Raw genomic sequence first — 56,844 nt, 5'->3', positions numbered from 1 at the left:
ATAAAACTGGCGCGCCTGACTGTAGTGGTCGGCAAAGGTTTCCGAGCGCACCCGCTCCTTGGGCCCGGCCTCATCCGCTGGATATGAGCGGAAGCCGCGCTCTGGGTCCTCGCGCGGGCCCTCGCCGTGGCTGTTCGGTTCGTAATTCGCCCGGCCCCGTGGGTTGTGCATCGCCATGTGCCCGTCCTGCTGGAGATGGGCGAAGGGACATTTTGGCGCGTTCACCGGAATATGGTTGAAGTTGGGGCTGCCCAGCCGCTTGAGTTGGGTGTCGAGGTAGCTGAAATTGCGCCCCTGGAGCAGGGGGTCGTTGGAGTGGTCGATCCCGGGCACGATGTTGCCGGTCTGAAAGGCCACCTGCTCGGTATCCATGAAAAAGTTCCCGGGCATCCGGTTCAGCGTCATCGTGCCGACCTTGCGGACGGGAACCTGTTCTTCGGGGATGATCTTGGTGGCATCCAGCACGTCGAAATCGAACTTCTCGGCGAAGTCGTCGTCGAAGATCTGCAGGCCGAGATCCCATTGCGGGTAATCGCCCGCGTTGATCGCATCCCACAGGTCGCGGCGGTGAAAATCCGGATCGGCGCCGTTGACCTTGACAGCCTCATCCCAGAGCACGGATTGCAAGCCCTGTCGGGGCTTCCAGTGGAACTTGACGAAGGTGGACTGACCTTCGGCATTCACCAGCCGGAAGGTGTGCACCCCGAAGCCTTCCATGAAGCGGAAGGAACGCGGGATCGTCCGGTCGGACATTATCCATAGGGCCATGTTGATGGATTCCGGCATCAGCGAGATGAAATCCCAAAAATTGTCATGCGCCGTCTGCGCCTGCGGGAAGGCCCGGTCGGGTTCCTGCTTTGCGGCGTGAATCAGGTCGGGGAACTTCATCGCGTCCTGAATGAAGAACACCGGGATGTTGTTGCCCACGAGGTCCCAGTTGCCCTCCTTGGTATAGAACTTGGTGGCAAAGCCGCGCACGTCGCGCGCGAGGTCCGGCGAGCCCTTGTTGCCGGCCACGGTGGAAAACCGCACGAAAACCTCGGTTTTCTCGCCCACCTCGGTCAACACTCTTGCGCTGGTGATGTCAGAGAGGTCTTCCTTCAACTGGAAGATGCCGTGCGCGCCGTAACCACGAGCGTGTACCACCCGCTCGGGAATACGCTCGTGATCGAAGTGAAACAACTTCTCGCGGAACACTTGATCCTCGATAAGATGCGGGCCGCGCGGTGCGATCTTGAGAGAGTTCTGATCGTCCGACACGGGGGTGCCGACCTGCGTCGTCATCGTCTCGTGACCGTCCCCGGTTTGCTGGTGGGTCTCGCCACCTTTGCCGGCTGTGGTGGGGGTCTTGTTGTCGGTCGTCATTCGTGTGCCTTTCTCTGGTTCAGCCTGACAGCGCCTCGAGGACGGCGCTATCAGCAGCTTTCAAGCAATCTGCCAACGTCCACGAGGCGAAAACTCCGGCGTACCCGGACGAGGGGCCGAGACTCCAACCGGAGCCTCCGGATGTCTCTCGGGCTATCGCGTCGCCGGACAACGCCGACGCAAAACTAGAACCGACGACCGTCGATTGTGTTCCAGCAAAATTAGCCGACACCGACAAACGACGCTGCCCCGGCGGGCGACATTCCGGAAGCCGCCAATTCTCTTTGGCGGCGGGGAACATTACGCACCCCTCTCGAGGTCCGGATTGCAGGCAACTCAAGGCACATGATTGCAGAGTGAATGTCGGGACGCGACCGGTCTATTCTGTGCCCGTGCCGGCTTCATCGCCGTCTGCTCCAGGCGATTCATCCGTAGCCGGGTCTTCAGGCAGCACCGACATGGCTGGATCTTCACCGGCATCCATTCTTCCGCCATCCGACCCAACTGGCGTATCCGTCTGCGACCCATCGGCGGCCGCCACCCGCCAGACCGTGTTGCCCGCATCGTCGGCCACCAGCAATGCGCCTGTGCCATCGATGGTCACGCCAACCGGCCGGCCGCGGGCCTGATCGCCGTCCAGAAACCCAGTCACTACGTCCTCTGCCATGCCTGCAGGTTCTCCATTCTCGAACGGGATGAACATCACTTTGTACCCATTAAGAGAACTGCGATTCCAACTACCGTGCAGTCCGACGAAGGCCCCGTTTGCATAGGGTTCCGGCATGGCGGCGGCATTGGTGAACGTAAGCCCGAGCGCGGCGACGTGGCTCGAAAGAGCGTAATCTGGCACAATCGCGGTTTCTACCTTGTCCGGGCGCTGAGGGCGAACGCGCGTATCGACGTGATCCCCGAAATAGCTCCATGGCCAGCCATAGAACCCGCCATCTTCAACCGAGGTCAGGTAATCCGGCACGAGGTTCGGGCCCAACTCGTCGCGTTCGTTGACCACGGTCCAGAGCACACCTGTCTCGGGATGAAATGTCAGTCCGTTAGGATTTCTCAGTCCGGTTGCGAAAAGCCGTCGCGCACCGGTTTCGCGGTCGATCTGCCAGATCGCAGCGCGGCCCTTTTCGGCCTCCATTCCGCGCTCCGCCGCGTTGGAATTCGAGCCGACGGAAGCATAAAGGTACTCTCCGTCCGGGCTCAAAGCCAAGTCCTTTGTCCAATGATGATTGATCGGTCCGCCGGGCAGGTCGGTCAGCACGTCCGGCTCGCCGGTAAGTTCCGTCTGCCCAAGCTCGTAGCTATAGGCCAAGACCGCGTCGGCGGCAGCGACATAAAGCGTATCGTCCGCCCAGGCGACGCCGAAGGGCGAGTTCAGGTCGGTCAGAATGTCGTGGCGCTCGTCAACCGTTCCGTCCCTGTCGGTATCGCGCAGGAGCGTGATCAGATTGCTGTCTCGCTCCGGTCCGCCAGAGCCCTCCGCCAGAGACATGACCCAGCCACGGATCAGGTCCTTGGGGCGCTCCACCGGCTTGCCGCCCGGCGCGCGCGACTGGACTACAAGCACGTCACCATTGGGCAGAGTATGAACGGTCCTGGGATTCACCAGATCGGTGGCGTAGGCTGTCACCGTCAGGCTGTCGGGCACGACGGGTGTCTGATCACCCTGCCATCCGATGACCTCGGCGATCTTCATATCGGCAAACAATGGCTGGTGCGGTTCGGGCAATACGGGATCGGGGCCGATCTGACTGGTGATATCGAAATCATCCTGCGCCCCGGCAGGAAGCGCTAACAGAACTCCTGCACAGGCGAAGCAGAAGGTGGAGCGTAGATCAGCCATTAACGTAGCCTCCGATGCGGTGACGATAAAGTTGGCCCAACCAGAGGGTGGCGATCATGACGCAGACGATGACGCCGGACAGGATGAGGCCGGATGGGACCACGGCCGTCCAGCCGTCACGCGCATGGACAAGCGCGTTGAAGATAGCCAACACGATCACCGCAAGGCTGCCCAGTACGTGAACCAAGGTGCTCTGTCGCTTCAGCGTCGCTCTCCCGGTCAGCAGATCCACTGCGCCGGCGATGACCGCCAGCGCGGCGCTTAGCAGACCGGCAAGCAGCAGCCACGAAGAGAAATGGCTCCACATCAGGTTGACGGTTTGCCAGTAAAGGATATCCGTCACCAGAACGAGACCGAAACATACCATGGGAATCGGCACCAGCGCGTGGGCAAGTGCGTGCTTCTCAACCGTTGTCGATAAATTTGGCCTTGCGGTTTTTCCCGGCTGTCTCATCTGCGTCCTTTCCATGAAACTCAAAGCCTAACTGTTGAAAAGAAAGTTGGTTCCTGCACGTCCGACTTGCGAAACCTCCGCGCAGAGGCAGATGAAACACCTCCTCGGCATTTGGACTGCTTCATGTCGCTTGATGCGGCTCAATGTTCACAGTTCAGACAGGCCAAACTCAAACAATCGGCGCACCGCCGTCTGAGCCTGGTCGCTGTGCGTCGTCCCGCTGCCAAGGCCGCGTGAGGTTCGCTTGTCGACAGATGCTGCGCAGGGCGGTCTGCAAACCCTCCTCCAGGACCGGATGGTAGAACGGCAAGTTCAACATGTCAGAAGCAGTCATCTCGCACTGGATCGCCCAGGCGAGCATATGCGCCAGATGTTCTCCGCCTGGCGCACAAAGCGCCGCGCCGACCAGTCGGCCGTCCTCGGCGCGCGCGTGGAGTCGAACCAGCCCGCGGGCCCGTCCCTCCACTTTGGCGCGGCCCTGATCGGTGAAGTCGACCTCCCCACAGACATGGCCCTCGGCGTCAGGGATCGTGCCGACCACCGCTGCCTCCGGCCGCGTGAAAGCGATGCGGAGCGGCACCTTGCGGACCGTCCCGCGCAGGTCAGGCCAAGCCGCAGCATTGTATCCGGCGACCGCGCCCTCGTCGGAGGCTTCATGTAGCAAGGGCCGGTCGTGATTGGCGTCTCCAGCGATGAAAATCGGGGCATCACCGCATTGCATGGTGCCGGCGTCAAAATACGGTGTGCCGTGCCGATCCAGTTCGAGACCCGCCTTGCACAGATTGAGGCCGGAAAGCGCTGGCGGCCGCCCGGCAGCGACCAGCAACTTGCTGAACTCCTTCTCGCCATCATCCCACGTCAGTCTGACCCCATCGGAAGCCGGTGACGGCTCCGGCTTGCACTTCAAATGGATCGGAAAAGCCTCGGTGAGGATCCTGAGAAGCGTATCGCTGATCTCTTTCGGCAGCCCGGCCAGCCGGTCCCCAGCGTCGAACATCTCCACCCGCACCCCTAGTCGGCTCATGGCCTGCGCCAATTCCAGTCCGAGCGGTCCTGCCCCGATCACCCCCAGGCTCTCCGGCAACTCCCCGAGTTCAAACACCGTCTCGTTGGTCAGGACGCAATCCTTCACGACCTCGTAGGAATCAGGCACCGCCGGAAACGCCCCGGTGGCGATGACCACCGCCCGCGCTTCGATCCGGTGGCCGGTATCGACCTTCAGCAAACCCGGCGCCTCGAAGCGTGCGCGGCCTCTAAGGCAAGTTCCCTCCGGCAAGTCGGCCATGGATTCGCGGACGCTACGGGCGAAACCGTCGCGCAGCCTGCGCACCCTTCGCAGCGCCACCCGCCCGTCGATCTTGGGCTCCGTCGTGATCCCGAAGTCTTCGGCTTGTCGAGCACCGTGCGCGGCATCTGCGGCAGCGATCAACAGCTTCGAGGGCATGCAGCCGGTTGTGGCGCAGGTCGTTCCCGCAAAGTCCGGGTCGATCAGCAGCGTGGTCGCGCCTTCCTCGCGCGCGTGACGCTCCGCAGCCAGCCCGGCCGTGCCGGCTCCGATCACCACGACATCAGTGTTGTACGTTGCCATCTATGACTCCTCTTTGCAGGCCCTTGCGCGCGAGGCGGGATATTCCGCCCCCTGAGCGGGAACCCCAGCGTACCGGGTGTTCTGGCGCAGACCGCCGCGCGCTCCGCCGAGCATATCTCTCTGTGCTGGTAAGCACTCAATTTCGATCAGCGAACGTCTCACTTAAGGTCGTCAACTATACCCGATCTACGCACAGAAGACCTTCGTGTTCCCTCGGATGGTTCCCTTTTCAGGGAACTTCGGTCTCGCAGGAATGTTTCCCTGTCTCACTCTCGAAAAGGCGACGCAATGAAGAAGAACGTTTATGTCCTCGGCCTGCTGGATTGGCAGCGTGCGGAGCTTGAGACAATCCGAGACGCGGATCTCTGCCGCTTCCAGTCGTTGCTTACCCATCCGGAAGTGATGGACCACAAGGCCGGTTTCGACGAACTGCTGACCCGGGCCCGTCGGCAATTGCTCGAAAGCGACAGACCGGACGCCATCGTCTGTCATTGGGATTTTCCTTCAAGCTGCCTCGCCCCGGTGCTGGCCGCGGAATACGGTCTGCCGACGCCGTCGCTGGAAGCTGTCCTGCGCTGCGAGCACAAGTTCTGGGCGCGGATCGAACAGAGGAAGGCCGCACCGGAATGCGTCCCGGACTTTGAGGCGGTCGATCCTTTCGATCCCGAGGCCGCCGAAAAGCTGTCAATCGACTTCCCGATCTGGCTGAAGCCGATCAAGGGTTTCGCCTCTCAACTCGGCTTTCGGGTCGAATCCCGCCTAGAGCTTGACGAGGCGTTGGAGCAAATGCGTGACGGCATTGGCGAACTCGGCAAAATCTTCGATGAATGCCTTGATCGTGCCGTGTTGCCGCCCGAAGTTTGCGGTGTCGGAGGCAGCCATGCTATCGCCGAAAGCATCATGAGCGGTGACCAGTTTGCAATCGAAGGCTATGTCCGTAACGGCAAGGTTTCCATTCACGGCGTGCTCGACATGTTGTTGAGCGAGGATTCCAAGGAGGTGGCAGGGCTGCGTTACCCCGCTGATCTGCCATCGGAACTTGAGACCCGCGCAAATGATATAGGTCGGCGGATCCTGGAACAGGTCGGCTATGACAACGGCTGCTTCAATGTGGAATTTCTCTACGATCAGGAGAACGACAAGCTCTGGGTGATCGAGGTGAACACGCGCATCTCACAGAGCCACTGTGAACTGTTCCGGATAGTGGACGGGCGGTCGAACCACGAGATTGCGGTCAGCGTGGCGCTCGGAGATGAGCCGACGCTGCCTGACCACAAGGGCGAGGCGGAAACCGCAGCCAAGTTTTACATTACCAAGCACAAAGATGCCAAGATCACACGCGAGCCGAACGAACGCGAGCTCAAGAAGTTGTCGCAGGAATTTGGCGCATTGCTGGAGTTCGAGGCACGCGAGGGCGACCGGTTGGCCGACCTGCCCAACCAGCCGGTCTATTGCTACAACGTGGGCTATGCTTGGCTTGGGGCCGACAGCGCCGAGGCACTGCGCGAGCGATATCGCGACCTGATTTCAAAAATTCCGATGGAATTCAGCGACGGCGAGCGTCTCACCACTGACCAATAACGGAGGCACCATGAAGGAAGTGACGGAATTCGCCACCCCCGTCCGCAGCGAGGAACATATATGGATCGAACTTCCCGACGGGCGACGATTGTCGGGTCGCCTGTGGATGCCGGAAGATGCGGTCGAAAAGCCTGTGCCGGCCATTCTGGAATACCTGCCCTACCGCAAGCGTGACCTTACGCGAGCGCGCGACCAGATCAACCACCCATACCTTGCCGGCCACGGCTATGCCTGCGTGCGGGTGGACATGCTCGGCAGCGGCGAATCGGACGGCGTCCTGGTGGACGAGTACACCGAGGAAGAACTGGCCGACGGGATTGCGGTGATCGATTGGATCGCCGCGCAGCCTTGGTGCGATCGCAATGTCGGCATGTTCGGCATTTCCTGGGGTGGGTTCAACGGACTTCAGATCGCAGCGCGTCAGCCTGAGGCGTTGAAGGCGATCGTATCATGCTGTGCCTCCGACAACCTGTACGAAGACAACATGCACTACATGGGGGGCTGTCTGTTAGGCGATCAATTGTCCGAGGCAACCGTAATGTTCGCCCACACCAGCCAGCCGCCAGATCCCGAGCTCGTGGGCGAGCGCTGGCGCGACATGTGGCTGGAGCGGCTGGATGGCAGTGGATTGTGGATTAAGAAGTGGTTGGAGCATCAGCGGCGGGATGCCTATTGGTCCGCACATTCCGTCTGCGAGGATTACCAGGCCATCAAGTGTCCCGTACTGGCTGCCGGAGGCTGGACCGACGGCTATACCAACGCAATTTTTCGTCTGATCGAGAACCTGAAAGTGCCTTGCCGGGCGCTCATCGGTCCGTGGGGACACCGCTATGCCCACATGGGCGTGCCGGGTCCCGCGGTCGGGTTTCTTCAGGAAGTCCTGCGGTGGTTCGATCACTGGCTGAAGGGAAAGGACACCGGGGCGGAAGAGTTCTCCGAGTTGCGGGTCTGGATGCAGGACCCGGTGCCGCCCAGCACGTCCTACGAGGAACGCCCGGGTCGCTGGGTGCGCGAACCACGCTGGCCCTCAGACGGGGTCGCGCCGCGCGAGTTCCGTCTGGGCTATCGACGCCTCTACGAAGGCGACGGGGGAACGCCGGCGCCAACAGGAACGTTATCCTCCCCGCTCTCGGTCGGCCTTTATGCGGGAAAATGGTGTTCCTACGCAGCTTTGCCCGACCTGCCGCATGATCAGCGCGAAGAAGACGGCGGCTGCCTGGTTTACGATACCGACCCTCTCGAACACGATCTGGAGATGTTGGGTATGCCTGAGGTCGAACTTGAAGTTGCGGCCGACCGCCCAGTTGCCCAGGTGGCTGTTCGGTTGTCAGACGTCCTGCCGGACGGAAGGGCGACGCGGATTTCCTACGGCGTGCTGAACCTGACGCACCGTGACAGCAGTGAAGAGCCTGAGCCACTGGAGCCGGGACGTTTCTACCGCGTCCGGGTCAAGCTGAACGGGCTCGCCGCCCGGGTTCCGGCGGGGCACAGCCTGCGTCTCTCGATCTCTTCGACTTATTTCCCGCTGATCTGGGCCCCGCCCGAGCCGGTTCAACTCACGCTGCGGGGGGCTGGCTGCCGCCTGCTGCTGCCCGAACGTCGCAGGCGGGAGGACCCGCCTCTAAGGGATCTGGGCCCCCCGGAGGGCGCAGTAGGGCTGGAGGTTGGTCAAGTGACAAGGCCCGAACATTCGTGGCGAGTCGTGCGCGAGATGGTTCAGGACGAGGCCGCGCTGGAGGTGATAAACGACGAGGGCGTGATTCACATCCCCGAAATCGACATGCAAATTCGCCGACGGACAGAGGAACGCTACAGTTTTCGCCAGTCCGACCATACGTCACTTCAGGGCGTCACCAGGACAGAGCGCAGCTTCGCCCGAGGCGACTGGCAAACCACAACCACCACGAGGACCGTGTTGAGCTGCGATCCCCAGAACTTCTACATTCACGCGCAGCTTGACGCCTGGGAAGGCTCTCGACGGATCTTTTCCCGGAACTGGGATGAAACCATTCCACGCGACCTGGTCTGATGTCTCGACGGTGCCTTCAGGTTTTTCGGCTCGACCGGACTTCACAGGCCGCAGCGATTGTGCCGTCAAGAAGCCGTCGATCTCCTGAGCGCCGGGCTGACGGATGGCTTCGAGGCAGATAAAGCCGCCTGCGTAGAAGTCGGTTTTGTTTTCCAGTGTAAGGGAAAAAGCTAGGCGTAATCGAAAAGAATGCCTTTCCTCACCAGTGATGGCTTTTGCCTGCGCAGTCGGGTTCGTCGTCCGCCTTTTCCAGCCATCACCCGAACCAGGCCTGTGAATTGGCGAGCGGCGGTCGTGGCAGGCAATTTTTGGCTGTATGCAACTATCGCGAGAACCTGTCCTTGCGAGAAGGCAGAGAATCTTGAATACTTTGGGCATGCGGGGCCACGGGACAACAGCCACTTTATCATGACAGGAGTGCATCATGTCGACCGAATGGACCAATCTTCAGATTTTGGAATGCGAAACCGCGGACGGATCATTCGTCACCGTCATCAAGCAGTCAAACGGGAATGCATGCCAATACGTTCTGGGCAACGGCACGCCTGTCTCGCCCAATCCTGACGGGACGTTTCGAGCTCCAAATAGTTCAGATGTTTTGAACGTTGTTGGCTTCTGACGGTTGAGAGGGGAATCCACCCTTGCATTCCGATATCCATGACCAAAGTTCGACATTCAGCTTTAACCGGAGCCGCCGTGATTTCTCTCGTTCTCAGTATTCGGCAGTTCCTGAACCAGTCGTATAACAGCGCTAATCAACGGGCCTCCAAGCAGGATCCTACCGAATCGAAAGAATGCGCCAGAACTGTCGCTGTTTCCGCTCGTTTCCATACTGCAGGTTTTCTCTAACTTGCCCGGGAACATTTGCGCAGCCTTCCTGTTCCTTGACGCTCATGCGGACTGACATTCCGCCGCTGCAACCGAAGGAGGAACCCATGCAAGTCAATGACGTGATGACACCGCACACAGTTACGCTAACCCCAGATCAAACTCTCAAGGAAGCCGCCGAGGCCATGCGGCGTATCGACACCGGCTTCGTACCCGTCGGGCAGGATGACCGTCTCGTCGGCACCATCACCGACCGTGACATCGTGATCGGCGGTATCGCCCAGGGCAAATCGACAGACAGCGCGGTCAGCGAGGTCATGTCGCGCGACGTGCTCTACGTCTTCGAAGACCAAGAAGTCGCCGAGGTCGCGCGCAACATGGGCGAGCAGCAAGTCCGCCGAATGCCGGTGGTCGATCGCGACAAGCGGTTGGTGGGCATTGTGTCGCTCGGCGATCTCTCCACCGACGGAGACCCATCCGCCGCCGGCGTCGCCCTCGAGCAAATCTCCGAGTGACCGGGCGAGCCGCCGCAGCCGCCGCTTCCGCGTGCCATCCGGTGCGCGGGGGTAGCCCTACCGGTTTCCTCGTCTTAGGCCAAGCGCCCACCGTGCCGTCGGAGCGCTGTCCTCGAGAGGCAAGGCCAAGGAGAGCGAAGAAGACGGGCGGTGTGCACAGATGGCTTCGTCGCCGGCGCAAGACCGTGCTGGAGGTCGCCGGGCTGACATCCAACCCAGCGAATCTGCAACCCCGGGGAGAATTATCTATGGCAGATAAGGTAGCCGATTTTATCCTCAAGCGACTGGCCGAATGGGGGGTGAGCCGGATCTACGGATATCCCGGGGACGGCATCGGCGGGCTGACCGCCGCTATAGGCCGCACGGAAAAGCCCCGGTTCATCCAAGCCCGCCACGAGGAGGAAGCGGCCTTCATGGCCTGCGCCCACGCCAAGTGGACCGGCGAGGTGGGGGTTTGCCTCGCCACCTCCGGCCCCGGCGCTATCCACCTGCTGAACGGGCTCTACGATGCCAAGCTCGATCATCAGCCCGTGCTGGCGCTGGTCGGCCAGCAGGCCCGGCCCGCGCTCGGCGGCAACTACCAGCAGGAGGTCGATCTTAACGCGTTGTTCAAGGATGTCGCCTCCGAGTTTCTGGGCACCTGCTCCGTGCCCGAACAGGCCCGCCATCTGATCGACCGGGGCCTGCGCATCGCCCAGGCCCGGCGCAACGTGACGGCGGTGATCTTGCCCAATGACGTGCAGGAACTCGACGCTGCCGAGCCGCCGCACGCCCACGGTACGGTGCACACGAGCCAGGCCTACACCACCCCTCGCGTCCTGCCGGCCGAAGCCGACCTTGAGCAGGCCGCCACGGTGTTGAACGAAGGCCGCAAGGTCGCGATCCTCGTCGGCGCCGGCGCGCTCGGCGCGGAGCGACAGGTCTCGGCGGTCGCCGACAAGCTTCAGGGTGGCGTGGCGAAGGCGCTGCTGGGCAAGGGCGCCCTGCCGGATGACCTGCCCTTCGTGACTGGCTCCATCGGCCTGCTCGGCACCGAGCCCTCCGACTGGATGATGCGCCACTGCGACACGCTGCTGATGATTGGCTCCCGCTTCCCTTATTCTGAGTTCCTGCCCCGGGAAGGCGACGCGCGCGGCGTCCAGATCGATCTCGATCCCACAATGCTGTCGATCCGCTACCCGATGGAGGTGGCCCTGGCCGGCGATGCCGCGGCCACGCTGGACGCCCTCTTGCCCTTGTTGGACCAGAAGGAGGGTGGCAGCTGGCGCAGCAGGATCGAGCGCCGCGTCTCGGACTGGTGGGAGGGCGCCGAGAAGCGCGCCATGGTCGAGGCCGATCCCGTCAACCCCGAGCGGGTGTTCTGGGAGGCCTCCCTCTCGCCTGCCCGACAACGCCCTGATCGCCGCCGACAGCGGCACCTCGGCCAACTGGTACGCCCGGGCGCTGAAGTTTCGCGCCGGCATGAAGGGCACGTTGTCCGGAACCCTCGCTACCATGTGCCCCGCGGTTCCCTATGCCACTGCCGCCAAGTTCGCCTTCCCCGACCGTGTTGCCGTGGGCTTCATCGGGGACGGCGCGATGCAGATGCTGGGCAATTCCTCGCTCATGACCGTCGCCAAATACTGGCGGGACTGGTCTGATCCCCGGTTGGTGATCTGCGTGCTCAACAACGGCGACCTCAACCAGGTGACCTGGGAACTTCGCGCCATGGCCGACAGCCCCCGTGTGCCGGAAACCCAGAACGTCCCCCCATTTGACTATGCAGCCTACGCCCGCTCGCTGGGACTGGAGGGTATCCGCGTGGAGCGCCCCGAACAGATCGCACCCGCTTGGGAAAAGGCCTTCGCCGCCGACCGACCCGTGGTCATCGATGCGCTGACTGACCCTGATGTGCCGACCCTGCCGCCGCACATCACGATGAAGCAAGCGAAAAGCTATGCGACCGCGATCCTGAAGGGCGACCCGGATACCGGGGGGATCCTGTGGCACACGCTGAAGCGGAGCTGACCGCGATCGGATTGCCCCGGCGGAAACATTTCCACGATCTGGCTGTTCGCAATCATAGGACGAATGGAAAATCATCAAAGGAAAAAGACCATGCCTGCAGAATCAAAAGCTCTACAAAAGGCCGCCGGGGCTGCCCTCGCCGCAAAACGGGGTGAAATGGACAAGAACGACCTGACCGGCGCCGCCCGCGAGATGTATGACTCCATGTCGGAAGATCAGCTCGAAGACTTCGCAAAAAGCGACCGGGAGGGAAAGCCGGAGCACAAAGGCTGACCGGCATTTGTCTACGCGTTTGCTATGCCGCTCCCCTCATACAGCCAAGCAGATGGCCGCGAACACGGCGCTGCGCGATTACCTTTCGGAGGAGATGGCCCTCGCGCAAAAACACGGCGAGCAGCTCTGCGGACTGCTCGAGGTGCATGATGTCAAAGATGAAGACCACACTGATGGCTCCAGGATTGGGCCGAGGCCATCGCCAGCCCGGCCGTACGCGACGCAGCCCTCATCGCCTCACTTCAGCGGATGCTGCATTATGCTATGGCAGTCCGCGGCTCACTGGCGAGCTGGTCCGATCAACTTGACCTCGAGGACAAACACATCCTCAAAAGCGCTGTCGAGGAAGCGCATCGCGCCGACGCCCGCCTGACCGAGATCGCCCGAGGACTCGTCAACCGTGAGGCCGCTTGAGCGGGAACCGGAGATGGCCCTCTTCACGATCTTCGGCGGCACCGGATTTCTCGGCAGTCGCATTGTCAGACAGCTTTCGGCAAGTGGCCACCGGGTTCGCGTCGCCGCTCGAGATCCGGGACAAGTCGAAGAAACCGCGAAACTCACGCCGGTAGAGGCGGACATCCGGCGACCCGATACGATCGGCCCGGCCCTGGAGGGTGCCGACGGCGCGGTCAACGCGGTCAGTCTATACGTGGAGCAGGGTGCGACGACCTTCGAGGCCATCCACGTGAAAGGCGCCGCGCGTCTGGCGCAGGAGGCTAAGGCGGCCGGGCTTTCGCACTTCATACATGTTTCGGGCATCGGCGCCGACGCGACCTCGAACGATCCCTTCATCCGGTCGCGCGGACGGGGCGAGGCATCTGTCCGGGCCGCCTGCCCTTTTGCCACCCTAGTGCGACCCTCGGTCATGGTCGGGAAGGACGATGCTATCCGCGCCACGATCCTTGGCGTCACACGGCTGCAACCCTTCTTCCCCCTCTTCGGAAAGGGTGAGACCCGTCTCCAGCCTGTGCACCGTGACGATACTGCAAAAGCCATCGCGAAGCTGATCAATGATATGAATGTCGTGCCGTCTGTAAAAGCGCTGCCCTGCCCAGATCTCTGCCTCGGAAAAAGCGCCATCGGCAAAGCCCTTGATGCTGTTCCAGGCTTCCACGCTGTCGTAATCTATCATCGAAGCTATTGACTTCGGAGGCAATAAAGGAACCCCGGTAGTAAAACCGACGCGGGTTCCGGATTCAGGGCCGAAACTTAGTTCGAGACCTGGCTCGCCATAGATTTCGCGTTCATTGCCAAGACGGAATTAGGCCCGGGCACCGGGTAGCTGGAAACAACGTTGCGCATCGCCGTCGCCGCGCACGCCCGATCCGGAACGCAGATACCCGAAGGAGTTCGCCCAATGCAGCCGTCGGTAGCCCCAGGACAAGACAGGTTACGACGCACCGCTCTCGAGCCGCAGCTTCGCATCATTTCCTTATCATCACAAAACCGTGAGTGATCGAGTTGGTTCCCGGAGATGTCTCTGCCACATCAGTGCGACCCGAGACCAGTTGATGGTCAGGTCGCCGCGACGCGCGCATCCTCATTCCGCGGCGGTATTGGCCTCGGTGTCGATCACCACGGAATGGGTGTTCGCGCGCTCGATCGCAGAGATGGCGGCCGTGTCGAACACGAACCAGGCGGCAACCGCCAGACAGATTGCAAACAGGCATCCCGACAAGAAAGCGTACATGGCTTAACCATCCCTCGCGGGATCACCGCGTGCTTCAAGGTCCTTCAACCACAGTTCATGGTGCTCTTCGGCCCAGTTCCGGTCGACCTCGCCATCCCACATGGCCCAGATCGCGCCCTGCATGCCCACCGTTCCGATGTAGATATGGCCAATGAAGATGGCGATCAGCACTGTCGCCAGCGTGGCGTGACCCAGCATGATCCAACCTATGATCTCCAGGTCGACCCCGAAGAATGGAAACATCAACATGACGCCGGATGCGATCATTGCGATGCCACCCAGCACGGCCGCCCAGAAGACCAGCTTCTGCCCGGCATTGAACTTGCGAGCGGGTGGGTTGTCGGGATCGTCCGAGAAGAATCCCCCGCCACTTGCCAGCCAATGCAGGTCAAGCCGGGACGGCAGATTGCGCCACGTCCAGAGCAGTATCATTATCAGGAGTCCCACGGCGAACGGCGGGAAGAAGAGCGCGTGCCCCCAGGTCGATATGCGACCGAGAGAGCCGAGCACACCCTCGCCGAACGGCCGGATCAGCGTGTCGCCATAGGCGATCACAAGACCGGTCAATGCCAGCACAATGAAACTTGTCGACGTCATCCAATGGTTTGCACGCTCGAGAAAGTTGAACCGCTTGACCGTGCGTCGCGAGCGTCCATAGGCGATCGGCACCCGCCCCCGAACGGCCAGAACAAGCGCAAGCAGCAGTGAAAACCCCAAAATTATAACAGCCCCGAGGTGTGTGATCGTGTCGGCCATACCAAAGCGCCAGTCGCGCCCTTCTGGACGCTCAAAGAGCGCGGCATTGGGGTAAGGCAAAGAGGATATGCCGACCACTCTTTCACTTTGCCGGGCCGTCTCGAGTGACCGGGCGTCAGCAGTGAGCCACGTCTGCGTGAGACTTTGCGGGTCACCGACGAACGGTTCTTCAGTCAGAAAATGGTCGGTACGCGGGCCGGGAACCGGAGCCTCTTCTGACGGGGCGGGGCCCGTGCGGAAGCGCTCATCCATCAGACGGGTGCGGGCCGTGAGAGCATCATAGGCCAGCCTTTCCCTGGCATAGTTGCCATCGGGCTGTGAGAGGCGCCATTGGGTTTCGGGAACAGTGAGAGATTGGCCGTCAAAGATCGCAATGATCTGCCAGGTGAGCGCGACGAGCAAAAGCAGTGCGGCGATGGCGCCGCCGATGCGGTATTCTTTGAAGTCGCGGCCACGGACGATCGGTGTCTGATCGGTCATGTCTCCTGCTCCGGATAGTAGGCGGTCTTCCAGCCCCAGGCACCGGTTCCGAATCCACGGTGTATGACCCGTTCCCGATAGATCTCGTTGATGGTCTCTCCGTCGCCCGCAAGCAGTGCGCGGGTAGCGCAGACTTCGGCGCAGATCGGCAACTTGCCCTCGGCGATGCGGTTGCGGCCATATTTATGAAATTCGGCCTCGGAGTTGTTCTCTTCCGGTCCGCCTGCGCAATAGGTGCATTTGTCCATTTGGCCCCGCGAACCGAAAAGCGTCTCCTTTGGAAACTGCGGCGCACCAAAGGGGCATGCGTAGAAGCAATAGCCGCAGCCGATGCAGGTGTCCTTGTCGTGCAGCACGATTCCAAGATCGGTCTGATAGAGTGTCGAGGTCGGGCAGACGGCCACACAAGGCGCATCCGTGCAATGCATGCAGGAGACGGCAACGGATTTCTCACCCGGTTCGCCATCATTGATCGTGACCACGCGGCGCCGCACCATGCCCCAGGGCACCTCGTGCTCGTTCTTGCACACCGTCGCGCAGGCGTTGCATTCGATGCAGCGGTCCGCGTCGCAGAGAAACTTAAGTCGCGTCATTGTCGTCTCCTTCCATCGCGGCTACCCGGCAGAGCGTGGCTTTTGTCTCTTGCATCTGGGTCACCACGTCATAGCCATAGGTCTGGACAGTGTTCGACGCCTCGCCAATCACCCACGGGGCGGCACCATCGGGATACCGGTGGGAAATATCCTCGCCCTGCCAGATCCCGGCGAAATGGAACGGCAGGAAAACCGTGCCGGGACCGACGCGCCGTGTGACCATCGCCTGCACTCGTATCTGCCCCTCCGGCGTATGCACCCAGCAAAAGGCACCATCGTCAACGCCGACAGCGGCGGCATCATGCGGATTGATCTCGACGAACATCTGCGGCTGGAACTCTGCCAGCCACTTGTTCGAGCGGGTTTCGTCGCCGCCGCCCTCGAATTCGACAAGACGACCGCTGGTCAGGTTCAGGGGGTAGTCCTTGCTATAGTCGACCTCTTGAATCGAGCGATAGAGCGAGGGCAACCGCCAGATTCGCCGATCCTCGAAGGTTTGGTATTCGGGCAAGAGATCACGCCGCGTCGTATAGAGCGGTTCGCGGTGCAGGGGCACCTCGTCAGGGAAGTTCCAGACATAGGCGCGGGCCTTGCCGTTGCCGTAGGGGGCAAGCCCGTGCTCAATGGCGACCCGTTGCAGCCCTCCGGACAGGTCGGTCTTCCAGTTCACCTGCATGATCCTGTTGCGCAGCGGTGGCTTGTCGTCGCTATCAGCCTGCGGATTCGCCGCGAGGTATCCTTCGATCGCGGTCAGCGCCGCTTCGGGGTAGTTCGGGAAGCGGTCCGATATGTCTTCTTCGGACGAACCTTGGGAGGCGCCGTTCGCGGCGCCCCAGGATTCCTCGACATCCTCGCTGTCGCCAGAGCCGCTGCTCTCGGCGATCCTGCGACGCACGTCCGACTCGAGGGCGTCAAGGGCTGAACCGGCCTCTTCCTCGGATATAGACAGCAAGTCGTGACGGTAACGATCCGCACCGATTGCGGCGATCACCAGCTTCTCGCGGGCGGTCAGTTCGTCAGCAAAGCCGAGCGCATCAAGCATGCCCAATGTAACTTCGGGATATCCATCCTGGATTTCGGAACCTTGCGTGAAACTGTCCTCGGCCAAGAGGTTTTCGCCGTTATGCTCGACCCCCCACCGGGCACGAAAGGGCAGGCCGCCTGCAGCCACCGGCTTTGAGGTGTCGTAGAGCAGGGGCGTGCCGGGATGGCCCTGTCCGGGTTGGCCCCAGCTTGGCCAGGGAAGGCAATAGAATTCTCCCTCGACTGGGCCGGACTTGCCCATCAATGTGATCGAATCGAACTTGTCCTGATGCTCCATATGGGATTTCAGGCGTTCCGGGCTCTGACCGGTATAGCCGATGGTCCAGGTGCCGCGATTGATTTCTCGCAGCATGTCCTCAGCCAGCGGCACGCCATCCTCGCCGCGACCGATATGTTTGTAGAGTTCCGCGTCAAATCCGAATTCCCTCGCGAGGAGATAGAGGATCTCGTAGTCTGATTTCGCCTCGAAAACAGGGTCCACGACCTTTTCGCGCCATTGTAAGGAGCGGTTGGAATTGGTGACCGAGCCTGCCATCTCCATCGTCGATCCGGCGGGCAGCAAATAAAGGTTGTCGCTGCGCTCGTTCTCGATTGCGGTCTGGGTCGGATAGGGGTCGATCACGACGACAATATCGGCTGTTTCCAGCGCGCGTTTGCGATCAGAGCCACGGGTCTGGCTGTTGCTGGCATGGCCCCAGAAGACGATCCCCTTGATCAGGTGAGGTTGTTCAAACGCGTCTTCGCTCTCGAGCACACCATCCATCCAGCGGCTGACCGGAACGCCGGGGGCCTCCATCAACTCCTTGGAGGCGAAACGGTCGCGTATCCAGTCATAGTCCAGATCCCAGACCCTGGCCCAGTGTTTCCAGGCGCCCTCGGTCAGACCGTAATAGGCTGGGAGCGTGTCATTTGCGACGCCGAGATCCGTTGCGCCCTGGACATTGTCATGGCCACGAAAGATGTTCGCGCCGCCGCCCACTTTGCCAATATTGCCCAAGATTAGTTGCAGGATCGACGCGGCGCGCGTCTTGTTGTTGCCGGTGGTGGATTGCGTCAGCCCCATGCACCAGATCAGCGTGCCGGGCCGATTGTCGGCGAGCGTGCGCGCCACGTGTTCCAACTGTTCGGGGGCAATGCCGGTGACGCGCTCGACCTCCTCGGGCGTCCAGCGGTCGATTTCGTCGCGGACCCGGTCAAAACCAAAGACGCGCTGATCGAGAAATTCCCGATCCTCCCAGCCGTTCTGCAGGATCACCCGAGCAAGTCCCCACATGAAACCCACATCCGCGCCCGGGCGGATACGCACGTACTCATCGGCATGCGCGGCGGTGCGCGTAAAACGCGGATCGACGACAATCAACGGCGCTCCGTTTTCCTTGCCGTTCAGTACATGCAACATCGAGACCGGATGCGCCTCGGCGGGATTGCCACCAATGATGATGATCGAGCGCGAATTGCGGATGTCATTATAGGTGTTGGTCATCGCACCATAGCCGAAGGTGTTGGCCACACCGGCGACCGTGGTGGAATGGCAAATGCGCGCCTGATGATCGGTATTGTTGGTGCCCCAGAGCGCGGCGAACTTGCGGAACATGTAGGCCTGTTCGTTCGAGAACTTGGCCGAACCCAGCCAATAGACGCTGTCGGGGCCGAGTTCTTCACGAATACGACTGAATTCGGTTCCAATCTCCGAGATCGCCTGTTCCCAGGAAATGCGTACCCACTCTCCGTTTTCCTTCTTCATGGGATACTTCAGACGGCGCTCGCCCACCGCGACCTCGCGCGTTGCCGCACCCTTTGAGCAGTGCGTGCCCTGGTTGATGGGGCTCTCGAACGCCGGTTCTTGCCCGATCCAGACGCCATTCTGAACTTCGGCCCAGATCGAGCACCCCACCGAGCAGAACGGGCAGATTGTCTTGCGGGTCACGACATCTGCCTTTTCCACGGGACCCTCAGCGCGAGACCGCTCGACAAGTCCTGCCGTGGCACCCATCGAGCCAAGGGCGAGCCCCCCAGACCGCTGTTGCGCAGAAAGGCCCGCCTGCTGAGCCTGCCCGATGCGGGCGGTGTCAGCGTGCGGGTCCGTTTGGCGGCTGGCGCGGTGCTGGAAGTTCGCTTTCTCAGCATGCAGTATCCTCTCCTGGCTGGACTTCAGTTTCTGGCGAGGCGGTAGAACGTGCGAATATGGTCGTTATCCTGAAACCGCACCTCACGTGGGTCGGCACGCAGAGGCACGCTGCTTTTTTGCGCGGTGGCTGATGACGGCAGGACGGCGTGTGCTCCGGCAAACGGCGCGAGTGCAAGCATTTGGCGACGTGATAAGCCAGCCTTGTCACTTTTATCTGTCATGGCAGCCCCCCTTTGATTGTCGCAGGGCCTCCGGGTGCCAGGACGCCCCTTTTGCCAACCTCAACCAGCAACATCAGGGTAAGGTTCCAAAGAATTCCTGTGGCTAAAGGAGGTATCGTTTCCCGATGTCAGCACCGCACAGTCACAGGCAAGAGGACGTCACCGCGACGGGGAAAAGAGACCATGCAGTTGCGACAAGGCCGACCCAGCCGGTAATGCGACTGACCCGACGCACAAAGCGGGATGCCGAACGGGCCCTCGGGTGGTAGAGGGCCGCGAGCAGCGCCGCCTGCAGCACGAGTGCGACCAGATATACCCCCCACAGCAAGAGCTTTGAGAGCGGCACGCCCCATAGCGTGTCGCTGATGTCATGGCCGCACACAAGGCCATGCACCGCGTAAACGGCGCTGAAGGCTGCCAGCCACACAAGCGGCGCAATCAGGATGCGGAGCAGGTCGGTCATTGGCTCACTCCGGGCAGATGCGTCGCCACCAGCACGAACAGACCGATAAAGGACGCATAGTCGACCCAAAGAGCGACGATCGGAAATTCCGCCTGCCGCAGGGGCGAGACGAAGCTGCGCAGGACGCGGGTGATCAAAAGGGCCACCATCACCGCGACCAGACTGGCATGGAAGAGGCTGTAACCGCCAAGCACGAAAAGCGTGGCCCCATAGGCATGCCCGCCGGGTGACGGGGTGTAAACCAATACCGCCGCGCACGCGATCCCGAGCAAAAGCGCGCCGACCAGGGCGACCGCGAGAACGGGAACAACAGCGCGCCCCTGGCGGAGGGCGTGGATCGCGAGTCGGATCGCGATGGGGCCGGTTACGCTTCCAAGGGCACCCAAGCTGAATATGCCGACGGACGGTTCGAACCAGGACGGTGGCGGCCAGCCGGGCGCAACCGTCCAGAGGAAGGCATAGCCAAACAGCAGCGAGCCGAACAACGTGGCATTCGCGATCAGCAGAAAGAACGACCCCCACCAACCCGGCGACCGCTCGACAGCGGCTGCATTCGGCAGAGTCAGACCGCCTCCGATGCTTTGCGGGCCAAGGTCCCGCTTGCGACCCAGGGACCAGACCCACTTGCATGCCAGCGCCAGGACACCCGCAAGGGCAATGGAAACCATCCAGTAAAGCTTCAGAAGCAACGACAGAAAGAACAGGCCGGTGACGGCCGCCATCACGATGGGCAGCCGTGAGTTCTTCGGGTAGATGATGTGATAATCCGGTTTACCGCTCGCCACATCCACGGTCAGGGTTTCCCGCCAGCCGTGGCGCGGCGTCCCGAGAAAGCCTTCGCCGCGTGCCAGCCGCCCCGGCAGATCCGGCTCCGCCGCGAGCGGGTCACGGTCCGTGACCTCTGGCAGGCTGGCGAAATTATAGCTTGCCGGCGGCATGATCATCGCCCATTCCAGCGTTGTCGCGCCCCAGGGGTTGCGCGGTCCCCTGCGCGGCGTCACGATGTGCAGGATCACGTCGAGAATGACGATCGCGATCCCGATCGCAAGAACGAAGCTGCCGACCGAGGAGACGAGATTGATGGCCGTCCATCCATCCTCGGGAGCGTAGGTCGGGATGCGGCGACGCTGGCCAAGCAGGCCCACCCAATGCATGGCGAGAAACGTGATGTGAAAGCCTGCAAAGATTAGCCAGAAGGCAAGTTCGCCGAGGCGGAGGAAACGTCGGCGCCCGGTGAAATGCGGCAACCAGTAGTATAGCCCGGCGAGGATCGGAAACACGAAGCCGCCAAACAGCACATAATGCAGATGCGCGGTGATGAAGGCAGTGTCATGTGCCTGCCAGTCGAACGGGACCACCGCGACCATGACCCCGGTCAGGCCGCCGATCACGAAGGTGACGAAGAAGCCCAGAATATGGAGCATGGGCAGGTGCAACTCGGGTCGTCCCTTCCACATGGTACCGATCCAGGCAAAGACCTGCACGCTTGTCGGGACCGCCACCAGCGTTGAGGCCGCCGAGAAGAAGGCAAGGCCCATATGGGGAATGCCGGTCGTGAACATGTGGTGGACCCAGAGGCCAAATGACAAGAAGGCGAGCGCCACCGTGGCGGCGACGATCCAGCCATATCCGAGCAGGGTCGTGCGGCACATCACCGGCAGAACTGTGGACACAACACCCGCCGCAGGCAGGAATATGATGTAAACCTCCGGGTGCCCGAACAGCCAGAACAGATGCTGCCACAATAGGCTGTCGCCACCATGTTCCGCTTGAAAGAATGGAAATCCGAACGCGCGCTCGATCTCAAGCAGAATGGAACCGAGGATCATCGGCGGAAAACCGGTCAGGATCATCAGCGACGTAATGAGCGCATACCAGGCAAAGATCGGCATCCGCGCAAGCGACATGCCCGGCGCGCGGTATTTCAGGATCGACACGGTGATTTCGACGGCAGCGGCGATTGCAGAGATTTCGACGAACGTAATGCCGATCAGCCAGAAATCGGTGTTGATGCCCGGCGAATAGATCGCGCCGGTCAGCGGGGGATACATGAACCAGCCGCCGTCCGGGGCGATGCCGAACAGCATCGACACGAGCAGCATCGTGCCGCCGAAGACATAGCACCAATAGCCGTAGGCTGTCAGGCGCGGGAACGCGAGATCACGGCTGCCCAGAATCTTGGGCAGAAGGTAGACCGCCAACCCCTCGAAGGTGGGGATGGCGAACAGGAACATCATGATGGTCCCGTGCATCGTGAAAATCTGATTATAGATGTCAGGCCCTGCGAACGCGGAATGCGGCGTCGCCAGTTGCGCCCGGATGAGCATCGCTAGCAGGCCACCGATCAGGAAAAACAGAAAGGCCGTCACAAGGAACATACGTCCGACATCGGTGTGGCTCACCGTCGAGAACCACCCCCGGAATCCCGGCGCTGATGCCCAGATCTCGGTCAGTCTGCGGTGGCGCTCGAGGGCCTTCATTCTGCTCCGCTCCCCATGAACGCGTTCCAGTTCGCCCTATCATGGGCCGTCACTTCGAAGGTGAACCAGCCGTAGCCGCTGCCGCTGAATTCAGCGCTGAGTCCCTGATAGGTACCCGGTTCATCCGCCTCTATCCTGAGGACGTTGACGTGACCCGGGATCGCATCCAACTTGCCGGCAAGACGCGGCACCCAGAAACTGTGAATGACATCTGTGGTCGTGATTTCCACATCTACGGGACGCCCCGCCGGAATGTGGAGGACATCCTTCGTGGTCTGACCTGAAGCGTCGTCATAGGAAAAGGTCCACGACCAGCGCCGCCCTTCCGCGCCGACACGCACGACCTCTGCATCGTTGCGGGGCAGCAACCGTTCCCCAATCACGAGCCCGTAGGCAAGCAGAGCCGCGAGCACCAACATCGGGAAGCCAATGCCGAGCGTCAAAATCCAGATTCGCACCTGCCGGGGCTCGCCGCCAGCACCCGATTGCGAACGGAACGCCAGACCAAGAAGGACCATGACCAGGACAAAAACCAGAGCACCCCCGGCGAACATGACCCACCACAGGCTAGCGATGGCCCGCGCGGCGGGGCCAGCCGGATCGACAGTCGAAGAGTCTCCATTGCAACCACAAAGCGCCAAAAGAGTTATGGCCATGACGTAACCACGAGGGGACCAGGAACAATGGCTGCGAATGAAACCAGGACCGATGAGCAAGAATCGATCGACCCGATCGGTGAGCTTGTGCAGTCTGACGAGACGGAGTCGCGGGTTTCCGTGTTCGGGCACCCCATTCATGCGATGAGTGTTGCCTTTCCGGTCGCGCTCACCTTTTGCACGTTCGGCGCAGATCTCATCTATTGGTGGACAGAGGATGGCTTCTGGGCCCGCGCTGCGCTCTGGGCCTCGGGCACCGGCTTTCTCTTCGGGATGTTTTCCGGATTTTCCGGCACGGCGGAGCTGCTGCTCGTTCCAGGAATTCGCGCGCGCGCCATGGCTTGGACCCATTTCATCATCGCGGTGACGCTGTTGGCGATCCTTGGCGCGAACTGGGGCCATCGCCTCGGCGGTTACGAGGCGGCCGTCCTGCCTTACGGCATTCTCCTGTCGGGCCTGAGCGTATTGATGGTGATGTTCACAGGGTGGCACGGCGGTAAGCTCGTCTTCGATTATCGACTAGGAACATCAAAAGGCAGCTGACCGTCGCGTGGCGCAAGCAACCATTCGGGAAACTCGATCCAAGTCAGGTCCGGCTTGGAAAGTACAAGGACCAGGATTGAAAGAACTGGTACGAGACCCGCCGAGATTAACAGAACGGGGCTTGCCGGTCGGTGTTCATTGGGCTGTTCAGAGGAATCGGCGAGGGAATGACCCAACCAGGCATGGACAGCGACAAGCAGGCCGACAAAGGCGAGCTTGGCGTAGAACCAGGGGACAAAGACCTCACGCATGAAGATCAGCCAGGTGCCCGCGATCACGGCAATCACTGCGGCCGGAGTCACGCAAACGGTGTAGATGACATGCGTCATACGGCGAATCGTAACGTAGTCTTGCGCCGAGACAGCCGGAGTCTGCTGCGACAGCATCAGCGGAAGCACCAGAAGACCGCCGCACCAGATCAGCAGGGCGGCGATGTGCACGACCTTGAAGATCGGAATCGTTGAGAGAAACCATTCTAGCACGCTGACAAGTCCCTCAGACGCGACCAGCTTTGCCGGGCCATCAGGGCGGCGGCGACAGCGTACGGAATACCCGCGGGCACCCACATGATCAGGCCGCCTAGCTGCTGATCCGCAAGCGGTGTCAGGCCCCAATCAAATGGCACCAATGCGTGCGCGGCATAGAGCGCATGGGGGGCGAAGGTAAGCACGGCGCCCAACATCCCCATTTGCGCGAAGGCCGCGACGATTACGACAAGTTGCAGGAAGGGCGCTTCCCTGGCGGCAAAAACCGATTTCCAGAACCAAAGAGCGCTGCCCAGAAGCGTGATTTGCATCAACCAGTAGACAACCACATTCGCAAGAGCGTGATCATAGGCCACCGGATGATGCCACACCCAGAGCGTCAGGGTCGAAACCGCGAAAGATAACCAGACGCGGTCCGACTTTGCCGCAGGCCACGCCCATGCCAGGAGCGGTGCTGCGGTCGCGACAAGGAGCACATGATGAACCACCCGCGCCGAGAACAACGCGGAGGAGAGCGCGCATAACGGCGAGACGAAGGCCACAAACATCACGACCACCGCAAGAAGACCCGTTGGCTCGCGGCGCACCAGAAATGTCAGAAGCCCCAGCGTAACAAGAAGAACCGGGTCGAGATTCCATCTCACCCAAAGTTCTGCAGGCAGTGGAGCCGGACCACAGTAAATCGTGTCCAAGGCTGACAGCCTCCTTATCATCTTGCAGGATGCATTTTCTGCTTACTCCTCTACTAGACTATTTACGGTTCAATATGTTCCACGCCGACCTACAAAAAGTAGCGCCGCGTCTCTGCGTACCGAGATCGCAGCAAACGTCAGGTACTCGGACCTCCGGTTCCAGATGAACCGGATTGGCCACGCTTTCACTGGAAGCACCGATCAACACGACGTTCCGCCGCCCATGCTTACCCGCCTCGGTGACCTATCTCGATGAGGCGTCACGGCCTCGAAACCGATGAGCACTACCATGCGCCGGATCGACAGCGCACAGAGCGGCAACCGGATCGTGACGCGCGGCTGCGCGTTGCTGCGCCCCGGGGTGTTGTCACACCCGGATACCGGGGGGATCCTGTGGCACACGCTGAAGCGGAGCTGACCGCGATCGGATTGCCGCGGCGGAAACATTTCCACGATCTGGCTGTTCGCGATCATACGACGAATGGAAAACCATCAAAGGAAAAAGACCATGCCTGCAGAATCAAAAGCTCAACAAAAGGCCGCCGGGGCTGCCCTCGCCGCAAAACGGGGTGAAATGGACAAGAACGACCTGACCGGCGCCGCCCGCGAGATGTATGACTCCATGTCGGAAGATCAGCTCGAAGACTTCGCAAAAAGCGACCGGAAGGGAAAGCCGGAGCACAAAGGCTGACCGGCATTTGTCTACGCGTTTGCCATACCGCTCACGTCATACAATCAAGCAGGTGGCCGCGACGGCGCTCCGTAGAATCCCGGCGAAGATTCGCGGCTGTCCTGCATCGGCCCGATCAGCGCGGCCACGAGATCGAAAGATGACACGTGAAGCCCTCATTCGGCGACGCGTTGCTTACGGCAGGAACATACGAAGCGTTGCGTTGTTCTTGAAGGACAACAGGCAGTGCGGTGCAAGCCGCTGCCCGTCCCCCGGATACCGAGAGGAGGTGCCCCAGATGCAACCGGAAGACCTGAAAGCCCTCTACATCAAAGAATTGCAGGAAGCCTGCTCCTTTGAGGCGCAATTCTCCGAGGCGCTGCCCCGCTTCGCCGAAAAGGCCGAGAACACGGCGCTGCGCGATTACCTTTCGGAGGAGATGGCCCTCGCGCAAAAACACGGCGAGCAGCTCTGCGGACTGCTCGAGGTGCATGATGTCAAAGATGAAGACCACACTGATGGCTCCATGCAGGCGATCCTGCGCGAAGCCCAGGATTGGGCCGAGGCCATCGCCAGCCCGGCCGTACGCGACGCAGCCCTCATCGCCTCACTTCAGCGGATGCTGCATTATGCTATGGCAGTCCGCGGCTCACTGGCGAGCTGGTCCGATCAACTTGACCTCGAGGACAAACACATCCTCAAAAGCGCTGTCGAGGAAGCGCATCGCGCCGACGGCCGCCTGACCGAGATCGCCCGAGGACTCGTCAACCGTGAGGCCGCTTGAGCGGGAACCGGAGATGGCCCTCTTCACGATCTTCGGCGGAACCGGATTTCTCGGCAGTCGCATTGTCAGACAGCTTTCAGCAAGTGGCCACCGGGTCCGCGTTGTCGCTCGAGATCCGGGACAAGTCGAAGAAACCGCGAAACTCACGCCGGTAGAGGCGGACATCCGGCGACCCGAAACTATCGGCCCGGCCCTGGAGGGTGCCGACGGCGCGGTCAACGCGGTCAGTCTATACGTGGAGCAGGGCGCGACGACCTTCGAGGCCATCCACGTGAAAGGCGCCGCGCGTCTGGCGCAGGAGGCTAAGGCGGCCGGGCTTTCGCACTTCATACATGTTTCGGGCATCGGCGCCGACGCGACCTCGAACGATCCCTTCATCCGGTCGCGCGGACGGGGCGAGGCATCTGTCCGGGCCGCCTGCCCTTTTGCCACCCTAGTGCGACCCTCGGTCATGGTCGGGAAGGACGATGCGATCCGCGCCACAATCCTTGGCGTCACACGGCTGCAACCCTTCTTCCCCCTCTTCGGACAGGGTGAGACCCGTCTCCAGCCTGTGCACCGTGACGATATTGCAAAAGCCATCGCGAAGCTGCTGACGATGAAGCGGCCAGCTCCGCTCTACGAACTCGGGGGTCCACAGGTCTACACCTACGCCGACCTCGTGCGCCGCATCGCGGAGGCTGGCAGCCGGCGTGCCTGGCCTTTCCCATTGCCTTTCGCCGTATGGCAGCGTCTCGCCGCCCTCGCCGAGCGCCTGCCCGCCGCGCCGCTCACCCGGTCGCAGGTGGCCCTGATGCGCAAGGACAATGTTGCCGATCAAGCTCTGCCCGGCCTGACGGATATCGGAGTCGCTCCGACCGATATCATCGCCGCCTCCTGACATGGTACGGACCCGGTTCGGACTGTCTGAGGCATCAGCGGGAACATCCCGTTCCAGCACGTGTGTTCTCCAACGCAGCAAAGGCACATGGAATCCTTCTCGCTCTTGCGGGCTGTCATCAACCCGTGCTGCTGCGCCACAGCCAGATGCCGGCGATAATCAGTGCGATCAGGATATATCCCGCCGCCACCACCATCCCATCGCGCCCAAGGAGACCGACAGCGAAGACCGCCACCGGCAGACCAATGAGCGGCGTTGCCACCGGGATCGCTCCCAGTATCAGAAGAGAGGCTCCGGTCACGATCAGCAGCACAGCGATCAGGGACAGAGAGATATTTCCATTGGAGAGCATTTCCCATCTCGGGTGCAGGTGTCGCCTGATCCAGTCGGCCGCAGGCCGAATCTGCTGGGTGGCGGTCCGGATCCGTTCGGCGTTTATTTTGCGGCGTCCTAGAGGTGCCGGCATCCAAAGACCCTTACGTCCGAGAAGCATTTGAAGTCCGATGATTGCGACTATGACGCCGAGCGCGCCACCGATACCGGGGATCATGCCGATCGGCAGGATCATGAAGACGGCGGCAACCATCAGCAGCGGGGCGTGACCCTGCGCGCCGATTTCGCGTGTCAGGCAGGCAATGCTCACTACTTCTCTGTCCTGCGCCAAGTCGTGGAGCCGCTGCATGAGGCGCGGAACGGCCGGCGGGCCGTCAGTGTGTCCGACATCAGGGCTTGAGGTGCTCATGATCATCCCGTCGCTGACCGGTTCAAGGCCAAAACCGGCGGCAAGGGAAATTGTTCCGCCGCAAACTGCCGAGAGCCTGCTGAAGCTCGTCAATGCCGATGTCGTTCGTGCGATCCAGCTTGCATCGGCCGAACGTGACCGCGATCCGCCGGATTACTTGTTGGCCCTTCGGCGGGTGCGGGCCACTCCACGCGTCGGGCATTGCCGATCAGCGCCAGAACCGAGTAAAGCGTGTATTTTCGGATCATCGCCGTGTCTGATAAGCGTGGCCGTTCGGTTTTCGCCATCGGGTCTCGCCTCTATTGGCGTCAGACACTTTATACAGAAAGCAATCCGTTCGATCTGTTCAGATCAACCCGTTCGCCCGCCACCTCTGCGACCCGATCAGCTTGACCTGTCGCATCGATCCGCAGCCACTCGATCGTGCCGGCGTCTTTTTTCATCTGCTCGCGGACGACTGCAGCATCGGCATCGGAGGCATCACCTTGACGGTGCTCGACCCGCGCCATCAAGACCTCAGCAGGGGCGTCGAGCCATAAACCGGTGAAGGTCAGGTTCAATGCATCGGCAAGGGCCCGTGGCCGCAACCGGTCGGACGGCGAAAGAAATGTTGCGTCGAGTAAAACGGTATGACCGGCGGCCAAGAGTGTGGCGGCGCGCTCGATCAGGCGTTGATACACCTTGTTTCCAGAAGCCGGGGTGTAGGATCGCTCGGGCAATGCCTCACGCGTCGCCACTCCCGCCAAGGCCTTACGCTCCAAATCACTGCGTAAATGTACTGCACCAGGTATTCGCCCCAGCCGCGGGGCCAGAAGCCTGGCAATGGTGGATTTACCGGTACCAGACAGTCCGCCGATGGCCAGCAGCCTTGGTTCGGATGTTTTCACCGCCCTGATCGCCGTGCCGAGATATTCCTGCGCCTCGGCCTGAACCTTTTGCCTTTCATCTGACCCGGTCTGAACTGTAACCATTGCCCGGATACCGGCACGAAGCGCGACAAAGACCGGTAGTGCTGCAAGGCCGGCATCCTCACGTCCCGAGTTGGCAAATAGCCAGCGATTGAGCACGATGTTGGCTTGCCGTTCCAAGCCACTATGCAGGAGGTCCATCACGAGAAACGCCAAATCGTAGAGCACGTCACAAGTGCCGAGTTCTTCATCGAACTCCAGCGCATCGAAAGGCACTGGCTTTCCATCGATCAACACCAGATTACGTAGATGAAGGTCTCCATGACAGCGCCGCAAATGGCCGGCCTCTGAGCGAGACCGCAGCAATGGGGCCACGTTCTCAAACTCCGTCCAGATACTACGAGAGAACTCCTTTACCCTTTTTGCCCCCAGTTCGTCGTGCATGGATGCAAAGGCTCGCTCGAGTTCCTCCAGTATGGCTCGGATCCGGTCAGCTCCATCTCCTTGTCGCTGGGGCGCACTCGCATGATAGTCTGCGATTGCTGTTCCCAAATCCTCTGCCAGTGCATCATCCAATTCACCACGCCCCGCCACGGCCGACAGCTCGTTTTCCTGCGGAAAGCGTTTCATCCTAAGGACCCATTCCACAGGCTCGCCTGTTCCGCCGAGCGTCAGAGTATCGGCGTCCCGGGTGATCGGAACCACGTCGCGATAAATCTGAGGCGCTGTCGGCTGATTGAGCTCGAGTTCACGCCGAAGCATTTTCTCGCGCTTCGCCAGACTGGAATAGTCAAGATAGTCGTAGCGAACCGCCTTTTTGACTTTCAGCGCGGTGTCACCCGAAAGGAAGATGTGTGCGCCATGGGTTTCGACGTGATCCGTTTCGCGATCATCGTCGGAACTGGAGAGGAAAGAAATCACCTCATCCTGTGTGTTCTCTTTCATGCCGGTCCCCTCCCCTTTCGCTCCTTCAACTGCAACTTCCCCGCTGGACTTACGTCCCATGCTTGGGAACCGCCGATCACACAGCTTCCGATCTCGCGTTCATTATTCATTTTCTCAAAGCCACATCCTTTGAATTTGAGGATCATTCGGTCCTGGAGGGAGGCTCGACAAGTGTTTCCACTTTTAACGCATCTGACCGAAATGGGTTTCAAGTCGATGTTCCATCACCTCAATCCGCGCACTGCGGTACACGGATAGAAATCACCCCTCCGGCCTCAGAGATCTTTGCCGTCGACGAACTCGTTGTCCGGCACCTGAACCAGACCCGGGTTTGCCGGAGGCTCCAATTCTTGAACAGATGAAGCATTATGAGAGAGACGTCGAACAAGTATTCCCCCCCGAAACTGGCGCCGTTCCCTCTCGGTGCTCAGACAGCGAGAAATCCTAGCTGTGGCCATGCCGGTCCATACGTGCCGTCGACATTGGCAAAGGTTCACGCGAACCAATTTCGCGCCAGCGCGTTTATTGGCAACATGAATCCAGCACCGACGGGATGGAATGCAGCCCGTAAGCGAAGCAGAAAACGCGAAGAAAAGCACCGTCAAAACGAGATCAATTCTCGTGCCCGGGCGCAATTGTTGTGCCGTATCGAAAGCGCATCATGCTGCGGTGCTGATAGATGGTGCTGCCTATTTTGCCGCCCTCCATTCCAGCCTCGGGCGCGCGCGAAAGTCGATCATTATTGTCGGCTGGGATTTCGATGCCAGTACTTGCCTTCGTCCCCAAGATGGATCGCAGGCGCAGCCACTGGGCGATCTGCTCAGGGGACTGGTCGAGAAACATCCCGACCTCCACATTCGGATTCTGATCTGGAGCCTCGCGACGCTTCATGCCCCAAGCGCAGTACGGCCTCTGCTTTTCGGTGCCGATTGGGCGGCGCATGAGCGCATCCACCTGCATCTCGACACACATCACCCGGCATATGCATCGCATCATCAGAAGATGGTCATCATCGACGACGCCGTCGCCTTCATCGGCGGTATGGATCTGACCGTCGAACGGTGGGACAGGTCCGGGCATGCCCTTGACGATAGCCTGCGAAGACGCCCCAACGGGAGAAGCTATGAACCTGTGCACGATGTCCAAATGGTCCTGGACGGGCCCGTGGTCTGCGATCTGGCAATCATCGCCCTTGAACGTTGGCGCGACGCAACAGGGGAGACACTGTCGCCGCAGAGGTGCGGCGATTGTTGGCCCGCGGCGGTTGCCCCCGACTTCGCGGATGTCAGCGTTGCGATCTCGCGTACGCAGCCGCGTTTCAAGGGCCAGTCCGAAGTCGAGGAGGCCGCAAAGCTGACTGACGATCTCATGCGGGAAGGGCAAAAGGCCATCTACATCGAGACGCAGTATTTCACCGGACAACGCGTGGGAAGGCTTGTTGAGGATCTGCTCGCGCGGCCAGAGGGTCCGCAGATCGCGGTCATTTGCACGCGTGTGGCCAACGGCATGGTGGAACGATTCATCATGGGGGCGAACCGGGAGCGGCTGCTTCGCCGACTGAAGGCCGCTGACAGGTATGACCGGCTACGTGTCTATTACCCGGTTGCCGACAACGAGGAACTGCATCGCCTGCTGATCCACTCCAAGGTAATGATCGTCGACGACAGGTTCCTGCGGATCGGATCCGCAAACCTCAACAACCGTTCCGTCGGGCTGGATACCGAATGCGACGTGACGATCATTGCGCAAACCTCACATCAACGCCAGACCATCTTGCGGCTACGAGACACCTTGCTGGCCGAACATCTTGGCGTGACAACGGATACCATGCATCAGGCAGGGGCACGCGGCGAGTGCCTCTTAGAGGCAATAGAGTCGCGAATACACGAGGGGCACTCCCTGCGTCCCATGATCGTCACACGGGGCGCGACACGACCCGTTCCCGGCACCTTCATTCTAGATCCCGAACGGCCATTTCGATTCACTGGCGCGCTCTACGCGGTCTGGTCGCGACTGGCCGGACGATTGTCGGCGCGGGCCAAGATCAGTTCAGAAAAGCCTAGCGTCACCAAGCCGAGGCAGAGGGGGATGAGAAAATAGACGAAGCGAAAGATCAAAACGGCCCCGATCACCCCTGTGCCCGGAAGCAGGTAGGCCAGAACAGCCTCGATTACGCCAAGCCCGCCGGGAACATGCGTGACCAGCGTCGCGACATTGGCGCTCACATAGGCGGAAGCCACCGGCAGATAATCGATATCGGCGAAGGAAAGGACTGCCTGATGAAGTGCCGCCGCCACAAAGGCAAAGTTCAGCGGACCGATGACGATCTGTGCAAGCGCCAGTTTCAGTGGCGGCATCCTGACCTCGCGGCCGCGGATGTTGATGGTGCGCCCGAAGAAGGCCGACATGGCAAGGTAAACGACGGGAAACGCGATTGCCGCCGCAGCCACCAAATTGACGATGGCGCGGTCGAGACCCAGTGCCTCGATCACCAGAACGGGCGCGATCAGCAGGGCAATACCGCCGAGGATGGCAAGGCCCAGACCGACCGTCATGCCACAGAATACAATCAACTGTGCCACTTCACTGCCCCGCAGCCCCCAGCGCGAATAGTATCGATAGCGAATGGTACCGCTCGACAATGCGGCAAATCCCAGCGTGTGCCCGATCGAAAGACTGGTAAACGAAGCGATCGCAGCCTGCCGGTACGACAGTGGACGCCCGACGTAGCGCAGTGCCAGCCAATCGAATCCGGTCAAGGTCAGATAACTGAGCGCGGTAAAGGCCAGTGCCACAAGCAGCCGACCCGAAGACACCGACGTGACCGCGTCTACCAATTCGGGCCATTCATAGCGCGACAACGTGCGGTAAAGCAGGAAAACCGCAAACGCGGTCACAGCAGCAGCGAGGACATATCCAAGCCAGCGGCGTTTGCACGACGCGGTTTTGCGACCTTCGTTCCCGGGTTTGTTGTTGGTTGGCAAGACTGTTACTGCTTCCGCTGTTTCGCTGCTTCAACGCACGGTATCCGATCATTGATCCTCGGAAAGAGGATTTTGTCATGCGGGGATCGGCACGCAACCGGACGTCGCGTTGAGGCATGACCAATTCTGCGCTCTCGACAATCCGCCTCATGACTTGGAACATTCATGGCGGAGTGGGCTCCGACAGACGCTACGATCTGCGGCGCGTGGTCGACTTGGTCCAAAAACATCGACCACAGATCGTCGCCTTGCAGGAGGTCGACACTCGCCGGGGGGGCACCGATGAACCTGACGCCTACAAGTTCCTGAACGACGAACTAGGTCCGCACGCGCATGTCAGGCGTCTGATCCGCACCCCGCAAGGCGATTATGGTCATGCCCTGATAAGTCGTTGGCCGATGTCGTCTGCCCGCTACCACGACATCTCCTACAAACGGCGCGAGCCCCGCGCCGCGATCGATACTGTGGTGCACACTCCGCAAGGCTCGCTGCACGTCGTGGCGGCCCATCTTGGTCTGAGCAACCGGGAACGGCGCCACCAGGTCCTGAAACTCGCGCGGATCGTCCGCAGTGGCGGCGATTTCACGGTGCTGATGGGCGATTTCAACGACTGGATCGTCCGGGGCGCAGTGCGTCAGGCCCTCGACAGGCTGTTCCCCGGGCACAGCTACCTGAAAACCTTCCCGGCCTATTTTCCGATCTTCTCGCTGGACCGCATCTATTGTCAGCCAAGATCGATGCTGCGTCGGTGCTGGACCGACCGCTCGGCCAGATTTGCCTCCGATCACCTACCAGTCATCGCTGATCTAAACCTAGGATAGGGTCGCGCGTGCAGTGTCTCGTTAACCTGGCTGGACGTTCTGGTAGACGACGCCGCCCAATAGATGCGTTAGGATAAGCTGAAATACATCCTCGATGAGGAGCAAGAGATGACCTGCAAGCGGTGGCGCCGATCATGAACTATGGGCGATGCGATCATCAATAACGCATCGATCAAGTCCGACACCACCTTCGTGATGCTCGCCGATCTGCTGTGGAGCCACTCCACCGGCGCCCGGTAGAGCTCATCGGCGACATCCAATGATCTGACCGACCAGCCGCCAGCGGCGCGGGGATGAGCGGGGCAGACGGGCCTAACCCGCCGGACGGGAATGTCCTGCCCCTCGACCGCCTGCCGCAATCAAACGGAAGCGGCAGGAACAAACCCGGACGACGCCTGTTCCCGGTATACGCCGATTTGCGTGACTGCCAAATGCTAGAGGAATATATTATGCCGAGATCCTATGACGATATGACCGAAGAAGAGGCCCGCGAGGCCCTGTCGCGACGGCACCACCCCGAAGCGCGAGAAACGCCCGAACGCAGAGCTTGGATGGACCAGTACGGGTACGGCCCTGCCCCGACGTTCGATGCTTATGGCTGGCCCTTCCTCCCGCCCGCCTATGGCGAAGCTCCCTATGGTTATGGGCCTCGTCGCCCCGGTCCGATGCCGCGGCGCGGTGCCGGATACGACGACACGTCAGAGCGGGACTTCATGGACCGGGCCGGTGACGAGATCGCCTCTTGGTTCGGAGATGATGCGGCAGCGGTCCGCCGGGAGGCGGATCACCGCGGGCGCGGTCCGCAAGGCTATGTGCGCTCGGATGTGCGGATCGAGGAAGACATTCACGACCGCCTTACCGATGACCGCCACGTCGATGCCCGCGAGATCACCGTCAGCGTCAAGGACCGCGAGATCACGCTCGATGGCACCGTGGATTCGCGCCGCGCCAAGCGCCGCGCCGAGGACTGCGCGGACAGCATCTCGGGCGTGACGCACGTGCAAAACAACCTGCGCGTTCAGCCGCCGGAGGGCACATGAAGGCACGAAATGTGAACGGCGGGGGTCCCGAACGGCCGCCGTGGAAACATGATCGAAGAGCACCACATGATCCATTCAGTCGGACATAGTCATCGCGCCCCGCTCCTGGGGCTTGTCATTACTACGACACTGGGCATTGCGGGCACCGCGGCCGGAAGCGGACAAGCAGGCAAGCTTCATTAGCATTGATGGGACAGAGACTGGGACCGCCACACTGACCGGCACCAACCCGGCGATGCCGGCAGCCGCATCGCACGCGCCGTCACGGGATGACGTCTAAGACAACATTCTCCGGCAGTGGGCACTTTGCGCTCGGTGCCGCGGTGGATGGCCTCACCGGGCTGCCGAGCACGCGCACCGGGGTGAGACTCCTCGGTGAGCTACGAAGCTCGGGATATCGCCAGTTGCGGCTCCTCGTCGGCCAGGGGATCGTTCGGTGCGCGCGATTCCAGATCGGCCACCACCATCGCCCGGGCGCGGTTCAGGCGGCTCTTGACCGTTCCCATCTCCACACCGAAAAATTCCGCCGCACCCTTATAACTTTCGCCGAGCATCACCACGACAATTAGAATCTCCCGGTAATGTCGTGGCAGGCGTTCGACTGCCTGCATCAGTTCACCGCCCCTGACCCACCATTCCTGAGTGGCCGGCGTCGACATCGTGGCCGAGACACAATCTTCTTTACCGGTGGTCGAGCGTTTCGATCTCGCGATGTTGTTGAGAAACGTGTTGCGCATGATCGTCATCAGCCAAGCGCGCAGGTTAGTCTCGGGCCGGAAACTGTCGATCTTGCCGATCGCCTTGACCAAGGTGTCCTGTACCAGGTCGTCGACATCTTCGTGGCGTCGGGTCAGCGCCCAAGCATAGGACCGCAGCGCCGGTATGAGATCGACAATATCATTCTTCGTGGACACGCGCGCCCAATCCTTCCCATGCCATGGACTCAATGCGGAGCGGGGAGGTCGGGTTCCTGTGGCAGGGGACATGGGCGGCGAACCGCGCAGCTAATCGGGAAGGAGACGCCGACCGGTCCGGCAATCGGCAGACCTTTCAGCACGACCAGAAACCGCCGTATGCGACCCTCGGCCCCGGGTCGAGGGTGAAGGTCAGCCGATCATCAAAGCGCCATGCGTCCACCGAATCGATTGCAATCTCGAGCTCCTCGGTGGCGAAGCCCGCGCCCCCTTGGCCGCCATCTAGGGACAGGATCACGCCGTTCAACAGCACCGTTGCCTCGCCCCCGTCCTCATTGGCCACCAGGATTGGTTCTTCGGTGCGGGTGCGGCGAAAGGAGCAGGTTTGCCCGGCGGGAACAGCCTCGTCGGAGAGCGGGGCGAGATCGAGTTCGGCCAGCAGTGTCGTATTCAGCGCGTTCGAGAGCGTGCCGCGCTCTGGCGCCGGATCTTCGTAGACCTCTTGCACGACCTCGCCCGCTTCAAGATCGTCGATCAGGGCGCGCATTTCGGCAATCTCCTGTTTCTGGGCGCCAGAGATGGCCTGCGCGAGCTTGGCAACGCGGGCGTCTTCTATTCCGGCCCGCTCCGAAGTAATGATGGCGATGGAGTGGTGGGGGATCATCGCCCGCATGTAACTTTCGCCACTCACCGTGGTCTGGCTGCGCACCAGCCAGAGCGACAGTCCGAACACCGCGATGCTGCCTGCCAGGATGCCGATGTTGAGGGCGCGGCTGGGATACATGGAGGCCATGAAACCCATCATCACGAAGGCCATGGTCGCCCCCATGAGAATCGCCATGTACAGGCGCGTTTCACTGAAGAAGACATGCTCGAAGGCATATGTGTTCAGGTACATCAGTACGAACATCACTACGGTGGAGGTCAGGATCATCAGGGCGAAACGAGTATATGTCATGGTGGCTCCGAACCTATCTCTTACTCAACGTCGTCATGGGGCGGATCGGTTCCGGAAGGGGCCTGCCGGAACATTTCAGAGGCGGGTCTGTTCAGAAGGGACGTCAAGTTTGAAGAAAAGGAGAAAACCCATGCCTGCCAAATCGAAAGCACAACAGAAGGCCGCGGGCGCCGCGCTGTCCGCCAAGCGCGGTGAGACCGACAAGAGCGAGTTGAACGGCGCCGCGCGCGAGATGTACGACTCCATGTCCGAGAACCAGCTAGAGGACTTTGCCGGTTCCGACCGAAAGGGAAAACCCGAGCACAAGTCCTAACGGCACGGCCTGGCGATCGGTACCGGGTGGGATGGACGTTCAACTTTGTGCCCAAGCCTTAAGCGCCTCTAGGGGCAGAGGTGGAAACCGCATACCAACCGGGAGGGGTGCGCTGCGAGATCGTTTTCAAGGTAGGCAATTAGTGGTTGCGCGGTTCCGAGACCGTAAACAAATATCCTTTCAGCTCCGACCGCCGCGTCATCCCATCTATTCCTATGAGCGAATTTCGTTGAAAAACTGGCGCTTGTGCAGACCCACTTTTAGCAGATAGCGACACCGGTGCTAACAGTCCAATACTGTTTGACGACAAAGGCCAAATCCTTGTCGCTGAACGGCTTCTGAATTACTGAACACCGTTCAAACTCTTCGGCTGCAAATGCACTGCGGCCAGTGCAAAAGATGATAGCAAGTTCGGTTCGTAAAGCTCGAGCACGATGGGCGACCTCCTCACCCGACATGTCTGGAAGCCCCACATCCACGAGCAGGATATCGAAATCGTCTGCCTCAAGCGCCTTCAGCGCCTGACCGCCTGTCGCCGCTTCGAAGACCTCAGCGCCCATGCCCTCGAGCATGGCGACCGTGTCCATCCGGATCAGTGCTTCGTCCTCGCACACGAGAATTCTGCACGTATCCGCGGTCGCTGGTGAGGCTGAAACCTCCGCCTGTTTCTCGCTATAGCGGGCATCGTTTTTTGCATCAAGAGCTTCACGCACCTTCAAAGCGAGTTCGTCCGGGGAGAACGGCTTGCTCAAGAATCCCACGTCTGCATCTACGCGCCCTTCCCGAATGATGGCGCCACGTGAATAGCCTGAGATGAACAGGACTGGCATGTCGCCCTGGCGAGCCAGCAAAGCGTCGACCATTTCTCTGACGCCAATTTCGCCTGGCATCACGACATCAGAGATGACCATATCGAGTGCATCCTTTTCCGCGATCTCCAACGCCGCGTCCGGGTCCGGTGCGGTGCACACCGAATAGCCGAACTCTTCCAGAATGGCGGCGGTCGAATCCCTAACCTCTGGATCATCCTCCACGAGCAAAAGGGACTCGTTGCCGCCAGGCACAGTCCCTGCATAGCGCGACCGGAGAGGTTCGACTGGGCGCTCGGACCTTGGAAGCGAGAGGATGACAGCGGTTCCCGCGCCGGGCTTGCTCTCGATCGTCACTCGACCCCCGGATTGTCGGACGAACCCGTAGATCATTGAGAGTCCGAGACCGGTCCCCTTGCCGACAGGTTTCGTGGTGAAGAATGGCTCGAAGACATGGTCGAGTGTCTCGGCAGGTATCCCTGGCCCATCATCGATGACTTTCAGCTCGACGTAGTCGCCAGCAGACATTTCAGCGTCCTCCGCGAGGTCCTGCGCGGTAAGACGGCGGTTCGAGAGGTCGATCCGGAGGCGCCCCCGCCCGGCCAGTGCGTCGCGTGCGTTCATCGCGAGATTCAGTACGGCGTTCTCGGTGCTGTTGGCATCCACGAACGCGGGCCAAAGGTCATCGGGAGCCTCGACCTCGAGAGCCACGCCCTCGCCGATCGCGCTGCGTAGTATCTGGCCCATGTTTAGCAGCAGTTCACGCAGATCGAGCGGTCTGGGCTGAAGCGCCTGACGTCGGCTGAAAGCGAGCAGCTGGGAGGACAGACCGGCTCCGCGGGTAACCGCGTTCATGGCGGCCTCGATGCGCGCCTGAGCCGGGGAAACGTCGGGTATTTCGCGGCGAGCCATCGAGAGGCTCCCTGATAGCGCCTGAAGGATGTTGTTGAAATCATGAGCGACTCCGCCCGCAAGATTCCCGATCGCTTCCATCCGCTGGCTCTGACGCAGCCTACCATGCATCTCTTCCAACTCGCGGTTGCGTTGATAGACGCGGGCCTCCAGCGTGGCGTTCAGCTCAGCTAGTTGCTCGGACATCGCCTTCTGGTCGTCGATGTCCGAGTTGGTCCCGACCCAGTGTAGGACCGAACCGCGATCGTCGAGAATCGGGGTGGCCCGCACGAGATGCCAGCGATACGCGCCATCGGCCCGGCGGATGCGAAACTCGGACTCGTAGGCGCTTCGCTCCTTGACGGCCTGTTCCCAGATCGCGACAACCCGCTCGCGGTCGCCCGGGTGGACCACGGAGACCCATCCTGCGCCACCAAGGTCAGCCTCGTACCCGCCCGTATAGGCGTAGAGCTGATCGCTCAGCCAGTCGAGAGCTCCGTCCGGCCGCGCAGTCCAGACATGCACGGGCATCGTCTGTGCCATCGTACGAAACCGCTCCTCGGCTTCCCTTAGGTTGCTCTCGGCAACTGCCTGAGCGGTAACGTCGTGGCCCTGAACGAAGATGCCGATCGTGCTGCCGTTTGCGTCTGTCAATGGCTGATAGACAAAATCGATGTATACGCGCTCTGCGGGATCGCCGGCCGAACGTCGTAGATTGATTTCCGCCCCCTTGAGCCTGATCGGCTCGCCCGTGCTGTAAACCTGATCGAGAAGCTCAAAGAATCCTTGCCCCTCGATCTCCGGAAAGGCGTCGCGAACCTTTCTGCCGATAAGGTCTCTTTGCCCAACCACCTGCATGTAAGCGTCGTTGACGATCTTGAACTCGTGTTCCGGTCCGGTCAGGATCGCCATGAAACTCGGCGCCTGACCAAAGATCATCCGAAAGAACTCCGCCGCGGAATCCAACTCGAGGTTCTGCCGCGTAACGTGGTCTGCCCGTCGCAGTAGATCGGCGAGGTCAGGCGCCGATGAGGCGCCAGGACGTGCCCGATCATGGAGTGCTGTCACGTCTTGCGTGTTCTGCAGAATGAATTCAACCTCGCCTCCGGCCCCACGGATCGGAGTATGAGTGGCACTCCAGTATCGCTCCACCAGCCTTCCGTCAGGGCTCGCAATCGGATAGGGAATGAGGGGGAGGTGATCGGTTACACCGTCTTCCAGAACCCGTTTAAACGACGCGCGAAGCATGCGGCCCGGCTCGCTCTCCGGGTCGGAGGGGAACTCCTCGAACATTGCGCGACCAACGATGTTCTCGCGATTGCGACCCGTCGCATGAAGGTAGGCGTCGTTCGCCCAGACCATCCGCAGGTCGTGATCCAGCAATACGAATGGCGACGGAGCGGCCAGGAAAAGTTTCTCGAAATCATGATTCATCAGTTGCAAGTAGCATATCTGGAAAGGCGGCACGAGGTCTCCTTGCCAACGCGCTGATCCCTATCCTTTGCCTTCATCTTTTGACACTTTTGCCAACCTTCAATCAGAAACGATAACAGACAGATTATGGGTGGGAAAAAGCAAACTTTGATCTACTGGCACTGCTTAAATGACCGAGGGCAGATCTGAGCCGTCCTTTCGTGTTCGGCGGTATCTTGATGTTTACACACATGGCTTAACGACCAATCAATGCACGCTCCGCCGGTGAAGAGGCCATCCACAGCATCAGGTCACCGCGCGCCGGTAGGTTCGTTTTCTCGGGTGTACTGCCGGTCGAACTCCCCAACATGTTCGAAGCCCATGAGACGGCCAAAAGTTTGGAAATCTTCCAGTTTCTGTTGAGAACCCGCACTGATCCCAGTTTGAACGATGTGGCCGTAGACCGAGCGCATCGCGGCGGCCGCAGCAAGAAAACCCGCCGTCGGATAAATAGCGAGCGCATAACCCATTTCTGCAAGTCTTTGACCGCTCAATACTGGCGTTCGTCCTCCCTCCACCATGTTCGCCAACATCGGCACATCAAAGGAAGAGCAGATGGTTTCCATTTTCTTTTCACTTTCGGGAGCTTCAATGAAAAGGATGTCGGCTCCGGCCTTCACATAGGCTTCGGCACGTCGGAGCGCCTCTTCGATACCGTGTACGGTACGTGCATCCGTCAGAATAAGGAACAAAAGGCTGAACGGGCTGGTGATAAAGATGCTTGGATCACCTTTGGATACGATCAGCGAGCGGGGCAGGAATTCTTCAAGGTACGGACCAAGGATGACGCCCATCAGCATCGGAACTACCGGGTAATCGAACCGGCGCAGCGCGAAGGCGAAGATGCCGATAGCCAGCGCCATCCACATCTGGAACCCCGAGAAGGACGAGGCATAAACCCCCGCCATTGAAACCAAAGCGATGAAGGCGTAAAGGATCCCGCGATTGATCCGCGCGAGGCGCAGGTAGTACGGCCCGAAGGCCAGCACCGACACCATGACAAAGGCCGACGCCACGAAAAGCGCCGCGAACATCGGAGCGATGGTGGCCGTATGATCAACCAGAAGACCCGGCCCCGGCACAAGACCGTGGATCAGAAGAACCCCGAAGATGATCGCCGTGACCGCGTCACCGGGAATGCCCATCGTCAGCAGCGAGATGATTGCGCCGCCGCACATCGCGTTGTTGGCCGATTCCGACGCTGCCAGCCCTTCGTGCGATCCGTCGCCGAACGCCTCTGGCCGCTTGGCCGTGCGCTTGGCCTCGGCATAGGCGATAAACGATGCCATGGCGGCCCCGCCGCCGGGCAGCATCCCGATCAGCACCCCGATGATGGAGCTTTTCACGTAAAGAAAGGCGCCGATTTCGCGGATGATGCGGAAATCGGGAATGAAATCCTTTTGACGCAGGCGCGGCATATCGGCCACCGCCACGCCCATGGCGTTGCGGGCCGGAGTTGCCGCCTGCACCAGAAGCTCGCAGATCGCGAAGAGGCCAATCACGGCGGGCAGCAATCCGATCCCCTCCACAAGGTGGTAGCTGCCGAAATCGAAGCGCCCCTTGGGGACCATCGGGTCGATTCCGACGGTTGAGATCATCAAGCCGAGCGTCATCGCAATGAACGTCGCCCAGATCATCCACCAGACGAATGGTCACTTCGCCTCCCGCCGTGTCATGAACAAAATGGTCGGGTTCGGCATCATTCCTGGGGAATTCGTAGAAAACGGCGCGTTTCATCAGTGGATTACCTTCTACTTGTGCGAACCCGGAGCGGACATGCGTGGCCCGATACCCCTTTGCAGATCGCATTGGATCGTTTCAAACAATTGCTAAAGAAATGATGGTTTTAATCTATTGAATCGAACAGATGATCGACGCGCTGACCCTCGAAGCCGGCAGTTTCCGGGGAAGCGCCAAACACCTCTCGCGCGTTCAATCCGCGATCAGCTATGCTGTTGGAAACCTCGAGACACAGCTGGGCGTGGCCCTGTTCGACCGCAGCGGACATCGCCCCGTACTCACCCCAGAGGGCCAGTCCCTGCTTGCCGATGCCCGTGCCGTGCTGGTCAAGGTCGACGCGATGCGGGCCCGCGCCCGTGGGCTGAGTGAGGGGATAGAGCTCGGGCTGTCCGTCGTCATCGACGCGCTCTACCCCCTGCCCCGGGTCATGGCGGCGCTACATGCCGTCAGCGCGCAGTATGGCGGAGTCGGCATCAGGTGGCCCGCAAATGATCTTCGCATACTGTCCATTGATGGCGGCGGCATAAAAGGCATTTTGCCTGCGGCGGTGCTGGCGGAATGCGAGCGTCGCTTCTTGAAGGGCGGTTCGGCAGCCAGCTACTTCGACATGATCGCCGGCACTTCAACCGGAGGAATAATCGCGCTCGGCATGGCAGCGGGATGCGCGCCGAGGAGGTTCTCGAAATCTATATGCGCCACGGGTCGGAAATATTTCCTCGGCCTTGAACTCCGCCAACTCGATTTGGTCGCGCGATGCGATCCGCTTACCAGTTTGCCCGCGATCTTGCCGTTTATCGATACAATCGCGAACCCTTGGAACGAGCGCTTCGAGATCGCTTTGGCAACAGGACACTGGGTTCGGTCAATGTGCGTTTGAACATTCCCGCCTTCGATGGGTTCAACGAGGTCAACGTCCTCAAGACCCCGCTCCACCCTGACTTCCGCCTCGACTGGCAGGAAGAACTGGTCACGGTGGCATTGGCGACGTCAGCCGCGCCAACATTCTTCTCGACCTACCGAAACGGCACCCGTCACTTTGCCGATGGCGGTGTTTGGGCGAACAACCCCGTCATGGTGGCGCTGGTGGATGCCATGAGCTGTTTCAACGTCGACAGGCACAAAATCGAAGTCCTGAGCCTTGGTTGTGGCGATCAAGACCTTCGTATGACCGACGGTCAGATCAAGCGCGGCGGCAAATTCCACTGGAGAACAATCATCGAGAGCGCGATGCACCTGCAAAGCCAGAACGCCCTCGGACAGGCCGGACTTTTGATCAGGCGAGACCGCATGCTTCGTCTGACATCCGCTCCGACGCTCGAACCCATTGCACTTGATGACTTCACGCGAGCGAGTGCCGAACTTCCGCAGCAGGCGAAACGTCTTGTCGAGGAGAACGCCGAACTCCTTGAAACATTCTTTGATGCTCCTCGGGCTTCGACTGCATTTTACCATGGACCGCCTAGCACGTCCGGAGGGGCCTAAAGCCGGCCACAATCGCCGATAGTACTTCGTGTCTCTGCTATAGCATCCACCGGTCGTCTCCTCACAGGAACGACTGATACTCGTCCATGAAAGTTGCAACCTGCAATAGGGCCTGCGCTTCTGACTTGTGAATCAAAGCCGCAACATCGAGCGCCGGGTTCTTGAAGCGCTCCCGCATGCGACGCAGGGCCAGAATGGCCTCCCGAGGGATCCAGCTCGATTGTATCGGCGATGAAGTCGTCGGCGGAAATCGCCTGGATGGCGTGCGGGTCCAGAACCGCGGAAGGAAAGTCGGCAAGATTGTCCGTCACGATGACTGAAGCAGACGTCGCGATGGCCGCTGCCAGTACGTGGTTGTCGTTGGGGTCGGGCAACGCGATCTTGTCTTCGAACATCTCATAACCAGTCACCAGAGCTTCAGGGAATGCTGCTTCGATTGCCGCCCTTTGCCGGGAACCATCGGTTTCGCCCTTGGTGATCTGGGTGATCGCTTTCCGGGTCTCGTCAAGAATGCGACTGCTCCACCGGCCGGAACAAGCCGGCCTCGGCCAGGCTCAGTAGCATGTTTCTGCGGAGCGCTCCGCCCAGGACGCAGGCATCGAGGAGAGCCGTGAACCGACCAGCGTATCGGCTCATACAAGACCTTCTTCCGCATCCATTGCAGCAAGGTCACTCAAAGCATTAGAGCGAGACGCGTCACGCTTCTCCTTGTAGGCAAACAGATCGTCGGCACGAACACGGCGATGACGGCCGGTCTTCGCAAAAGGAATCTCGCCTTCCTCGAGAAGCTTTACCAGGAACGGGCGGGACACATTGAGAAGGTCCGCCGCCTGCTGCGTGGTCAGCTCTGACTCGACGGGAATCATCCGAAACCCGCGGCCGCTCGACACAAGCCGCAGCACTTCGAGTAGCGAAGCCGTCAAGGCCGGCGCAAGCGTCACGGTGCGAACTTCGCCGCCTTCCAGGGCGAGCGACAGCTTTGTCGGTTCGCCTTCCTTGATCTGGGAGGCGACAATCGTTCTGAGTTGTTCGGCGTTCTTGATCTCGACCTCGTCGGGCAAACGATCAAAGAACGCCTCTTTTCTGAGGGCGTTCATCTTTTCTCTCCGGTTCTCTCGTCTCGTATTGGATATAGGCTATCCCTCATTCGGAACAATCGCAATATTCGAAATATTCGAAACTCGTATAGATCGTGTAAACGGGTTACAGCGTGCGAACACCGCATCGCTCTCACAGCGAAGCGACCAACACAGCGTTCACCAGTTGCTCCAAGTCGGGAAGGTCGCGAAGGTCTTCCAGCCCAAAACAGACGAAGAACTGCTCGCGGGCGTACGCGACAACATCCTCTCGACCAGAATCGAGCAAATGGACGTCTTCACAGGGATGCAACGATTATCACATTGAAATTGTGAGTATTTCTGGCTCTCCGCATGAATCGTTGCAGTGCAGATGAAACAATAAGTATAACGACAGAGTTTGCGTCAGGCATTGGCAACGGAGACCGGCAACGCGTTACCCAAAATCAACTTGTGGCGCTTGGTCGACAACCCCCGCATCCTCCAGCTGCTCCCGATCGGGAAGATCGCGCAGGCTCACCAACCCGAAGGCGACAAGGAACTGTTCGGTGGTGACGAAGGTATAGGGGGCCCCCTCGTCGCGGCGACCGTGGCCCGGTCCCGATCAGGTCGCGGCTGATTTCTTTGCCGAAGATGTCCTTCAGCCCGTCGCGCGTAATCGGCTGATGGTAGGCAATGGCCGCCAGGACCGCGACATCGAATTCACTCAAGTCCAGCAATTGATTGCCGACATCTGCCGCCGCGCGGATTGCGGGCGCGTAGGCGGCCCGCGTCCGGAACATCCACCCGCTGGCGACCTGCGCGATCTCGAACGCTCGCCCCTCCAGATCGGCGCTGAGGTCCTCGACCAGCAGGTCGACCGACGCCCCCTGCCCCACCACCCGCCCCAGGTCGTCGTGCGGCACCGGCGAGGCAGAGGCAAAAAGTACCGCCTCGATCCGGCGCATCCATTCGCGCCAGCGCAACTCTGGCGGCAGGTCGCGCAACTCGCGGTCAAGCTCAGCTTCTGGTCGATCCTTTGCCAACGCTACACCCCGTAGAGCCGAAACGTGTCGCGCCCGGTCAGCTCGCGCACCGCGCCGAGTTCGACCAGCCGCTCGCAGAGCCGCCGCGCGGCGCGATCCGGCAAGGGCAAAGCCGAAGGCGCCATAGCATCGCGGGTCAGGAACATCTCGACCGCGTCGCCAGCCCCCTTGGCCCGGAGCTTGGGTGCGACCGCCTTCAGATGCGCCGCCCGACGCGCGAGGTCGGTGGCGAGACGCACGGCCTCGACCGCAGATGAGACGAGCGCGCGATGACAGGCCATCCGCAAGTCTTCCCCACGCTTGCGCAGGTGGGCGCGCGTTTCAGGCCCGGGGCCAGCAGCGGCACGAGATGATCCCAACCGAGAGCTTGGGCAAGGGCCGCATCCGCGAGAATCAGCCCCGGAACGTCGGCACGCGGCGACTCGCGCAGCACCGCCTCCAACACCAGTCCGGCACGCCTGACCGGTGCCCTCTGCCCCGCGTCCAGCCATGCGGCGATCTGGCCCGGCCCGAGGGCCGGCAAGGCTCGGCCCAGGGCCTTGACCGACACCGGCCGCTCCACCGCGCGCCGCCAGACTAGGTAGACCTCACCCGCCGGTCCGGATAGATCGCCGGGGCGCAGAAGGTGCACTGCGTCGCGCAGCTCCCCTGCCCTCTCGGGACGCCCCGAAAACGCGACACACGCCTCCGCCGCGCGCAGCGCCAGTCGCTCTCGCAACAATCCATGGGAGACCTCATCGCGCCCCAGCACAAGATGCAGATGGGCGAGCGCCGCGCCCGACAAAAACGCCACATCTTCAACGGTTTCGGCACGACCGGAGGTGATCCAGGAGGGCATCTGGGGTAGTCTTTCAGTGTCGCTTTCGACCACGGGGCGAGCATATGTCATGCCACAAGACCATCTCATGGCGGCGCTTTTGCCTACCGTATAGTGTATATCAACCGCCCCACTCTGCGGTTCTTCGCTATGTCCAATAAGTTTGCCTTATCGGACTTAATAAGAATAGGTCGCAAGAATGACGGTCGATCCCGTACAGCACGCATTTGTGTGTGGCGTTCGCGAAGGGCGGCTGTGCGCCTTTTGTATCGAAAGCCTCAGTTAATTTCTTGCGGCAACTCAAAGTCATAGAATAGCCTTTCGCTCCAGGCCGCAACTTACAGAATAACTTTGTGCAAATGGGTCTTTATAGACCATTACTCTGGGGAACAGATCTTCGAGGCCGCTGCAGCAGAGTTTCTGAACGAAATGAGCGAGCTAGGGAAAACGCACCTAGGGGTTTAAGTGCAATGTCGAACGTGGACAGAAAGTGGGATACCCTTAAGCTCCTTCCAGATAACTAACAGACAATAAATAATTTTTTAGTTGACAATACTCCCGCCGGAGGCTTCGCCCCCCGCACCGCGCGCGTCGGCAAATCTCTACAGGCGTCCGAACACCATCTTGAGGATCGCGCCCAATCCGTCAGCATCCGCCGCTTCGAATGCCGCCTGCTGATCGCTGTCGATATCCAGCACGCCCAGCAGCCGCCCCTGCCCGTCCCGCACCGGCAGGACGATCTCCGACCGGGTCGAGCTGGCACAGGCGATATGCCCATCGAACCTGTCGACATCGTCGACCAGTTGCACCTCGCCGCTGCGCGCCGCCGCCCCGCAGACCCCGCGCGAAAACGGAATCTGCAAACACCCATGTCCGCCCTGGTAGGGGCCGATCTTCAACAGGTCGGGCGCGGTCACCCGGTAGAACCCGGTCCAGTCGAACCGGGCGTCGGCATGGTGCAACTCGCACACCACGGTCGCCATCAGCGCCACCTCGTCGGTCTCGCCCTCGGTCAGCGCCCCGATGGTCTTCGACAACTGATCATAATCCGCACGCATCGCTCACCTCCCGCGCCAAGAGTTTTCAGAAAACTCTTGGCAAATCTTTTCCCAAAAGATTTGGCCTAGCACCGCTCGATCGCGATTGCCGTGCCTTCGCCGCCGCCGATGCAGATCGCCGCGACCCCACGCTTGAGGTCGCGTTTCTCCAACGCGTTCAGCAGCGTGACCATGATCCGCGCGCCACTTGCCCCGATGGGGTGGCCCAGCGCGCAAGCGCCGCCATGTACGTTCACCTTGTCGCGCGGCAGCCCCATCTCGTGCATGAAGGCCATGGGCACCACGGCAAAAGCCTCGTTCACCTCCCACAGGTCCACGTCATCCTTCGTCCAGCCGATCCGCTCCAGCAGCTTCTGCGCCGCCGGCACCGGGGCCGTGGTGAACCATCCCGGCGCCTGCGCGTGGCTGGCGTGGCCCAGGATCCGCGCCCGCACCTTCAGCCCCTGCGCCTCGGCCGCCTCGCGCGAGGCCAGCACCAGGGCCGCCGCCCCGTCGCTGATCGAGCTCGAATTGGCCGCCGTCACCGTGCCGCCCTCGCGGAACGCAGGCTTAAGCTGCGGGATCTTCTCGGGCCGGGCCTTGCCGGGCTGCTCGTCGGTCTCGACGACGACCGTGCCCTTGCGCGTCTCCAGCGTCACCGGTGCGATCTCGTCCGCGAACGCACCCGACTTCTGCGCCTCCAGTGCCCCTTCCAGCGAGCCGATGGCATAGGCGTCCTGCGCCTCGCGGGTGAACTGGTATTTCTCGGCGCAATCCTCGGCGAAGGCGCCCATCAGGCGACCCTTGTCATAGGCATCTTCCAGCCCGTCAAGAAACATGTGGTCGATCACCTGCCCGTGCCCGATACGCGCCCCGCCGCGCATCTTCGGCAGCAGGTACGGCGCGTTCGACATGCTCTCCATGCCTCCCGTCACCATCGTGTCCGTATGGCCCAGCGCGATCTGGTCGAACCCGATCATCGCCGCCTTCATGCCCGAGCCGCACATCTTGTTCAGCGTCGTCGCCGGCACGTCCTCGCCAAGGCCTGCCGCGAACCCCGCCTGCCGCGCCGGCGCCTGGCCCTGGCCCGCCGGCAGCACGCAGCCCATCAACAGCTCGCCCACGGTGGCCGCGCCCGCGTCCTTCAGCGCCGCGGCAATCGCCGCCCCGCCCAGGACACTGGCCTCGACCCCGTCGAAATCCCCCTGGAAGCCGCCCATCGGCGTGCGCGCCGCGCCTGCGATCACAACGTCTTTCATGGCCTTTGTCCTTTCATGTCTGTCCACCGAGTCCCGGCGCGTTCTTCCGGCGCGGAAAAACGGTTTGGTAAGGAATGGCGTCTAGGATGCAAGCAACATTCATGTGTCCGGAGGCATCATGCAACTCACCTGCGCCACTCACAACAACATCAACGTTATCACCGTCGAAGACAACCGCATCGACGCGGCGTCGGCCATCCGGTTCAAGGACGAGATGCGCACCCTGACGGATGAGGGCCCCGAGCATGTGGTGCTGGACCTTTCCGGCGTGACCTTCGTCGATTCCAGCGGCCTTGGCGCCATCGTCGCCTCGATGAAACAGCTGGGCGACGGGCGGCGGCTGGACCTGGCCGGTCTGACCCCGGACGTGGCCAAGGTGTTCCGGCTCACGCGCATGGATTCGATCTTCGCCATCCATGCCGACATGGCCGCGGCGCTGCAACGCGCGGCGGGCTGAGCCGGGCCAGTGGCCGCCACTGCCCCCTCGGCCCCCGACCCGCTTGTCGCACGGTCCGCCCCCGCGACGGAACGCGCGGTGCGCGCCATGGTCCAGGCGCTCGCCGCCGCGCTCGCCGGTGCGGGGATCGGCGCAGACCAGCGTGGCTCCATCACCCTCGCCGTGGGCGAGGCGCTCAACAACGTGACCGAGCACGCCTATGCCGGGCGTACGCCCGGGCCGGTCCACATGATCGCCGATCTATTGCCTGACCGCGTGCTGGTCACCCTATCCGATTCGGGCCGCGCCATGCCCGGCAACCGCCTGCCCGCAGGCCACCTGCCAGACAGTTCCGGCACTCGCGCCGACCTGCCCGAAGGCGGGTTCGGCTGGCACCTCATCCACAAGCTGTGCCCGGAGCTGACCTATTCCCGGCAAGCGGGGACGAACACGCTGTGCATGACCTTTCCGCGCCACGCCGACGCGGAAAAAACCTGATGCCAACAAATTGCCCCAATGCAATCGCAAGGCCGCCGTAATGGATCAGCATACACGACACTGTAGCTGCATATGGCTTCCCTCGGCGCCGCGTTTAACAGCCCCCACCCAGTGCGTGGCGTCGAGGTTCTTCCTCTCCTGATTGGCATTTCCCGGCGCACCCCCTAATGTGCCCGAAAACGACCAATCTTCGGAGCTTTCATGCGCGATTTCCAACGTCCCGGCCGTTCGGCCGTCCTGGCCGGCAACGGCATGTGCGCCACGTCGCACCCCCTGGCCGCCCAAACTGCCATCGACATCCTCAAACGCGGCGGCAACGCCATGGATGCCGCCATCGCCGGCGCCGTTCTGCTGGGGATCTGCGAGCCGCAGATGACCGGGATCGGCGGCGACTGCTTCGTTCTGTTTACGAAACCCGGCAGCGATGACATCCACGCGCTCAACGGCTCCGGTCGCGCCCCCGCCGCCGCCAACGCGGCCGACCTGCGCGCCCGCGGCCTCGATACCGTGCCCCTGCACGGCCCCGAGGCGGTCACCATCCCCGGCGCCGTCGACGCCTTTTGCCACCTTTCGGACACCCACGGCAAGCTGGGCCTCGATGCACTGCTCGCGCCGGCCATCCATTATGCCGACGAAGGCGTGCCCGTGGCCCCCCGCGTCGCCAACGACTGGCCCACCGCGGGCGAGTGCCTGCAGGGCCACGGCCTCGCGCACTTCTCCAATGGCGGCAAGCCGTTGAAACAGGGTGAGATTTTTCGCGCCCCCGGCCAGGCCGAGGTGCTGCGCCGAATCGCCCGGGACGGGCGTGACGCGTTCTACTCGGGCGAGGTGGCCGACGACATGCTGGCCGCGCTCACCCCGCTTGGCGGCGTCCACACGGCAGAGGACTTCGCCGCCACCGCCTGCACCCGAACCGACCCCATCAGCGGCAGCTATGCCGGTATCGACCTGGTCGAGCACCCGCCCAACGGTCAGGGCGCCACGGCGATCCTGCTGCTTAACGTCCTCGCGCAGTTCGACATCGCGTCGATGGAGCCCTTCGGGACCCAGCGCGCCCATATCGAGGCCGAGGCGACCAAGCTCGCCTATGACGCCCGCAACCGCTTCCTCGCCGACCCCGATCACACCGCGCGGCTGGACCACATGCTGTCGATGGACACCGCCCGCGCGCTCGCCGCGTTGATCGACCCGAAAAAAGCGATGCCCTCGGCCACCACGCTCAGCGAGGCCGTGCACCGCGATACGATCTACATCACCGTGGTCGACCGCGACCGCATGGCCGTGTCGCTGATCTATTCCATCTTCCACGGTTTCGGCTCGGGCATCGCGTCCGAAAAGTTCGGCATCCTGCTGCAAAACCGCGGCGCGGGCTTCACGCTCGAAGAAGGCCACGCCAACGAGCTGAACGGCGGCAAGCGACCCATGCACACGATCATCCCCGGCATGCTGCGCGAGGGCGGCCGCGTCACCATGCCCTTCGGCGTGATGGGCGGCGCGTACCAGTCGAACGGCCATGCGCGGTTCGTGTCGAACCTGCGCGACTTCGGCCTTTCTCCGCAGGAAGCGATCGACGCGCCCCGCTGCTTTCCCGACGCGGGCGAGCTCCGGGTCGAGACCGGCTATGCCCCCGCTGTGCACCAGCAGCTGGCCGAACTGGGCCACAACGTCGTCGCGCCCGACGAGGCGATCGGCGGTGCCCAGGCGATCGAGATCAAGGAAAACGGCGTGCTCGAAGGCGGCTCCGACCCGCGCAAGGACGGCTGCGCCCTGGGCTACTGACGCCGCCAACGGGACAGGGGCGCGGCACCACGCGCCCCTAGGCTCAGTTCAACTGGAAATGCAGCGGGTACTGCCCGTCCTCGAACGGGCCGAAAAGATCGGGGATATCCGGGTGTCCCACCGGTTCGCCCGAATAGTCCGCGATCAGGTTCTGTTCACTGACATAAGCGACGTAATAGGTCTGATCGTTCTCGGCCAGCAGATGATAGAACGGCTGGTCCTTCACCGGTCGGCTCTCCTCGGGAATCGAGTCGTACCATTCCTCGGTATTGGCGAATTCCGGGTCGACGTCGAAAATCACGCCGCGAAACGGATGCTTGCGGTGTTTCACGATCTGACCCAGGTGATATTTTGCGCGCGTCTTCAACATTTACAAAGCCCCTACCCTCCCACTCTACCGCCTTCAACCGAGTTTTGTCCAATCTGCGCGGGCATTTTATCGGGAAACAGTCTGTGAACCCTGGACCGACAGTCCGCGCAGCGCCTTCGCGCCAAAGGGTGAAATCCGCCATTTCCAAGCCTCGATTCTTTCGTTAAACTTGAAAGAAAAACAAACATAGCGAGAGGCAGATGAGCAGACGTCTTCGCACGATCATTGGCATGGTGGCCCTGGCCACTCTGAACGCCTGTGGCGGTGGTCCCAGCGGCCCGCCGCCCGACAACCTGGACAACGCCTGCGCCATCGTGGCGCAGAAACCGCATTACCTGCGGGCCTTCCGCGCGACCGAACGCCGCTGGGGCGTGCCGGTGCCGGTGCAGATGGCCACGATCTATCAGGAAAGCAAGTTCGACGGCGAGGCGCGCACGCCCTTCCGCTGGACGCTGGGGGTGATTCCCATGGGCCGCCAAAGCTCCGCCTATGGCTACAGCCAGGCGCTTGACGGCACGTGGGACGAGTATGTGAAAGAGGGCAATCGCCGGGCCGCGCGGCGCAACGACATCCGTGACGCGACCGACTTCATGGGCTGGTACATGGCGCAGTCGAACCAGCGGCTTGGCATCCCCATGCACGATGCCCGCAACCATTACCTCGCCTATCACGAGGGCCGCACCGGCTATAGCCGGGGCAGCTACAACGCCAAGCCGTGGCTGCTGCGCGTCTCGGGCGAGGTCGGCCAGCGCGCGGTCGTCTACGATCAACAGCTCAGGGCGTGCGGGCGGCGCTAGCCGCCCCACGCCCAACCGCGTTACCTGTCGATCCGCTTGAACTTGTCCTTGCCGGGAATGACGAACCTGTCGTTGCCCAGCTGCGTGCCCGTGGTCAGATCGCCCAGCACAACCGTGGTCTTGCTGCCACCGCTGTCGTTGATCACCCACTGACGCAGTTGCACCGGACTGCCGGTGAAGACCAGTTCGATATTGCCGTATTCCGGATGCGCCGGGTCCTGCGCGCGCACCGTGGTCGTCTTGCCGTCGCTGCTATGGCCGGTCACCATCCGCGCGCGGCCGAAATCCACGTTGCGTTGCAGGATGATCTTCAGCGGCGTGCGGTCCAGCGGATAGGCTTCGCCCCCGGTGTTTGACTTGGGGTCGATGATGCCCACCGTGTCGCCATCGGCCACCACCAGCGTCTGTTCCGGCGGGTTGTATTCGAACCGAACCCGCCCGGGCCGCTTGATATAGATCTGCCCGGTGCTGATCGTGCCATCATCGTTGATCTGGGTAAACTCGCCCGTCGCCGAACTGAAGCTGTTCAGGTATTGCGAAATCTCGTTCAGCGACAGCTTTTGGGCCATCGCCGGCGTGGCCAGCAGAAAACTCAGGGCCAGGGCAACCATGCGCATGAGGGGAAACCTCTCCTTTATTCGTCGTCCTCGAAAGATAGGCGCACCCGCACTGTTATGCGATAGCAATCGGCGCAATTGCGCGTGAGCACCCGCTTCACGGGCCCCAACGCGTCAGCCAGTCAAAAAGTTTACCGCCGCATAGAGCGCCCCGGCACTCGCCGCGAAGGCCACCACCATCAGCACACCGTCGCGCACCGTGATCGCCAGCCCCAGAAGGGCGATGGCCGCAAACGGGATCAGCGCCGCGAAGGGCACCACTTCCAAAGGCGGGATCATCAGGCAAAGGCCCACGACCACGCAGGCGGCGGCGATCTGCGCCGGCTGCCCGGTCAGCGCCTCCAGCCGATGCCCGAAATAGCGGTCCATCCACTGCGCCACGGGGCGCGCCTTGTCGACCGAACGTGTAACCTTCTCGTCCTCCACTGCCCGGTCGCCGATCTTGTCGGGGATCCAGAAACTCTGCCGTCCCAAGAGGATCTGCGCGGCAATCAGGATCAACAGAACGGCAAACAACGTCGGCACGCCCGGAATTCCACCCAGCGGCGACGCGCCCAGCAGCGCGATGACGAAAATGATCGGACCGAACCCGCGACTGCCGATTGCCTCGACCACATCCTTGACCGAGACGTTGTCTTCCTCGTCGGCCAGTCCGTTTATCTCGCTCAGAAGGTCTTCGGCGTTTCCGGACATTCACCCATCTTCGTTCGCGTTGGCATCTCGTACCACGCCAACGCGACAGGCAGGCAATCGTTTCCCGGCGCCCGGGTCGGGCGTTACTGCTCCGGCACCAGGATCTCGCGCTTGCCCACGTGGTTCGCGGCACTCACCACGCCTTCCTCCTCCATCTGCTCGACCAGCCGCGCGGCCTTGTTATAGCCGATGGCCAGCTTGCGCTGGATATAGGACGTGCTGCATTTGCGGTCGGTGATGGCAATCTGAACGGCCTGATCGTACAGCGCATCCTCGCCGTCCGTGTTGCCGCCCGTCGACAGGCCCAAAACCGCGTCGATCTTGTCGGCCTTGTCGTCCTCGGGGCCATCCTGCACGCCGCCCACATAGGATGGCGGGCCAAAGGCCTTCAGGTGGTTGACCACCTCTTCGACCTCCTCGTCGCTGACAAACGGCCCGTGGCAGCGGGTGATCTTGCCGCCCCCCGCCATGTAGAGCATATCGCCCATGCCCAGCAACTGCTCCGCCCCCATCTCTCCCAGGATGGTGCGGCTGTCGATCTTGCTGGTCACCTGGAAGGAAATCCGCGTCGGGAAGTTCGCCTTGATCGTGCCGGTAATGACGTCCACCGAGGGCCGCTGCGTGGCCATGATCAGGTGAATGCCAGACGCCCGCGCCATCTGGGCAAGGCGCTGGATGCAGGCCTCGATCTCCTTGCCGGCGACCATCATCAGGTCGGCCATCTCGTCGACGATGACGACGATGAACGGCATCTTCTCGGGCGCGAATTCCTCTGTTTCGAACACCGGCTCGCCGGTCTCGTCGTCGAACCCGGTCTGCACCGTCCGGCTGAACATCTCGCCCTTGGCCAGCGCGTCGGCCACGCGGCTGTTGAAGCCTTCGATGTTGCGCACGCCCATCTTGGACATCTTGCGATAGCGGTCTTCCATTTCGGCCACGACCCACTTCAGTGCCACGACCGCCTTTTTCGGGTCGGTCACCACCGGGCTCAGCAGGTGCGGAATGCCGTCATAGACGCTCAGTTCCAGCATTTTCGGGTCGATCATCACCAGCCGCAGATCCTCGGGCGTCAGCTTGTACAGCAGGCTGAGGATCATGGTGTTGATCGCAACCGACTTGCCCGAGCCGGTCGTCCCCGCGATCAGCAGGTGAGGCATTTTCGCGAGGTTCGCCACCATCGGGTCACCGCCGATATCCTTGCCCAGCGCCAGCGGCAGCTTCTGGTTGCCGTCGCCATAGTCGCGGCTCGACAGGATTTCGCGGAAGCTCACCATCTCGCGGTTGTCATTGGGCAGTTCGATCCCGATCACCGACCGTCCCGGCACGGTGCTGACGCGCGCCGACAGGGCAGACATGGACCGCGCGATATCGTCGGCCAGGCCGATCACCCGGCTGGCCTTAAGGCCCGGCGCGGGCTCAAGCTCATACATGGTCACCACGGGGCCGGGGCGCACGCTGACGATCTCGCCCTTCACACCATAGTCGTCCAGCACCGTCTCCAGCATCCGGGCGTTCTCTTCCAGCGCCTCGTCGCTCAGGTGATGGCGCTGGATATTGACCGGATTGGTCAACAGGCTCAGCGGCGGCAGCTCGTACTCGATCTGCGGCTTTTCCTCGAATTGCAGCTTGGGCTGCGCCTCGGCCTGCGCCCGTGCGGAGGGTTGCGGCGCGCGGCGCGGCGGGTGCTGCACGACCTTCCTGGGTTCGGGCGCGGGCATCTCGGCGGGCGTCGCAGCGCGCGCGTAAATCGGCACCTCCGGCTCATAGCTTTCATAGGCGCCGTAGCCCTCGTCGATCACATCGTCCTCCGGCGCGGCTTCGACCATTTCCTGCATCGGCGCGTGCGTCGGGGCAGCGACCGCCCGCGGGACGGCATGGCCTGCCGTCAGCGGCGGCTCGGCCCGTACGGCGTTGCGCGGCGCGGTGTTCAGGATCAGCGGGTCCGGCCCCCGGCCACGGCCACGGGTCAGCGGTGCGACCGTCTCGACCTGCACGGCGGGGTTCTGGCGGACGCGGCTCTTGATCACATCGGCGATCTTGGCGCTTACCCGGTCGCCACTGGGCGCGGGCATGTCGGGCATTTCCGACGCCTCGACCAGTTCCGGCTCCGGCTCGCGCTCGGGCCGGCGCATCAGCGACGGCATCCGCGACAGCAGGCCCCCGGTCCTTTCCGGCACCTGGCTCACCTCGTAGTCTTGCACGTGGCGCTGGGCCGGCGCGGCCTGGGCGTGCCGCGGGGCGGTGGCGGCCAGTGCGGGCTCGGCCCGGCGGACGCGCGGTTCGGGCACGGCGGCCTCGGCGCGGGCCATCTCGTCGGCCTCGGCGCGTTCCTGCATCCGGCGGTCCCGGCGCTCGGCGGCCTTGGCCTGCGCGGTCTTCGCGGCCCCTGCCGCCATCCCGCCGCCATGGGCCAGCACGGCGCGCAGCGTGGCATAGGTCATGATCGTACCCACCACCAGGAACCGTGCGATCTGCGACAGTTCCAGACGGCTGAACCCAAGGATGAAGGCGCCCAGCGTCACCATCCCGGCGGCCAGAAGCAGCGACAACAGCTTCAGCCCGAATGTCGCGCTGATCGGCAGGAACCCCAGCACCGTGCCCAGCGCCATTTCCCCGAACAGCCCGCCATAGTCGAAACTGTGCGAGGATGCCCATTCCGCGCTCGGCTCCAGCGACGAGGCGTACATCGCCAGGAGCGCGATCCAGATCGGCGCATAGATCAGCCGTCCGATGGCCCGGTCCTGCCCCCGGTGCAGGGCGAAACGCACACCCCACGCCCCCAGGACAATGGCAAGACCCCACGCGCCCCATCCGACGATCATGAACAGGGGCGCTGCAATCGACGCCCCGATGCGGCCCAGCAGGTTCTGCACGGGCGCGTCGGTCGCGGCCATCCAGCTGGGGTCGTCGGGGTTATAGGATGCGACCATCATTGCGGCGGCCAGTCCCAGCGCCAGCAGCGCCAGTCCCAGAAGTTCCTTGCCTCGTTTCTCGATCGCCTCCGCCATCGAGCTGTCCAAGAGCGGGTCACGTCCGCGCGTCTGATATGCCATGTCGCCTCTTCCTCGTTAATTATAAAGGCAGTCACGAAGCTGCGTCAGGCCGCGTGCCACCTCCTTCTTTGGGGCCACCATCGCGACCCTTATGTATTCGTGGCCGGGGTTCAGCCCGCCGGCCTCCTGTGCCAGGTACGCGCCGGGCAGCACCCGCACGCCTGTTTCTTTCCAAAGCTTCAGCGCCGCCGCCTCGCCATCCTCGACCGGCAGCCACAGGAAAAACCCTGCCTCGGGGCCCTGATAGCCCGGCACACCGCCCAGGATCTCATCGGCCAGCTTGAATTTCTCCTGGTAAAGCCTGCGGTTCACCTCC

The 56,844-nt window shown here is 61.7% G+C and carries 53 protein-coding genes and 4 pseudogenes (2 of these 57 running past the window's edge); 24 read left to right on the top strand and 33 right to left on the bottom strand.

From position 1 onward, the window contains the following. The 4 genes from ACSQ76_RS02535 to ACSQ76_RS02520 all read right to left on the bottom strand — a co-directional run. On the bottom strand, window positions 1-1,365 hold the 5' portion of the coding sequence (locus tag ACSQ76_RS02535; protein WP_437155333.1) for a catalase. The gene continues 699 nt to the left of window position 1, outside the view; the window shows 1,365 of its 2,064 coding nt (coding positions 1-1,365); its start codon is at window positions 1,363-1,365; its stop codon lies off the left edge, out of view. 379 nt (window positions 1,366-1,744) lie between these two features. Next, the gene (locus tag ACSQ76_RS02530) at window positions 1,745-3,211 is read right to left on the bottom strand and encodes a PQQ-dependent sugar dehydrogenase (RefSeq protein ID WP_437155332.1); all 1,467 of its coding nucleotides are present in this window, start codon (window positions 3,209-3,211) and stop codon (window positions 1,745-1,747) included. Then, entirely contained in the window at window positions 3,204-3,665 is a 462-nt protein-coding gene (locus ACSQ76_RS02525) for a DUF2231 domain-containing protein (protein ID WP_437155331.1), read from the bottom strand. Before ACSQ76_RS02525 ends, ACSQ76_RS02530 begins: the two co-directional genes overlap by 8 nt. 169 nt (window positions 3,666-3,834) lie before the next feature. After that, window positions 3,835-5,253: a dihydrolipoyl dehydrogenase gene (locus ACSQ76_RS02520; RefSeq protein WP_437155330.1), complete on the bottom strand. Its 1,419-nt coding sequence runs from the start codon at window positions 5,251-5,253 to the stop codon at window positions 3,835-3,837. A gap of 288 nt (window positions 5,254-5,541) precedes the next feature. Between ACSQ76_RS02520 and ACSQ76_RS02515 the strand changes: the two genes are divergently transcribed. The 9 genes and pseudogenes from ACSQ76_RS02515 to ACSQ76_RS02475 all read left to right on the top strand — a co-directional run bounded on the left by ACSQ76_RS02515 (window position 5,542) and on the right by ACSQ76_RS02475 (window position 13,630). Then, the gene (locus ACSQ76_RS02515; protein WP_437155329.1) at window positions 5,542-6,834 is read left to right on the top strand and encodes an ATP-grasp domain-containing protein; all 1,293 of its coding nucleotides are present in this window, start codon (window positions 5,542-5,544) and stop codon (window positions 6,832-6,834) included. A gap of 10 nt (window positions 6,835-6,844) precedes the next feature. Further along, the gene (locus ACSQ76_RS02510; protein WP_437155328.1) at window positions 6,845-8,863 is read left to right on the top strand and encodes a CocE/NonD family hydrolase; all 2,019 of its coding nucleotides are present in this window, start codon (window positions 6,845-6,847) and stop codon (window positions 8,861-8,863) included. Between the two features lie 424 nt (window positions 8,864-9,287). Beyond that, the gene (locus ACSQ76_RS02505) at window positions 9,288-9,482 is read left to right on the top strand and encodes an MHC class I heavy chain (RefSeq protein WP_437155327.1); all 195 of its coding nucleotides are present in this window, start codon (window positions 9,288-9,290) and stop codon (window positions 9,480-9,482) included. A 316-nt stretch (window positions 9,483-9,798) separates the two neighbouring features. After that, the gene (locus tag ACSQ76_RS02500) at window positions 9,799-10,206 is read left to right on the top strand and encodes a CBS domain-containing protein (protein WP_437155326.1); all 408 of its coding nucleotides are present in this window, start codon (window positions 9,799-9,801) and stop codon (window positions 10,204-10,206) included. 248 nt (window positions 10,207-10,454) lie between these two features. Then, a pseudogene (locus ACSQ76_RS02495) lies at window positions 10,455-11,375 on the top strand (thiamine pyrophosphate-binding protein); the annotation flags it as partial. A gap of 34 nt (window positions 11,376-11,409) precedes the next feature. Next, a complete protein-coding gene (locus tag ACSQ76_RS02490) occupies window positions 11,410-12,213 on the top strand; it encodes a thiamine pyrophosphate-dependent enzyme (protein ID WP_437158147.1) in 804 nt (267 codons plus the stop codon). Between the two features lie 90 nt (window positions 12,214-12,303). After that, window positions 12,304-12,486: a DUF3008 family protein gene (locus ACSQ76_RS02485; protein WP_437155325.1), complete on the top strand. Its 183-nt coding sequence runs from the start codon at window positions 12,304-12,306 to the stop codon at window positions 12,484-12,486. Between the two features lie 198 nt (window positions 12,487-12,684). After that, window positions 12,685-12,900 (top strand): DUF892 family protein, encoded by a 216-nt coding sequence (locus tag ACSQ76_RS02480; RefSeq protein WP_437158146.1) that lies wholly within the window; start codon window positions 12,685-12,687, stop codon window positions 12,898-12,900. Between the two features lie 13 nt (window positions 12,901-12,913). Next, on the top strand, window positions 12,914-13,630 hold the full coding sequence (locus ACSQ76_RS02475) for an NAD(P)H-binding protein (RefSeq protein WP_437155324.1): 717 nt from the start codon (window positions 12,914-12,916) through the stop codon (window positions 13,628-13,630). Here ACSQ76_RS02475 and ACSQ76_RS02470 read toward each other — a convergent pair. From ACSQ76_RS02470 to ACSQ76_RS02430, 9 genes and pseudogenes are all read right to left on the bottom strand, one after another. Further along, window positions 13,553-13,723: pseudogene (locus ACSQ76_RS02470) on the bottom strand (hypothetical protein); the annotation flags it as partial. The gene ACSQ76_RS02475 and the pseudogene ACSQ76_RS02470 sit on opposite strands and share 78 nt — an antisense overlap. Window positions 13,724-14,026: 303 nt before the next feature. Further along, window positions 14,027-14,176 (bottom strand): hypothetical protein, encoded by a 150-nt coding sequence (locus ACSQ76_RS02465; protein WP_437155323.1) that lies wholly within the window; start codon window positions 14,174-14,176, stop codon window positions 14,027-14,029. 3 nt (window positions 14,177-14,179) lie between these two features. Further along, the gene (locus ACSQ76_RS02460) at window positions 14,180-15,412 is read right to left on the bottom strand and encodes a formate dehydrogenase subunit gamma (RefSeq protein ID WP_437155322.1); all 1,233 of its coding nucleotides are present in this window, start codon (window positions 15,410-15,412) and stop codon (window positions 14,180-14,182) included. After that, window positions 15,409-16,005, bottom strand: coding sequence for a formate dehydrogenase FDH3 subunit beta (gene fdh3B / locus ACSQ76_RS02455; RefSeq protein ID WP_437155321.1), 597 nt, complete (start codon window positions 16,003-16,005; stop codon window positions 15,409-15,411). The genes ACSQ76_RS02460 and fdh3B overlap by 4 nt, the downstream gene beginning before the upstream one ends. Continuing rightward, window positions 15,992-18,976 carry a formate dehydrogenase subunit alpha gene (locus ACSQ76_RS02450; protein ID WP_437155320.1) on the bottom strand — a complete coding sequence of 995 codons (2,985 nt, stop codon included), beginning with the start codon at window positions 18,974-18,976 and terminating at the stop codon, window positions 15,992-15,994. Before ACSQ76_RS02450 ends, fdh3B begins: the two co-directional genes overlap by 14 nt. 224 nt (window positions 18,977-19,200) lie before the next feature. Then, the gene (locus ACSQ76_RS02445; protein ID WP_437155319.1) at window positions 19,201-19,398 is read right to left on the bottom strand and encodes a hypothetical protein; all 198 of its coding nucleotides are present in this window, start codon (window positions 19,396-19,398) and stop codon (window positions 19,201-19,203) included. A gap of 142 nt (window positions 19,399-19,540) precedes the next feature. Further along, the gene (locus tag ACSQ76_RS02440) at window positions 19,541-19,861 is read right to left on the bottom strand and encodes a hypothetical protein (protein ID WP_437155318.1); all 321 of its coding nucleotides are present in this window, start codon (window positions 19,859-19,861) and stop codon (window positions 19,541-19,543) included. Then, window positions 19,858-22,341 carry a cytochrome c oxidase subunit I gene (gene ctaD, locus ACSQ76_RS02435; RefSeq protein ID WP_437155317.1) on the bottom strand — a complete coding sequence of 828 codons (2,484 nt, stop codon included), beginning with the start codon at window positions 22,339-22,341 and terminating at the stop codon, window positions 19,858-19,860. The genes ACSQ76_RS02440 and ctaD overlap by 4 nt, the downstream gene beginning before the upstream one ends. Next, window positions 22,338-22,997, bottom strand: coding sequence for a cytochrome c oxidase subunit II (locus ACSQ76_RS02430; RefSeq protein WP_437155316.1), 660 nt, complete (start codon window positions 22,995-22,997; stop codon window positions 22,338-22,340). The genes ctaD and ACSQ76_RS02430 overlap by 4 nt, the downstream gene beginning before the upstream one ends. A gap of 27 nt (window positions 22,998-23,024) precedes the next feature. Here ACSQ76_RS02430 and ACSQ76_RS02425 point away from each other — a divergent pair, with 27 nt between their 5' ends. Next, window positions 23,025-23,540 carry a DUF2231 domain-containing protein gene (locus ACSQ76_RS02425; protein ID WP_437155315.1) on the top strand — a complete coding sequence of 172 codons (516 nt, stop codon included), beginning with the start codon at window positions 23,025-23,027 and terminating at the stop codon, window positions 23,538-23,540. Here ACSQ76_RS02425 and ACSQ76_RS02420 read toward each other — a convergent pair. Then, window positions 23,510-24,022 (bottom strand): CopD family protein, encoded by a 513-nt coding sequence (locus tag ACSQ76_RS02420; RefSeq protein ID WP_437155314.1) that lies wholly within the window; start codon window positions 24,020-24,022, stop codon window positions 23,510-23,512. The two genes, ACSQ76_RS02425 and ACSQ76_RS02420, sit on opposite strands and share 31 nt — an antisense overlap. Continuing rightward, window positions 24,016-24,717 (bottom strand): cytochrome c oxidase assembly protein, encoded by a 702-nt coding sequence (locus tag ACSQ76_RS02415; protein WP_437155313.1) that lies wholly within the window; start codon window positions 24,715-24,717, stop codon window positions 24,016-24,018. Before ACSQ76_RS02415 ends, ACSQ76_RS02420 begins: the two co-directional genes overlap by 7 nt. A gap of 277 nt (window positions 24,718-24,994) precedes the next feature. On the opposite strand from ACSQ76_RS02415, the gene ACSQ76_RS02410 reads away from it, so the two are divergent. From ACSQ76_RS02410 to ACSQ76_RS02395, 4 genes are all read left to right on the top strand, one after another. Then, on the top strand, window positions 24,995-25,135 hold the full coding sequence (locus ACSQ76_RS02410; RefSeq protein ID WP_437155312.1) for a hypothetical protein: 141 nt from the start codon (window positions 24,995-24,997) through the stop codon (window positions 25,133-25,135). A gap of 90 nt (window positions 25,136-25,225) precedes the next feature. Continuing rightward, window positions 25,226-25,408 (top strand): DUF3008 family protein, encoded by a 183-nt coding sequence (locus tag ACSQ76_RS02405; RefSeq protein ID WP_437155311.1) that lies wholly within the window; start codon window positions 25,226-25,228, stop codon window positions 25,406-25,408. A gap of 277 nt (window positions 25,409-25,685) precedes the next feature. Then, a complete protein-coding gene (locus ACSQ76_RS02400) occupies window positions 25,686-26,171 on the top strand; it encodes a ferritin-like domain-containing protein (protein ID WP_437155310.1) in 486 nt (161 codons plus the stop codon). Window positions 26,172-26,184: 13 nt separating this feature from the next. Beyond that, window positions 26,185-27,051, top strand: coding sequence for a complex I NDUFA9 subunit family protein (locus tag ACSQ76_RS02395; protein ID WP_437155309.1), 867 nt, complete (start codon window positions 26,185-26,187; stop codon window positions 27,049-27,051). A 118-nt stretch (window positions 27,052-27,169) separates the two neighbouring features. Here ACSQ76_RS02395 and ACSQ76_RS02390 read toward each other — a convergent pair whose 3' ends face one another. Together ACSQ76_RS02390 and ACSQ76_RS02385 are read right to left on the bottom strand one after the other, a co-directional pair. Next, the gene (locus ACSQ76_RS02390; RefSeq protein WP_437155308.1) at window positions 27,170-27,886 is read right to left on the bottom strand and encodes an exopolysaccharide biosynthesis protein; all 717 of its coding nucleotides are present in this window, start codon (window positions 27,884-27,886) and stop codon (window positions 27,170-27,172) included. Window positions 27,887-28,110: 224 nt separating this feature from the next. After that, on the bottom strand, window positions 28,111-29,646 hold the full coding sequence (locus ACSQ76_RS02385; RefSeq protein ID WP_437155307.1) for an AAA family ATPase: 1,536 nt from the start codon (window positions 29,644-29,646) through the stop codon (window positions 28,111-28,113). 558 nt (window positions 29,647-30,204) lie between these two features. Between ACSQ76_RS02385 and ACSQ76_RS02380 the strand changes: the two genes are divergently transcribed. After that, complete coding sequence (locus tag ACSQ76_RS02380) at window positions 30,205-31,746, top strand: phospholipase D-like domain-containing protein (RefSeq protein WP_437155306.1); 1,542 nt, start codon at window positions 30,205-30,207, stop codon at window positions 31,744-31,746. Here ACSQ76_RS02380 and ACSQ76_RS02375 read toward each other — a convergent pair. Next, window positions 31,641-32,630, bottom strand: coding sequence for a lysylphosphatidylglycerol synthase domain-containing protein (locus tag ACSQ76_RS02375; protein ID WP_437155305.1), 990 nt, complete (start codon window positions 32,628-32,630; stop codon window positions 31,641-31,643). The two genes, ACSQ76_RS02380 and ACSQ76_RS02375, sit on opposite strands and share 106 nt — an antisense overlap. A 116-nt stretch (window positions 32,631-32,746) precedes the next feature. Between ACSQ76_RS02375 and ACSQ76_RS02370 the strand changes: the two genes are divergently transcribed. Then, a complete protein-coding gene (locus ACSQ76_RS02370; RefSeq protein ID WP_437155304.1) occupies window positions 32,747-33,451 on the top strand; it encodes an endonuclease/exonuclease/phosphatase family protein in 705 nt (234 codons plus the stop codon). 449 nt (window positions 33,452-33,900) lie between these two features. Continuing rightward, complete coding sequence (locus ACSQ76_RS02365) at window positions 33,901-34,491, top strand: BON domain-containing protein (RefSeq protein WP_437155303.1); 591 nt, start codon at window positions 33,901-33,903, stop codon at window positions 34,489-34,491. A gap of 380 nt (window positions 34,492-34,871) precedes the next feature. Here ACSQ76_RS02365 and ACSQ76_RS02360 read toward each other — a convergent pair whose 3' ends face one another. Then, entirely contained in the window at window positions 34,872-35,405 is a 534-nt protein-coding gene (locus ACSQ76_RS02360) for a sigma-70 family RNA polymerase sigma factor (protein WP_437155302.1), read from the bottom strand. A gap of 136 nt (window positions 35,406-35,541) precedes the next feature. After that, the gene (locus ACSQ76_RS02355; protein WP_437155301.1) at window positions 35,542-36,363 is read right to left on the bottom strand and encodes a DUF305 domain-containing protein; all 822 of its coding nucleotides are present in this window, start codon (window positions 36,361-36,363) and stop codon (window positions 35,542-35,544) included. A gap of 130 nt (window positions 36,364-36,493) precedes the next feature. Between ACSQ76_RS02355 and ACSQ76_RS02350 the strand changes: the two genes are divergently transcribed. Further along, window positions 36,494-36,676, top strand: a complete 183-nt coding sequence (locus ACSQ76_RS02350) for a DUF3008 family protein (protein ID WP_437155300.1) — start codon at window positions 36,494-36,496, stop codon at window positions 36,674-36,676. A 260-nt stretch (window positions 36,677-36,936) separates the two neighbouring features. On the opposite strand, the gene ACSQ76_RS02345 is transcribed toward ACSQ76_RS02350, so the two are convergent. Beyond that, window positions 36,937-39,843, bottom strand: a complete 2,907-nt coding sequence (locus tag ACSQ76_RS02345) for a response regulator (protein WP_437155299.1) — start codon at window positions 39,841-39,843, stop codon at window positions 36,937-36,939. Between the two features lie 257 nt (window positions 39,844-40,100). Beyond that, the gene (locus ACSQ76_RS02340) at window positions 40,101-41,420 is read right to left on the bottom strand and encodes a tripartite tricarboxylate transporter permease (RefSeq protein WP_437158145.1); all 1,320 of its coding nucleotides are present in this window, start codon (window positions 41,418-41,420) and stop codon (window positions 40,101-40,103) included. Window positions 41,421-41,716: 296 nt separating this feature from the next. Here ACSQ76_RS02340 and ACSQ76_RS02335 point away from each other — a divergent pair, with 296 nt between their 5' ends. Further along, window positions 41,717-42,466, top strand: coding sequence for a LysR family transcriptional regulator (locus ACSQ76_RS02335; RefSeq protein ID WP_437155298.1), 750 nt, complete (start codon window positions 41,717-41,719; stop codon window positions 42,464-42,466). Then, on the top strand, window positions 42,403-43,071 hold the full coding sequence (locus ACSQ76_RS02330) for a patatin-like phospholipase family protein (RefSeq protein WP_437155297.1): 669 nt from the start codon (window positions 42,403-42,405) through the stop codon (window positions 43,069-43,071). Before ACSQ76_RS02335 ends, ACSQ76_RS02330 begins: the two co-directional genes overlap by 64 nt. On the opposite strand, the gene ACSQ76_RS02325 is transcribed toward ACSQ76_RS02330, so the two are convergent. The 6 genes and pseudogenes from ACSQ76_RS02325 to ACSQ76_RS02300 all read right to left on the bottom strand — a co-directional run bounded on the left by ACSQ76_RS02325 (window position 43,068) and on the right by ACSQ76_RS02300 (window position 48,285). Continuing rightward, window positions 43,068-43,550, bottom strand: coding sequence for a PIN domain-containing protein (locus ACSQ76_RS02325; RefSeq protein WP_437158144.1), 483 nt, complete (start codon window positions 43,548-43,550; stop codon window positions 43,068-43,070). The two genes, ACSQ76_RS02330 and ACSQ76_RS02325, sit on opposite strands and share 4 nt — an antisense overlap. Window positions 43,551-43,703: 153 nt before the next feature. After that, window positions 43,704-44,168, bottom strand: coding sequence for a helix-turn-helix domain-containing protein (locus ACSQ76_RS02320; protein WP_437155296.1), 465 nt, complete (start codon window positions 44,166-44,168; stop codon window positions 43,704-43,706). Between the two features lie 415 nt (window positions 44,169-44,583). Beyond that, a pseudogene (gene scpB / locus ACSQ76_RS02315) lies at window positions 44,584-45,172 on the bottom strand (SMC-Scp complex subunit ScpB). A gap of 2 nt (window positions 45,173-45,174) precedes the next feature. Further along, window positions 45,175-46,061 (bottom strand): annotated as a pseudogene (locus ACSQ76_RS02310) (DUF1403 family protein). 530 nt (window positions 46,062-46,591) lie between these two features. Next, window positions 46,592-47,047, bottom strand: coding sequence for a GAF domain-containing protein (locus ACSQ76_RS02305; protein WP_437155295.1), 456 nt, complete (start codon window positions 47,045-47,047; stop codon window positions 46,592-46,594). 65 nt (window positions 47,048-47,112) lie between these two features. Beyond that, window positions 47,113-48,285, bottom strand: a complete 1,173-nt coding sequence (locus ACSQ76_RS02300; RefSeq protein ID WP_437155294.1) for a thiolase family protein — start codon at window positions 48,283-48,285, stop codon at window positions 47,113-47,115. Between the two features lie 118 nt (window positions 48,286-48,403). On the opposite strand from ACSQ76_RS02300, the gene ACSQ76_RS02295 reads away from it, so the two are divergent. The 3 genes from ACSQ76_RS02295 (at window position 48,404) to ACSQ76_RS02285 (ending at window position 50,998) form a co-directional block, all read left to right on the top strand. Then, window positions 48,404-48,742 (top strand): STAS domain-containing protein, encoded by a 339-nt coding sequence (locus ACSQ76_RS02295; protein ID WP_437155293.1) that lies wholly within the window; start codon window positions 48,404-48,406, stop codon window positions 48,740-48,742. A 9-nt stretch (window positions 48,743-48,751) separates the two neighbouring features. Then, a complete protein-coding gene (locus tag ACSQ76_RS02290) occupies window positions 48,752-49,219 on the top strand; it encodes an ATP-binding protein (protein WP_437155292.1) in 468 nt (155 codons plus the stop codon). Window positions 49,220-49,420: 201 nt separating this feature from the next. Then, complete coding sequence (locus ACSQ76_RS02285; protein WP_437155291.1) at window positions 49,421-50,998, top strand: gamma-glutamyltransferase family protein; 1,578 nt, start codon at window positions 49,421-49,423, stop codon at window positions 50,996-50,998. A gap of 43 nt (window positions 50,999-51,041) precedes the next feature. Here ACSQ76_RS02285 and hspQ read toward each other — a convergent pair whose 3' ends face one another. Next, window positions 51,042-51,368, bottom strand: a complete 327-nt coding sequence (gene hspQ, locus ACSQ76_RS02280) for a heat shock protein HspQ (protein WP_103762965.1) — start codon at window positions 51,366-51,368, stop codon at window positions 51,042-51,044. A gap of 200 nt (window positions 51,369-51,568) precedes the next feature. Here hspQ and ACSQ76_RS02275 point away from each other — a divergent pair, with 200 nt between their 5' ends. Then, window positions 51,569-52,165 (top strand): lytic transglycosylase, encoded by a 597-nt coding sequence (locus ACSQ76_RS02275; protein ID WP_306129768.1) that lies wholly within the window; start codon window positions 51,569-51,571, stop codon window positions 52,163-52,165. 20 nt (window positions 52,166-52,185) lie between these two features. Here the strand turns inward: ACSQ76_RS02275 and ACSQ76_RS02270 are convergent, their stop codons facing one another. The 4 genes from ACSQ76_RS02270 to ACSQ76_RS02255 form a co-directional block, all read right to left on the bottom strand. Beyond that, window positions 52,186-52,782, bottom strand: coding sequence for a LolA family protein (locus ACSQ76_RS02270; protein WP_306129769.1), 597 nt, complete (start codon window positions 52,780-52,782; stop codon window positions 52,186-52,188). Between the two features lie 114 nt (window positions 52,783-52,896). Further along, window positions 52,897-53,475, bottom strand: coding sequence for an exopolysaccharide biosynthesis protein (locus tag ACSQ76_RS02265; RefSeq protein WP_437155290.1), 579 nt, complete (start codon window positions 53,473-53,475; stop codon window positions 52,897-52,899). 83 nt (window positions 53,476-53,558) lie between these two features. Then, window positions 53,559-56,528, bottom strand: a complete 2,970-nt coding sequence (locus ACSQ76_RS02260) for a DNA translocase FtsK 4TM domain-containing protein (RefSeq protein WP_437155289.1) — start codon at window positions 56,526-56,528, stop codon at window positions 53,559-53,561. A gap of 15 nt (window positions 56,529-56,543) precedes the next feature. Continuing rightward, window positions 56,544-56,844, bottom strand: the end of a protein-coding gene (locus ACSQ76_RS02255; RefSeq protein WP_437158143.1) for an aminotransferase class I/II-fold pyridoxal phosphate-dependent enzyme. Its footprint extends 878 nt past the window's final position; only the last 301 of its 1,179 coding nucleotides appear in the window; its start codon lies off the right edge, out of view; its stop codon occupies window positions 56,544-56,546.

The sequence above is a fragment of the Roseovarius sp. B08 genome, assembly GCF_051417955.1.
GTDB lineage: Bacteria > Pseudomonadota > Alphaproteobacteria > Rhodobacterales > Rhodobacteraceae > Roseovarius.
This window is presented reverse-complemented; position numbering and strand designations above follow the sequence as displayed.

Excerpts from the sequence above, each read along its gene's own strand:
- ACSQ76_RS02530 (WP_437155332.1), bottom strand. The coding sequence starts at position 3,211 with ATGGCTGATCTACGCTCCACCTTCTGCTTCGCCTGTGCAGGAGTTCTG.
- ACSQ76_RS02525 (WP_437155331.1), bottom strand. The coding sequence starts at position 3,665 with ATGAGACAGCCGGGAAAAACCGCAAGGCCAAATTTATCGACAACGGTT.
- ACSQ76_RS02520 (WP_437155330.1), bottom strand. The coding sequence starts at position 5,253 with ATGGCAACGTACAACACTGATGTCGTGGTGATCGGAGCCGGCACGGCC.
- ACSQ76_RS02515 (WP_437155329.1), top strand. The coding sequence starts at position 5,542 with ATGAAGAAGAACGTTTATGTCCTCGGCCTGCTGGATTGGCAGCGTGCG.
- ACSQ76_RS02510 (WP_437155328.1), top strand. The coding sequence starts at position 6,845 with ATGAAGGAAGTGACGGAATTCGCCACCCCCGTCCGCAGCGAGGAACAT.
- ACSQ76_RS02505 (WP_437155327.1), top strand. The coding sequence starts at position 9,288 with ATGTCGACCGAATGGACCAATCTTCAGATTTTGGAATGCGAAACCGCG.
- ACSQ76_RS02500 (WP_437155326.1), top strand. The coding sequence starts at position 9,799 with ATGCAAGTCAATGACGTGATGACACCGCACACAGTTACGCTAACCCCA.
- ACSQ76_RS02490 (WP_437158147.1), top strand. The coding sequence starts at position 11,410 with ATGCCGCGGCCACGCTGGACGCCCTCTTGCCCTTGTTGGACCAGAAGG.
- ACSQ76_RS02485 (WP_437155325.1), top strand. The coding sequence starts at position 12,304 with ATGCCTGCAGAATCAAAAGCTCTACAAAAGGCCGCCGGGGCTGCCCTC.
- ACSQ76_RS02475 (WP_437155324.1), top strand. The coding sequence starts at position 12,914 with ATGGCCCTCTTCACGATCTTCGGCGGCACCGGATTTCTCGGCAGTCGC.
- ACSQ76_RS02465 (WP_437155323.1), bottom strand. The coding sequence starts at position 14,176 with ATGTACGCTTTCTTGTCGGGATGCCTGTTTGCAATCTGTCTGGCGGTT.
- ACSQ76_RS02460 (WP_437155322.1), bottom strand. The coding sequence starts at position 15,412 with ATGACCGATCAGACACCGATCGTCCGTGGCCGCGACTTCAAAGAATAC.
- fdh3B (WP_437155321.1), bottom strand. The coding sequence starts at position 16,005 with ATGACGCGACTTAAGTTTCTCTGCGACGCGGACCGCTGCATCGAATGC.
- ACSQ76_RS02445 (WP_437155319.1), bottom strand. The coding sequence starts at position 19,398 with ATGACAGATAAAAGTGACAAGGCTGGCTTATCACGTCGCCAAATGCTT.
- ACSQ76_RS02440 (WP_437155318.1), bottom strand. The coding sequence starts at position 19,861 with ATGACCGACCTGCTCCGCATCCTGATTGCGCCGCTTGTGTGGCTGGCA.
- ctaD (WP_437155317.1), bottom strand. The coding sequence starts at position 22,341 with ATGAAGGCCCTCGAGCGCCACCGCAGACTGACCGAGATCTGGGCATCA.
- ACSQ76_RS02430 (WP_437155316.1), bottom strand. The coding sequence starts at position 22,997 with ATGGCCATAACTCTTTTGGCGCTTTGTGGTTGCAATGGAGACTCTTCG.
- ACSQ76_RS02425 (WP_437155315.1), top strand. The coding sequence starts at position 23,025 with ATGGCTGCGAATGAAACCAGGACCGATGAGCAAGAATCGATCGACCCG.
- ACSQ76_RS02410 (WP_437155312.1), top strand. The coding sequence starts at position 24,995 with ATGAGCACTACCATGCGCCGGATCGACAGCGCACAGAGCGGCAACCGG.
- ACSQ76_RS02405 (WP_437155311.1), top strand. The coding sequence starts at position 25,226 with ATGCCTGCAGAATCAAAAGCTCAACAAAAGGCCGCCGGGGCTGCCCTC.
- ACSQ76_RS02400 (WP_437155310.1), top strand. The coding sequence starts at position 25,686 with ATGCAACCGGAAGACCTGAAAGCCCTCTACATCAAAGAATTGCAGGAA.
- ACSQ76_RS02395 (WP_437155309.1), top strand. The coding sequence starts at position 26,185 with ATGGCCCTCTTCACGATCTTCGGCGGAACCGGATTTCTCGGCAGTCGC.
- ACSQ76_RS02385 (WP_437155307.1), bottom strand. The coding sequence starts at position 29,646 with ATGAAAGAGAACACACAGGATGAGGTGATTTCTTTCCTCTCCAGTTCC.
- ACSQ76_RS02380 (WP_437155306.1), top strand. The coding sequence starts at position 30,205 with ATGCAGCCCGTAAGCGAAGCAGAAAACGCGAAGAAAAGCACCGTCAAA.
- ACSQ76_RS02370 (WP_437155304.1), top strand. The coding sequence starts at position 32,747 with ATGACCAATTCTGCGCTCTCGACAATCCGCCTCATGACTTGGAACATT.
- ACSQ76_RS02365 (WP_437155303.1), top strand. The coding sequence starts at position 33,901 with ATGCCGAGATCCTATGACGATATGACCGAAGAAGAGGCCCGCGAGGCC.
- ACSQ76_RS02355 (WP_437155301.1), bottom strand. The coding sequence starts at position 36,363 with ATGACATATACTCGTTTCGCCCTGATGATCCTGACCTCCACCGTAGTG.
- ACSQ76_RS02350 (WP_437155300.1), top strand. The coding sequence starts at position 36,494 with ATGCCTGCCAAATCGAAAGCACAACAGAAGGCCGCGGGCGCCGCGCTG.
- ACSQ76_RS02340 (WP_437158145.1), bottom strand. The coding sequence starts at position 41,420 with ATGGTCCCCAAGGGGCGCTTCGATTTCGGCAGCTACCACCTTGTGGAG.
- ACSQ76_RS02335 (WP_437155298.1), top strand. The coding sequence starts at position 41,717 with ATGATCGACGCGCTGACCCTCGAAGCCGGCAGTTTCCGGGGAAGCGCC.
- ACSQ76_RS02320 (WP_437155296.1), bottom strand. The coding sequence starts at position 44,168 with ATGAACGCCCTCAGAAAAGAGGCGTTCTTTGATCGTTTGCCCGACGAG.
- ACSQ76_RS02305 (WP_437155295.1), bottom strand. The coding sequence starts at position 47,047 with ATGCGTGCGGATTATGATCAGTTGTCGAAGACCATCGGGGCGCTGACC.
- ACSQ76_RS02300 (WP_437155294.1), bottom strand. The coding sequence starts at position 48,285 with ATGAAAGACGTTGTGATCGCAGGCGCGGCGCGCACGCCGATGGGCGGC.
- ACSQ76_RS02295 (WP_437155293.1), top strand. The coding sequence starts at position 48,404 with ATGCAACTCACCTGCGCCACTCACAACAACATCAACGTTATCACCGTC.
- ACSQ76_RS02285 (WP_437155291.1), top strand. The coding sequence starts at position 49,421 with ATGCGCGATTTCCAACGTCCCGGCCGTTCGGCCGTCCTGGCCGGCAAC.
- hspQ (WP_103762965.1), bottom strand. The coding sequence starts at position 51,368 with ATGTTGAAGACGCGCGCAAAATATCACCTGGGTCAGATCGTGAAACAC.
- ACSQ76_RS02275 (WP_306129768.1), top strand. The coding sequence starts at position 51,569 with ATGAGCAGACGTCTTCGCACGATCATTGGCATGGTGGCCCTGGCCACT.
- ACSQ76_RS02270 (WP_306129769.1), bottom strand. The coding sequence starts at position 52,782 with ATGCGCATGGTTGCCCTGGCCCTGAGTTTTCTGCTGGCCACGCCGGCG.
- ACSQ76_RS02265 (WP_437155290.1), bottom strand. The coding sequence starts at position 53,475 with ATGTCCGGAAACGCCGAAGACCTTCTGAGCGAGATAAACGGACTGGCC.
- ACSQ76_RS02260 (WP_437155289.1), bottom strand. The coding sequence starts at position 56,528 with ATGGCATATCAGACGCGCGGACGTGACCCGCTCTTGGACAGCTCGATG.